The sequence below is a fragment of the Psychroflexus torquis ATCC 700755 genome (genome assembly GCF_000153485.2).
Taxonomy (GTDB): Bacteria; Bacteroidota; Bacteroidia; order Flavobacteriales; family Flavobacteriaceae; genus Psychroflexus; species Psychroflexus torquis.
The window spans coordinates 1441223-1498893 of sequence record NC_018721.1; the positions used below are offsets into that span (position 1 = coordinate 1441223).

A 57671-nucleotide genomic window follows, 5' to 3' on the forward strand; every position below is an offset into this window, starting at 1 on the left:
CTTTGTGTAATAAAGCCTTTCTTTGATCTATATTGAGATTAAATTTTCCTCTAGTCTTAGCATCCGCTTTCTTATAGCTGATGCCTATGACATAAAAACTTATATGCTTAGAAACGTTGTATTTTTGCATTCTTTGTTCCAAAATTATGGAATACAAAATTATGGCATAAGTCTAGTTAAAAATAACGCTCAAAGTTCCTTTTTTGTCGTTTAATGTATTTTTCTTTGAAAACTGATAATTATCAGCTTTATTCAGTATTTTTGTAATGAATATGATGAATTGGAGAGGTTTTAATTAGAACGATTCTAAATAGAAAACAGGAGATTATGGCATTGACGTCAGAAAAAAATAACGCTAGAGGTTCAGAACAGTTTATAGAGATTGAAGAGGGAATATCTATCTTATCCATCAAAAATGAATCTGAAGTTGAAGAGTGTATCACCCATTATATTGGTGCGGATTTTATTCAGTTTCACTTTTGCGTAAAAGGGGAAATAAAATTCAATTTCAACGAGGGTAATTATGTTTTGAATATTAAGGAAGACTGTTCTTTGCTATTATATAATCCAGAGCGAGATCTTCCCATCAACTTAGTGGCTTTTCCAGAATCTTGGTCGGTATCTATTTTAATTTCCATCCAGAAACTCCACACGTTATTCTCTACCGAGGCTAACTATATCGACTTTCTAACCGAAGATAATCGCGACAAAAAGTATTACAAGGAGGTGAGTGTTTCTCCGGCTATGGCTGTAATTCTAACTCAGATTTTGAATTTTAATTTACATCCCTCAGTAAGAAAGATTTACTTAAAGGGAAAAGCCTATGAACTTATAGGGCTTTATTTTAACCGCCCTGCAGAAGCAGATATAGAACAATGTCCATTCTTAGATGATGAAGACAATGTGAAAAAAATAAAACTAGCCAAAAAAATTATTCTTCAGCGAATGGCAGAACCTCCAACACTTCGAGAACTTGCCGATGAGGTTGGTCTAAGTTTGAAAAAACTTAAAGAGGGGTTCAAAGAAATATACGGTGATAGTGTTTTTTCTTTCTTGTTCGATTATAAAATGGACTACGCTAGGAAGTTACTTGAAAAAGGACAGCATAACGTTAATGAAGTCGGGTTGCATATTGGTTATAGCACGGCAAGTCATTTTATAGCGGCTTTCAAAAAGAAGTTTGGAACTACACCAAAGAAGTATATACAAGGTTAACTTTTATCTAAGGATGACTCGTTTGTTGATGATTTGAAACCCAATTAATATATCATGACAATACCGATATCCTTCCAGATCAATAAAGTAAGTCTCCACAACAGTTCCTCTAAGGTCTTTTAAACTTCCCTGCAAAAGAAAATAAATGGTTGGGGAGGTATATAGTGGAATTTCAGTTTCAGCTTTTGTATTGATGAATATATTGTAAGATTTGAAGTTGTGCTTTTTCGTGTTTCTTGGTTGGATTCTAATATGCTTAAGCTTTTTACCCTCAACCATAGTATCTTTTACTTTGTCTAAACGAAATTTCATTCTAGCTTCTAAAACTGATACAGCATCAAGGGGAACTCCGTTCATGGATCCCATTAGGACAACATTTGCTTCTATAAAAGCGGTTTTTTTAAACTCATTGAAAGCGATATAACTACCATATTTTGTAAAGTCCACATATAAAATATCACTTTCAGAATTGTAAAAATTCATAAATATAGTATTGTCAGTATTATTGCTGTAGAAGACTTTATCTTCAATAATGGTCCCAATAGCATGTTGACATTCTAGATGTTCAAACTGATGTAGTCTATTAAAAAAGAACTTATCTTGACTATATAAAGAATCAACAGCAAACAGAAATAGAATTACAACGAATATTTTAAAAAGCTTCATGAGTCTTATTTAACTGAAATATATTTTGAATCTTGTTTATAAAATCTCCAAGGGAGGCTTGCATCCTCTTCTGCATAATCAATGCCAATTCTTGTGGTCTCGACAATAGATTCTACTTTAACTCCAGGGTTGTCTATCCAGATGTCTTGGCCAAGGACACTTTTAGCATTATGAGATTTTGTAATCCCTAAAGCTTTTGTCACATTACCAGGGCCGGAGGTTAAGCTTTTTTCAAGTTTTTTTTTATTCCTGCGCTCTAGCATTTTTTGGAGGCCTTGTTTAGGTTCAATCGCTCTAATTAAAATAGCATCGGCATTACCGCTCGTGTTGGTTACAATATTAAAAAGATGATGAATACCATAGCATAAATAAACATAAGCAATACCTCCGGACTCGTACATCACTTGAGTTCGCTTTGTAAATCTACCCAAATGCGCGTGGCATGCTTTATCACCTTGCCCAGCATAAGCTTCTGTCTCTGTAATAATACCTGAAGTTAATACTCCATCAATAGTGGTGGTTAGCTCTTTTCCAATTAAGTCTTTAGCAAGAGCTACTACATCAGGATTTTCAAAATAATTTTTTGAAAGAGGTTGATTCATTATGCTGCATTTTATCTCAAAATAGTTAAATTTAGGGTCAAACTTAATTTTTCTATGAAAACTTTAATTTTATGTTTGATAATTTCAACCTGTATGGCACAAGAACAACTGATTTACGATTTTAAATCCAGTGAAAATTCAAAGGATTGGACCATTGTGAATGATGGAGTCATGGGAGGATTATCTTCAAGTTCAATGAATTTAAATGCAGAAGGCCATGCTGTTTTTACAGGTAATATCTCTTTAAAAAACAATGGAGGCTTTTCCTCCGTAAGGCATTTCACCAACATTAGTGAAGTAGGACGTTATAAGTACATCAATTTAAAGGTGAGGGGAAATCCTTCAACTTACCAATTCAGATTAAAGAAAAAAAGGGGGGATTACTACTCCTATGTGAACACTTTTGAAGTGACTCCCACTTGGAAAACAATGAAGTTAGAAATTTCAGAATTTTATCCAACTTATAGAGGAAGAAGCTTAGATTTACCCAACTTTGAAGCTACGTCCATAGAAGAAGTCACCTTTTTAATAGGGAACAAAGTTATAGAAGAATTTAAATTAGAAATCGATAAGATCTTCTTATCCAATTGATGATACATGAAAGAGTCTGACAAGAAATTTGTTGAAAACTGGGAACGAATAAAAACGCAAGGAAAAGGAAAATATATTACCAAGCACGGAGTTGGTTTTGGAGTTATTGTATTTGCTTTAAATACGGTATTAACTTATTGGGGAAACTGGGGACAAATGTCAAATGCAGACTTTTTTGTACAACTCTTTATCTCCATTGTTGTTGGCGGAGGCATTTACGGAGCATTTTCTTGGTTTTTAAATGATTTTATTTACCGTAAAAAACTAAAAGAAGGATAGCCTCTAATCTGGAATCATAGCTTTTAAGTCACTTAAGGTATTGGCATCTTCAATCTTTTTGTCCTGTCTCCAGCGTAATATTCTAGGGAATCTTGTTGCCATCCCACTTTTGTGGCGTTTGGATTCCGCAATGCCTTCAAAGGCAATTTCGAAAACATGCTCATATTCTACACTTCTTACGGGACCAAAACGCTCAATGGTGTTTTTCTTTATCCACGCATCTACTTTTTTAAACTCTTTATCTGTAAGTCCCGAATAGGCTTTTGCAAAAGTGATCAACTCAGATCTATCGTCATTCCATAATGCAAAAGTATAATCTGTAAATAAATTGCTACGCCTTCCATGGCCTCTCATAGCATAAGTTAGTACCGCATCAATACTAAACGGATCTGACTTCCATTTCCACCAATCTCCTTTCTTTCTCCCAACCCCATAGGTAGAATCTGCACGTTTTATCATGAGTCCTTCAGATTTAATATCTCTAGCTTTTTCACGCTCTTTAGCCATATCTTCCCAAGATGTAAAACGCATAGTTTCAGATAGGTGAAAGGGTATAATGTCTTTGGAATATTTTCTAAAAAGATCCTCTAAGACCTCACGTCTTTTTTCAAAAGGTGTGGAACGAATATCCTCTCCTTTGTATTCCAAAATATCATAAGCTTTTAAGATAACAGGAAGTTTTTTCAGTAGTGCCTTGCTTACATTTTTTCGCCCTATTCTAGTTTGTAAGTCTTTAAAATCTCCAATGCTATCGTTAGGATAAGGCAATATCTCCCCGTCCAACACCGTTCCATCTGGAAGAATTTCAGTGAATATCTCAAATTCTGGATATTTATCGGTGACTAATTCTTCACCACGGCTCCAGACAAAGAGCTGTCCTTTCCTTACAATAAGTTGAGCTCGTATACCATCCCATTTATGTTCTGCTAGCCAATCTTTAGGCTGCCCAAGTTCAGAAGCATCCTCTGCGATGGCATAGGCTAAGTAAAAAGGATAAGGCTTAGAGAGGTAATCCGCTTCATTTTTTTCGAGAATTAATTCAGAATAGGATATTTTATTTGGATCCCAGTTCCCCATAAGTTTAAAGGCCAAAATATCTTCATCTATACCTGTTGCTTTAGATAGAGCTCTGGTCATTAATTTCTGACTAACGCCAATTCTGAATCCTCCTGTCATTAATTTTGTAAACACAAACCGTTCATAATAATCGAGTTGGCTCCAGTTTTTGATGAGGTATTCTTTTTTTTCTTCTTCTGATTTTGGTTTCAGTTGGAGGATTTCTTGTAAGAATTGAGTGAGGCTCTTTTCAGTAGTTTTAGTTTTATTAGGAACTACAAGCGCTATGGTTTCTGCCAAATCTCCAACTATATGATAGGATTCTTCAAAAAGCCATAGCGGAATTTCTGCTAATTCTGAAGCATACCCTCTTATTAATGTACTATTAACTGGTCTTGGTGGTCGTCTATGGGAAAGAATAGCAATGGTCCAAACTTTGTCTGGGTTGGAAGCGATTTTGAAATAGTTGGATAAAGCTTCAACCTTTTGATTGGTTTTGTTGGTGCTATCGATGGTTTTTACCAAGTGAGCAAAATCCTTCATGATGGCCTATTCTTTTAGCTTTTCTTTAGAAGAAAGATTAAGAACTTTGGTAATATAGGGATCGTTCTCATGGGCGATTTTTTCAGCAAGATCGATGTCAAATAGCTGTTTTGCTATTGTTGCTTTGAGGTATTTTTCTAAAATAAGACTTGTACTTCCAAAGTTGTAATTCATATTAAAATCACCGAGGTATCTCGTGAATTTTTTCACAACCTCTTCCGTAATTAATGTCCTTGCTAAAAAATCATCTTTGGACAAGGAATTATAAAATTTCCTTTTTTCATCCAATAAGTCGAATATAAATCTATCCATAACTCCGCCTTCATACATAAATTGGATGTCTTGTATGGCTTGAGAAGCGTCTCTAGGTACAAATATGTCGGGTATAATACCACCTCCACCATAAACGATTTTACCCTCTGGAGTTTTATATTTTAGGGCATCATCTACATTGATGCTATCTTTGCTTAAGAGCTCACCATTGGTGTAGCGCTCCATATAATCTGAATAATACGCATCGCTATTTCCATTTTCATAAGGCCGTTGGATAGACCGACCTGTTGGCGTGTAATATCTAGCCACCGTTAACCTTACAGCACTTCCATCCCCTAGATTCATTTCTCTTTGAACAAGACCTTTCCCGAAAGATCGACGTCCAATAATTGTTCCTCTATCATTATCTTGTATTGCTCCAGCGACTATTTCACTTGCAGAAGCAGATTTCTCGTCGATGAGCACGTAAAGCTTCTTGTCTTCATAGTCTCCAAGATTGGTGGAATACGTCTCGTTAATGTCTCCATTTTTGTTTTTGGTAAATAACAAGAGTTTCCCGTCTGCAATAAATTCATCTAAAATTGTAGTGGCCTGTTTTAAAAATCCTCCTCCATTATTTCTCAAGTCAAGCACAACACTATTGAGTTGTGGTGTGGCAAACTCTCTCATCTTTAGTTTAAACTCCTCATAAGTGGATTCAGCAAATCGGTTTATCTTGATATAGCCCAAGGTATCATTAACCATATATCCGGTGTCGACACTTATTAAGGGAACCACGTCCCTATTGATTTCAAAATCCAATAAATTGTTTTCTCCAAAGCGTTTCACCTTCAAGTTTACTTTAGAATTAGCTGGCCCTTTCAAGATTTTAGTCAGAGAATCATTGGTCATACTGTTCCCGAAAAGTGGTATTGCATCTGCATATAGAATGCGGTCTCCAGCCTCCAAGCCGGCTTGTTCTCCAGGACCCTTCGAGAGGGTACGAATCACAGCAATAGTGTCTTTAATATTGTAAAAGCTTATACCAATACCTACAAAATCTCCACGCATATTATCTTGTACAAAGTCATATTCTTTATTGGAGATATACACAGAATGTGGGTCTAGATTATCCAAAATTGAATTTACAGTGACATCTACAATGCTATCTGTATTCACATCATCTACATATTCTTTATCTATATAGTTGATGAGTCTATTGAGTTTTTGACGTTTGGAAGAGGAATTAGCTAAAGAGCTATCTTGAAAATCTAAAAGATTACCCAATAAAATGCCTGTTACGAAGACAACCGCAAGGAGTAAAGGCAATAAAATTTTCATCCATCTCTTCATTCTTCTAAATTTTCAATATGTTGGAGATCTACTCCAGCTTTTTCTAAAAAATCCAACCCAGCATTATCTTTGTAGCGATGTTGGTAAACCACACGTATAATTCCTGCTTGGTGAATTAACTTACTGCATTCCTTACAAGGGGATAAATTGATGTAAAGCGTTGCATTTTTTGAAGATTGTGTGGAAGCCGCAACTTTTAAGATCGCATTAGCCTCAGCATGGAGTACATACCACTTCGTTAAGCCTTCTTTATCTTCACAGGCATTATTAAAGCCGCTGGGAGTCCCATTAAACCCATCCGAAATAATCATTCTATCTTTCACGATAATAGCTCCAACTTGCTTGCGCTGGCAGTGCGATAACTTACCCCACTCTCTCGCCATTCTCAGATAGGCTTTGTCAAATTTTAATTGCTTTTCTATGGTCATCTTCAAAATAAATTCGAATATAAAACTAATGCGCTTTTACAAGCGTTAAGAACCTGCCTAAATTTACTAAAACTCTAGTAAACCTGATTCTGTTTACATTTAAAATATCCAATTTCCAACAAGAATGGGGATAGTCATTCCCAGCACTAACGAGGAGATTACTAAAATCCAATCTCTTTTTGAAAATCTAAAAATATTTTGCACAATAAGGCCTAGGAGTAACACTATAAAAACAACTATTATTTGAGCTAGTTCAATTCCTAAAGCAAACTCAACCAGCATAAACAGGGGGTTGTCATTTCCTTGGGCAAGCATATTAAAATAGTTAGAAAAGCCAAACCCATGCACTAGTCCAAAGAAAAAAGTTATAAAATACAGTAGATTAATTTTGCCCTTGGGTTTTCCTGACGTGAAAATACTGTAAACTGCAGTAAAAATAATACTTACAGGAATCAGGAATTCAATAATTGAACTTTCGACTCGAATTAGACCGAAAGCAGAAACGGCTAAGGATACTAAATGTCCAATGGTAAATAAAGTGACTAGCCAAATTACTTTTTTGCTCTGCTGAAATGTATACGAAGCCACTAAAGCCGTCAGAAAAAGAACATGATCATAAGCATTCCAATCTAAGACATGATCGAAACCAAGCTTGAGATATAACCAAAAATCTTCCATACGCTACCCTGTTTGTCTTAATTGACAAATTTAACTAAATATTGCTTTTAAAAAGAGGTTTACCCCTATAAACACAAAAATAGTTGAAGTATGATTTTACCAAGGCCCATTTTTGTTTTGTAAGGCGGAATTAGTCCAGTTGGAAAGAGCGCCAAGCTGGCAGCGTGGAGGCCATCGGTTCTCCCAAAGCATCGGGACGATATTCTCCATCTTCCACTTATCAAAATATATTTTTCAACACATAGTATGAAAATAAAATTGGTACGAATTTTTTTCAATTATATTTGCACGTAATTATAAAGAGGGGGATTAGCTCAGTTGGCTAGAGCGCCACGCTGGCAGCGTGGAGGCCATCGGTTCGAGTCCGATATTCTCCACTCTTAAAATCCCTGAAGCCTTTGGACAAAGACTTCAGGGATTTCTTATTTACTGATTTGTACGATTTTTGTATAGTTGTTTGTCCTAAGTAAAGAATTCTTTGCTTTGTATCCCTTTTTATTCAGTTGCTTTTTTTGTGTGAGAATCTGCTGTTTTTTATCATTTTCCTTTAATTTAGGCAATACTCAGCTAAGGTTCTTTTTAGAACCGTTTTTAATGTTTGTATTCTAGTTTATCCTTTATAATTTGTTTGTAATCCTTGGGCGACCAGCGACTGTCATAGGTAAAAAGTGTGATTAAGGTTTCCTTTTTACAACTCGGACAACAGCGATGTAAGGACTTCTCTTGAGTGGCAAAGGTTAATATGTGTGCCAAGTTTTTATCTCTTAATTGCAATTGTAATAGCGGTAACTTCTCTTTTTTCCAACTGCTACTCAAAAACCCGTAATGCCTTATTCGAGTAAAGCCTTTGGAAAGAATATGAAATTGAAAACGCTGTATAAACTCTTTAGTGGAGAGTGTTAGTGTGGTTTTTTTAATAATCTTACAGCAATCATCAGTCGACGGATTACTAAGCAAATTTTGCATTTATTTTTACAACATCTCAACGAGGACATAACTTTAAGCTATCCGTTCTTAACGGTTAAATACCTTTAAATGATTAAAAAAGTAGTTTTTAAAAGTCTGTTTTAACTAATTTAGGAGACCAAGGCATAATTAATTTATAGCTTAAAATAACAAAGCATCTAAAGCTTTAAAAACACCAAGACTAAGCCTTGGAGCATCCCACTCACTTTACCCTATGGAACGGGGAACAAGCTTATAGACATATCCGGGCTGATTTAGGTCATAATAGCTCCAAAGCGACAGAAATTTATGCTTGAGTTTTAGCGATTAATAACAAAACGCAAAAATTATATTAGATATTATACAAAAAAGTGTTAATTTAGTTTGTAATATGAAATAACACTTAATAGATATATGCTCTATACTGAAGATTTGAATAGGGTTTATACGGATGTTGTGAGTAATAGTAAAAACTATGGAAGATAGTAAACAAGAAAAATCCAATTCTGATCAAGTTGAGCAAATTAACTTACTTCAAAAACAAATTGACCAAATTCAATTGAAGGTTTTTAGTGAACAAAAATCAAAATGGTATAAGAGCCCATCGCTTATTTTAAGCATCATAGCCCTATCAAGCTCATTATATTTTACTACTAAATCAATCATTGAGAATAAAGACACAAAGCAGCAGCAAACAGAGTCTGCAATAATCCAATCAATTAAGCAGTCGATAACTAATCTCTTAATTGAAGAAGAAAAACTTATTGCTGCCCAGTCAAACCAATATACTGAACTTAACGCCAAGAATAGCGCGTATATGATTTTTCAGGCAAAATCCGGCCCATTAATTGATAAAATATCTATTTCACTAAACGATAAAAGAATAGATAAAATTGAACCTAGTCTTCTTATTAATTATGGAAGATTCCTCACTGGTCAAGGAGATTTCTCTAAAGCTCATTGGGCTTTTGAAAATTCTCTTAAAGCAACGACTAACACTATGACTATGTTGCTTTGCTATAGATATTTAGCAAACATTATTGCCAATCCATCTTATGAAAATTTTGATTCATTAAAAAGTCGAGATTATAGATGGAAAACAGTACAACTCGCAAAAAGATTTTCTGGAGAATTAAAAAATGATTATCTATCTCGATCATATGAGCTTTGGGCTATAGATGAATATTACTTTTTTAAAAATAAACAAGAAGGGAATAGGCTTATTGACAGCTCAAAATTGTATGTTCAAAAATTTCAAGACTTGAATACGAGTAAAGTAGTTATAATGAATCGACTGATAGAGACTTATAACTACTATAACGAAATATTAGTAACCAACAACCTAGCAGGGGTATATTCTTTTTATTCAAGTGACAAGAAAAATGGAAAGGCTTACATCTCCACCAATAATATGGGTGGCTATATAACGCTGGATTTAATAAAGGATCGAAAACTTAATGGTAGAATATCGGGATCTGGAAACTTAATAAGTATAAAAGATTTGAAATTTGAGGTTAGTATTGTTAGTCAATCTAGCGACGCAAATGGTGGGACACTAATACTAAGCACCAGTGAAAACCGTAAACTTATAGGTTACTTATATGAATTTGGCAAAGAACCGGTAAAATACTATTTGACCAAAAGGAGATAACTAAGCATATGGCGTGCCGATAGGCCAAAGCTATAGGATTTGATGACTGATCCAGGATTGCTGGTAAGGGGGAATTCGATGAGTTGGCAAGACCCTTACAACAGGAGAAGGGTGTTTTTAGAGTGCTTTGTATCCCTTTTTATTCAGTTGCTTATCTAAATAAGGTACTTTTTAGGGAGATCACCCTTTTATGAAACGGGGAACAAGCTTAAGACATATCCGGGCTGCTTTAGGTCATAATTGCTCCAAAGCGGCAGAAATTTATACTAGAGTTTTATTGATGAATACAAAGTCTGTTGGATACTATATATAAAAGTGTTAGCTTAGATGAAAATAAAACAACGTCCAAAATAGATATATACCCTTTACTAAAGTTTTGAATAGGGTTTATACGGATGTTACCTGCAAGCGCAAAAAATGAGAATACTGAATCTAAACATATTAGTAATACTTATAGCCAAATTGAGTTTCGCTCAAACTGTGGACTTTGATTTAATCAAATATAACGGACTGAATTTCTATTCTACTAAATCGGAAATAATAAGAAAACTTGGCAAACCGAAAAAGACATTTGACCCAAACTATGAATGTGGATTTTTATCAACAGAATCTCAAGACGGAGAATATTTAACTCTTGATTATGGAAAAATAAAATTCACTGGAAATAATAAAGAATTGTATGTTTTAGAACAGGTTGATTTTGAAAACGACAATTCAATTGTTGTAAAGTATGGAAATCGGAATTTAACTTGTGAAACTAGTTTATTTGAATTAAAAGAAATATTTGGAAAGGTATTTTCTGAACATTTTGAAAATAAATTAAGCGGAGCAATAGTCATTTATCAAGAAAAATCCGACGACGGAATACGAATTTGGATAAAAAATGGAAAGTTAGCTCAATTTGAATATTGGTCGCCGTGTTGAAAAAAGCCTGCAGGTAACACTGTATAAAATTAATTGCTGGTTTTAGCCAACTTACGAAAGTCCAAACGGACTTTCTTGGTTCTTGTTTTATTTACTAAATTAGTGGCTTAAAATACGCAACTAACATTATACCAAACGTTGGCAACAAGTAAAACAACAAACCTCTGAAATAATCAATGACAATTCTTTTTATTTCTAATCAATCTAATTTAACGAAAGAGGAAGCCTTAAAAATATTTCAACCCTACACAGAAGAAAAGGACTTTCACTATTTTAAATCTTTATCAAAGGCAAAAGACTTCCTGACGAACAAACTAATTGAAAAAGACAAGCACCTTGATTTTATAATATCTGATTGGAAATTTCAGAATGATAATTCTAAAACTATTTTAAATTGGATTAGAAATTCGTTAGAAAACTATTCTTCTAATAATTTTCAATTAAAATCTATACCTTTTTTACTTATAGAAGACCGAGAAAATCAATCTGCTACAATATCAGACGGATTTGATGCTGTTATCGAAAATTTTCCGAATAACTATATAAATTTAAAACACAACATTACGAGTTCAATTAGAAAATGGAGAACTTCATTTGCGGATGATTTAGAACTCATAGGACTTGACCCAAAAAATAAGACAAACTATTCCAATCATCGTAAAACTTTTATTGCTTATTATAAGCTTAAAGTTTTATCTAAAACATTTGTAGATAAAAAATCTAATTCTCTAAATTATATTTGGACAGATTTTGACTACACAAATCTTGTGGACTCAAATGAGCGCTTTGAAAAAAAGATGAAACAAACTTTAATTAAGCCAACAAAATATCTGGAAAAAGAGTTTCACGATTTTCTTCGAGATAATCCGACTTTTGTTAAAGGCGAAAACTTCAATAAATTACTTTACGAAAAGCATCTTTATATAAATAATACTCGAAGATATAACGAACCAGATTTTATTAATAAACCTTTTGATTATGCGATTAGATATCCTGAAATTTTTGAGGTCAAACGACAATCCCAAAGACTCTTTTGGAAAAATAAAGACAAACTTTTATCAAAAGCTAAAAAAGGATTTGAACAAGTTGTTCGCTATAAAAAATATATGGAATCCAAAAATGAAGCAAACGAATATTTTATTAAAAAATATTTAGACAAGGTTTATAATCAATATGAATATACGCTCTTGATGGGTTCGTCTGAAGAAAAAAGATATAATGAAAATCTAATTGAAGAGTTAAAAACTGATTTTAATTTTACAGAAGTAAATTTAGTAACCTATGAAGATTTATTACATAAACACATTCGGCTTTGTGAGAGGCTAAATGAATTCAATATATTTTAACATCGGAAAGAAAAACCCAGTTGTCAACACCGTATATAATTAATTGCTGGTTTTAGCCAATTTACTAAAGTCCTCGCGCACTTTCTATCTGTGGTTTATTTACTAACTTTAGTGCTTAAAACACGCAGCTAATCATACACAACAACGTTAGCAACAATGTAAGGCTAAAACCTAAAAATAGTAATTACAAATTAAAATATGTTAGTCAAAGAAGTCTTTAGTGAACTTTATAATGAATCTGTAACAACTAAAAATCCTACTTGGGAATTAGAATGTAATTGTGAGGATAAAACTACAATACAACTAGTTGAAACTCTTTTTCAATCAGAATTAATGGATTTATTCCAAACAAGGAAAGCTTCTGAAAAAGTAATTCCAGTTATACATCGTCACTTCGACCAAATCATTAAACGAAAGAATAATAGCAAATCATATAAACATAAAGAAATATTTTCATACTTGCAATTAACTTGGGGAATATCAGCAACAACTCAATTAAATTGGGATGGAGAATTTGTTTATTGCTATGAAATATTTATGAAATCCGTTTTTGATAAAGTCTTCAAAAATGGAGAAACTTATGACTTAAAGGAAGTGTCAGTTTATAAATACCTTGAATCAAAAAACAAATATCTTTCACAATCGAAGGATATTATTGAACAATGGTTTAGTCAGCTATATTATTATTCAAAATCATTTTCTGGTTTAAACGAATGGTGTGAATACTTTTTTGAAGAGGTCTATTATTATTTAAACGAAGATTTTCAAATTGAATCATATCACCCACAATTATTATCTAACTTACTTTCTTGGTGTGAAGTGAATTTTAATTCTAAAGGCAGCAGAGTAATAAGGAATATCATAGAAAGGGAATATCAGCAAATTAGATGGTCTGATACAGTAGAAAAAGTGACTATGAAAAGCTCATTAGGTCTTCAATTGCTTCTGTGTCAGAATTACAAAAACAATGAGAAAAAAAAATTGTTTACTGAGTTAGATAGCAATTTTAATTTCCATCCATTATCAAGAATGCAAGGCTTAATTGCATTATGCATTGATGAAGAAAACTTAAATAACAACTATGACTTTCTAATAGATTCCATTAAGACTTATAATACGTTTTTGAACAAACAAAACCTCAATACTTTTGACTACATCTATCAAAGAGCAAGAGTATTTAAAAATCTGCTAAACGCCACAATATCAATTGCTATAGAAATAGGAAAAGGCGAATTAATTGATGACTTACTTATAACATATTACGACATTAAAAATCCTCAAATAAAAGGATCCAACGCTTATATTGTACCTAATCAAAAAAATAATGTCGCTTATTGTTTAGCAAAACAAACAATTTTTGACGAAAAAGAATCACAGAAATTATTAATACAAATAGTCGATATTGAAAATAAGGCTTTTAACACATTTAGATTGCTTAAAGGAGGTATTAAACAAAAAATAACGCCAACCAATCAACCTATTGGATTACCAGTTCCTAAACTAGCAAAAGAATATGAAACTAAGCTTTTTGAACTTTATGATTTCAGTAAGTTAAATAATGAATTGCAACACCTAAACTCATTAAGTCAATTTGATTTTAATTCATTCCCTCTGCAAGCTCTTATGATTAGGTCTATTGAAAAAACTTTGCCTATTAACCTAAGTTTATCAGAAAAATTAGAGTTCTCTAGAGTACAAAAAATATTATTTTGGTCTGGTTTTAGTCAAACATCCGAAATCGAGATGGAAGCACTTAAAGAGATATTTGATTCTAAAAAAGTAACATTTGAAATTCACAATGAAGAAAACAGCGATTTAATAAGATTCCAAAGCAGAATAGATGAACTCGATCCAGAAATAATTTGGATTTCCTCACATGGAGAATATAAACATTATGAACCAAATGTTTCTGAAATTAAACTATCTGAAAAAGAATCAATTGCCATTAGAGATTTCGAATTGCTAGTCAATAATAGTGACAAAAGACGTCTGTTATTTTTAAATATTTGTGAAGGAGGAGTTCACTCTCAAACAGGAGAATTTAAAAATTTAGGATTCCCAAATTTATTAACTTCTGATAATCAAGATGTAATATCACATTTATGGATGGCTGAACCTCGCTTTGCATATGTCTTCGGAGTATTCTTTGCTTTAGGTATAACACATTTACAAAAAAACTTTTTTGACGCATTTCAATATTCGCTATTAAAAGTATTAAGCAATAAAACCTCTATCCTTGATGAATTGGAAAAACTTCCATTAGAATTAATTAACTTGAAAGAAAGAATAACTAATAATGATGGAACTGAATGGGGAAACATAATAACAACTGGAAGTCCTGTTTATAACATTTAAAAAAACTGCTTAGAATAACTAAGCATATGGCTTGCCGATAGGCCAAAGCTATATGATTTGTTGACTGACCCGGAATTGCTGGTAAGGGGAATTCGTCGATTAAGTATAGACCTTACAAGAGGAGAAGGTGGTTTTTAGAGTGCTTTGCATCCCTTTTTATTCAGTTGCTTATTTAAATAAGGTGTTTTTTAGTGAGATCATGCTTTTTTTGTGTGAGAATCTGCTGTTTTTTATCATTTTCCTTCAGTTTAGACAATATTCTGCTAAGGCTCTTTTTAGAACTATTTTTAATTTTTGCATTCTAATGTATCCTTTATAATTTGTTTGTAACCCTTTGGTGGAACGCGACTGTTAAAGGTGAAAAGTGTGATCAAGGTTTGCTTTTACAGACAGGACAACAGCGATGTAAGGATTTCTCTTGAGCGGCAAAGGTTATGATGTGTGCCAAGTTTTTATCTCTTAATTGCAATTGTAATAACGGTAACTTCTCTTTTTTCCAACTGCTACTCAAGACCCGTAATGCCTTTGGAAAGAATATGAAGTTGGAAAATGCTGTATAAACTCTTTAGTGGAGAGTGTTAGTGTGGTTTTTTTAATAATCTTACAGCAATCATCAGTCGACGGACTACTAAGCAAAGTTTACATTTATTTTTACAACAGCTCTACGAGGACATAACTTTAGGCTATCCGTTCTTAACGGTTAAATGCCTTTAAATGATTAAAAAATAGTTTTAAAATGTCTGTTTTAACTAATTTAGGTGACCAAGACATAATTAATTTATAGCTTAAAATAACAAAGCATCTAAAGATCAAGGTATCTCGCAAAGCTTTAAAAACACCAAGACTAAGCCTTGGAGCATCCCACACACATTATACCCTATGGAACGGGGAACAATCTTAAGACATATCCGTGCTGCTTTATGTTATATAGCTCCAAAGCGGCAGAAATTTAAACTAGAGTTTTAGCGATGAATACAATGTCTGTTGGATAATATATATGAAAGTGTTAGCTTACATGAAATAAAATAATGTCCTAAATAGATATATACCCTATAATGAAGTTTTGAATAGGGTTTATACGGATGTTGGGGCACATAAAGACGAGTATTAACTTTTAAATTATGCCAAACGTAGTATTTTTCAGTTTTACAGAACCTGATAGAGGAGTAGTTCTAACAATTAAAGGGAGAGCCGTCAATTCGAAGTATACAAATTTAAATTTCAGAGTGAAAGATCTTTTAAAAAGATGGGACACTGAAGATGATGCAGTTATTAAACAAGCAATCACTAAAGCAATGACAGGAACTTCTAGAACTATTGTATTTGTTGGAGAAAAGACGCATAGAAGTAAATGGGTGAAAAAAGAAGTCAACATGACATTAGAAAATAACAAACCTGTTTATGCGATTAGATTAAAAGAAACAAATGGTAAGACTCCCAAAGTTCTAGAGGATAATGGTATTTTTCTCTATTCATGGAGTGAAGAACGTTTACAAGAATTGGCGACAAAATGAAACCTTACTGTTTTATATTAATGCCGTTTGGAACTAAAACGGATGAAGGTGGAAAGACGGTAGAGTTTGATGAAATATATAAGAAGATAATAAACCCTGCTGTAGTCAATGCTGGTTTAACTCCGATAAGAGCAGATGAAGAGATTGTGGGTGGAATAATCCATAAACCAATGTTCGAGCGATTGATGCTATGTGACTATGCAATTGCAGATTTAACGACTGCTAACGCTAATGTCTTTTATGAGTTAGGTGTACGTCATGGAATCCGTCCGCATAGCACAATACTCACGTTTGCGGAAGGTATGCGGCTACCTTTTGATGTCGCCCCTTTAAGAGGATTACCCTATAAAATTGATGAGAATGGATTGCCATTGGATATTGATGATGCTATTGCAAACATTACGAAACGATTGGATGATTGTAGAACACCAATTGACGATAGTCCGGTCTATCAATTAATTTCTGATATGCCAAGAATGGAAATCGCTAGTTTAAAGACGGATACTTTTAGAGATTCAATCGAATATTCTAATTTATATAAGGAGAAACTAGAAAGTGCTCGAAAAATTGATAAAAAAGCGATATCTTCTATTGAAGCTGAGTTGGGTAGTATAATTGATGTTGACCCTGCAATTATTATTGATTTATTTCTTTCATATCGGTCAGTAGAAGATTGGACTTCAATGATAAATTTAGCTAATAAAATGACCCCTATTTTGGCTCAAGTGGTTTTAGTTCAAGAACAAATAGGATTTGCTTATAATCGTCTTGGAAATCACGAAAAGGCAGAATCTATTCTTAGTGAGGTAATTAAAAAATACGGTATAAGTAGTGAAACAAATGGCATTCTTGGTAGAGTTTATAAGGATTTATGGAAAAAACACGAAGAAAAAGGAGAAAATGTCAGGGCAAGAGGCTTTTTAAAAAAATCAATTAAATGTTACTTGGAGGGCTTCCAATCCGACTGGCGTGATGCTTACCCAGGAATTAATGCTGTAACGCTTATGGAAATGACAGAGCCTTTAGATAAACGTCAATCTAAATTATTACCTGTTGTACTATATTCTGTTGAAAGAAGAATTTCAACAAAACACTCAGATTATTGGGATCATGCTACATTACTAGAACTGAATATTTTATCCAATGACTCTGAGAATGCAATAAATTCTCTTGAAAATGCTGTTACATTTATAAGAGAAAAATGGGAACCAAAAACTACTGCTAACAATATCAAATTAATTATTGAAGTAAGGCAAAAGAGGGGATATAAAACTAAATGGATAGAAGATATATATAACGAATTAATAAAAGCAGGTGAAAACTAATATCTGCATATAACAATGTATGTAGTTTATGGCTAGTAAGTGTCAATAATCAAGTTTATAGCATTAAGTAAATTCATCTAAAATTGAAAGTTTGGTGCTCCAAAAACCGCCAAAAAACCATATACTTAACGTTGTGCAATATATACAAAAACAACCCAAATAAATGATTAAAAGAATATTTCATCCTATTGGACAAGGAGCATTTTACTCTGAAAGACACGAAAATTTTAATGTCGTTTTTGACTGTGGAAATTGGAAAAAAACCAAACAATCTGAAATGTTAGTAAAGCAAAGTTTCAAAAAAGAAGATGTAATAGACATTCTATTCATTTCACATTTTGACAGCGACCACGTTAATAGAATTGAAGTTCTCAAAAATCATTGTGCTAACATAAAAATGGTAGTCTTACCTCTATTAAATCCGGAGGAAATACTCTTGTTATCGAATTTCTATAGAAATATAGACAATAGCATTGTTCCGTTAATTACCGAACCTAATCAGTTTTTTGGAGAAAACACCAAAATAATTTATGTACAGCCTTCAGAAAACGAAGAAACAAACAATGATTTAAATTTAGAACAAGAAACTCTTGAAAATAATCAATCCATAGAAAGCGGAACTAAAATTAGCAAAGGTTCTAATTGGATTTTTATTCCATATAATTATGAATATAAAACAAGGAACCAAGAATTATTAGACCTATTAAAAGAGCATTCAATCGATGTATCCAAATTAAAAAAGGATTTATCATATTCAATTGCAAATAGAACAAAATTACGTTTAATTCATAACAAATTAAGTGGTAAAATAAACCAAAATTCAATGTTTTTATATTCTGGACCATTAGAACAAAAAAACAATAACTTATCTATTCAAAGACATATAAAACCTTTTTGTCCAATTCCTTTTCCATTTTCAATTTTGAGAGAACATAACAATAGAGTTTCTTGTGTTTATACTGGAGATGGCGACTTAAATAAGGTTAGAATAAACATTGTTTATAGAAAATATTGGAATTTAGTTGGTACAATTCAAATTCCTCATCACGGAGATATAAAAACTTATAAATCGACTCACTAGCATCCGAAAGTTTTTAGAAAGAAGTAAGAAACATGTTTCTACCCCAATGTTTACATTAAAAAGCTCACTTTACCCAGAAAATAAGTCCCTCTCTAACACTAATACTTTTTGTGGTGAAATTGTCACTTTACGAACACCTTCTCTGACTTCATTGCACACATAGTCTAGTGATAAGTAGTGATATAAGCAAAATCTCACTTTTTCTGACAAATTAGAAAAAGCAACTGCTTTTTTGGAAATAGTTCGCTTTATAAGCTCTAAAAGTAGATAATTTATCAGCGCTACATATATTTGCGATTTTACTGCATTCTCACTGGTTCCCCAGAAGGTTTTTACTTGTAGGTTTTGTTTTAAAGCTTTAAAAAACAATTCAATATCCCAACGTTTCTTATATAATGCTGCAATGGTATTGTATTCCCAATCAAGTTGGTTGGTAATAATGGCAATTACTTTGTTTTCATCTTCTTTATAAACATGTACCAATCTTAGTTTATGCTTTGAAATACCCGTTTCTATCGCCCTACCTGATGTAAGTTGTATTATTTCATCTTTAAGAATATGTTGGTCAACATCATCAGCAAGCTCCAGCTCCTCTATCGTTTCATACAAAGTGTTGGACTTAATTCTAGTAACAAATACATTTTCTGCTTTTATTCTATTGAGCATTAATTCAAAATCGAAATAAGCTCTGTCTTCAACTATAATAGTGTCTTTAGGGAAAATCAGTTGCTTTAATCCATATCTGTCATGAACCTTTGCTTCTGTTATATTTACTACATCAGGTATCATTAAATTATAATCCCAGCTAGTGTGCAATTTAATACCTCCTTTAGCTGTCCGAAACTCTGCCCAATCAAACATAGCCAGACACAAGGAAATCGTTGAGCTATCTATTAGTTTAACTACCTTGCCCTTAATCTCTTCTATAATATGGGTGTTATGATGCTGTTTTAGCACCGATTTATAGTGACTTAATAAACGATAATACAAGCTCTCAAACACCTGCCAGTCACGCTTTTTATTGCCATCGCTCATTGTAGAACGAGCAGGGCTTTGGGAAATCGACTGATATATCTGATAAAAATTATTTTTGTCCAATATCAGTAGGACTGAATAATACTTATGGTCATCCTTCAACAACTGTAATTGCAGATTTAAATGGGAATAAAAATATTCCAATTCAAGTAACAGAAGACATAAATGATTTATACTTTGAAATTATTAAATGAAATACGAGGCATAATAACTAAGCATATGGCTTGCCGATAGGCCAAAGCTATATGATTTGTTGACTGATCTGGGATTGCTGGTAAGAGGGGAATTCGATGAGTTGGCAAGATCCTTACACGAGGAGAAGGTTGTTTTTAGAATGCTTTGCATCCCTTTTTATTCAGTTGCTTATCTAAATAAGGTACTTTTTATGGAGATCACGCTTTTATGGAACGGGGAACAAGCTTAAGACATATCTGGACTGCTTTAGGTCATAATAGCTCCAAAGCGGCAGAAATTTATACTAGAGTTTTAGTGATGAATACAAAGACCGTTGGATAATATATATGAAAGTGTTAGCTTAGATGAAAATAAAATAACATCCTAAATAGATATATACCTATAATAAAGATTTGAATAGGGTTTATATAGATGTTACATGTAATTAAATTAGAATGACAGTTTTCATCATATTCATTGGTCTTTTTTTTGCTGCAACAGGCGGATATGCGATCATTCATAGCATTCAAAAACTTGGGAACGACAAATCTGACTCAAGCCTTGATATTAAGGGCTTTAAAATAAGTGCCCCAGCAGGTTTTATTTATGGAATTGCTTCGTTCGTAATAGTTGTTCTACTAATAAAATTCAATTCTGATATTGTTCCTTCATCAAATTCAATGGATAGTGGTTTTTATGAGCTGACTTTTAACGATGATTCCACTTTAATGAATGTAAAGTTTGATTCTCAAAGACCTGCATCAATATTTAATGGGAAAGTCTTGATTCAAAAAGATGGGTGGAATATTCAATTCGATGGAGTTTTGAGCGTTTCTGAAAATAGAATAGTTCCTAATTTTATGAAAAAATCAATCGAATTTAACAAAGGAGCTAAATTTTATATCATCACAAAAGACTCCACAACTTGGGGTGTCAATGTGATTAGAACTCGTAGTCCAATTGAACTTGAAATTTATAAAGAATAAAGAAACACCTAACACTGAATATAAAACAGCAAAAAAGCCATTTCATACTCTTAACGTTGGCAGTAAGCCCTAAAAATGAATTTAGTCAAATACAATCTTTTAAATTATATCCCAGAGCTCATTAACTTTATCGGAGAAGAAAAATTTCCATGGGACGATGTTGAGAAAAAGTTTAATCGAAAAATTAATCAAAGAGTTTCTAAGAAAAATGGAGATTCAATTGTAATCGAAGCTTCAATTTTTGACCAAATTATATCTATAAAAAAAGGTGATTCCGATTATATAGGAATGATTGACTTTTATAACAAATTATTCTATCAATTAAAATTGCTATTAAATCAAGAAGAAAAGAAGTTAATACTTAGAACAATTAAGAATTTACTCGTTTCATTCGACTCAAAATATCTAAATTATTTAGGTGAACTTTCAGCATTATATCAATTAAAAAGAACCAACAATTTTATTTTGTTAGAAGTTGAAAAAAATTTGCCAAATGGTAAATCGATTGACTTTGATATGACGATTCAAGATCCGAAAATGAGAGTGTTGATTGAGGTTATAAACATTCAAATAAATCCTAAAAAGGTTGAAAATAATGCAAATAGTATTAGAAGATTCATCAACGGCAGATTAGAAAAAAAAATAACTGACAAAAAAAAGAATTTAATTGACAACTGGAATATTCATTTGGTTCCTGTAATCTGGGGAGGAAATGAACAACTTGAAATTTACCACGAATATTTTAAAACAAATTCACCTGATCTGCCACTAAGTTATGTACCATTAGCGTTTTTAACTTATTATGATCAAAATGGTAATTATTTTCCAAAATTTGGTTCTATAAGTACATTATTTGACTCATAAAAAGGCCTACTTCCAATAACGTGCATAAAACACAGATAGTAAAGATTTATTTATCTTTACAAAAACCGCCAAATTTTTAAATTTGGCTTTAAAATAAAAAGATAAAACAAAATAAAAAGTTTTGGCTAATTGCTTAATCGGAAGTTTATTATTTTTAATTCCCGAATTAACCATAACCGAGACGTTGGCAAAATTAAAAGCAGACAATTATGAAACAACAAGACATCGACCAGTTTTTACTTGAACATCCAATCACATACGATTCTGTTCGGGTGGACTTTGTTGACAGCTCTTTCAAAGTTGGGTTCTTCGAGAATCTCGTTGGTGACTTTGACGACCTAAGACGAAAAAATCAATGGCGGTTCATTGAAAAAAACTACTCTGTGGCATACAGGGACAGTGACAATGACCCAAAACACACGACAATCATCAACGGAGACACCGTTGACAAACTGACAATTTTGTAAAAACCTAAAAGGACATAAAATGAAAAAACGTTGCACAACAAAACCTATAAGCAATATCGCCCTACGGGTCGCTATTGCTCATAGCTAAACCGTTAGTAAACATTGAAAAGAACACATGCGAGAAACTAAACCTACACTTTTACTATTTGATGATTTAATTGAAACAATTGAAATTGCATTAAAAGAACTTGGTTCAATTTATTCTAAGCTTAATTCTTTTGATAAAGAGGAATATATATTAAAAGGAACGTTTGTTTATTTAATATCTCTTTTTGAATCATCAATTACAGAATGTTTAAAACGATATTTAATAGCCTTCCCAAGTGAGATAACAGATGGTCAAGTAACTGGAAAGTAAATATGTGATAGACACTGTTTTTGCATCCGATGTTATAGAATTTATTATTGATGATTTTATTCAAAAATACACTTATGAAAGTGTTAATGAAATAATGTCTCGGACATTTAAATTATTAGGAATCGATTCGAATAAAATTAAGTTTGATAATAAAGGTTTAATTGAAAAGAAAGAACGTCGTAATATACTTGTTCACAATAATTTGAAAATAGACAAGAAGTATATCCGAATTACTAAATGTGAACCCAACAGAATAAGAAAACAACTTGAAATTAGTAACGATTACATTATTGAAACTATTGAGTTAATTCAAGGTATTTTGAGTCAATTTAAAAATGAACTTTCGATAAAATATTCTCAATACAATAGGTCTCAGTTATTGAGGAGTGTCTGGGGCTATGTTTTTGACTCAGAACTTTTAAAATATGATGACTATTGGAATGAAAGTAGCTCGTTCATTTTTGAGAACAAAAAGAAATTTGATATTAACTGGTTGTCTTCAGGCGAAAAAACAATGTTAGCATATTGGATTCAGCATTATTCCACTGGAATAGTTGATCGCTATTTTAAATTTGAAGATATGAATATGGCTGTTTACAGTATGAAACATATGAATTTTCTAGTTGAATTTTTCAATAAGTATCCTTTTATATTAAAGCATGGCTAAACAACATTTGCTAACAATAGCTCATAAAGCATAGGCTTGCCGTTATGGGTTATTAAAAAATTTCTGCAGAAAATGAATTGGCAAGAATATGAAAAATATGTATTTGAAAATATAAAAGACAGTTTTCCAAATGCTGTTTGCATATTTAATAGTAAAATATTAGGAAAGTATTCCAAAGGCACTAGACAATGTGACGTCCTTGTAAAACAAAATATAAAAGGTAAAGAACATCTAATTTTAATTGACGCTAAATATTATTCAAAAAAAATTGATGTAAAAAGTGTAGAAGATTTTATTGGAATGTCAAATGACGTAAACGCAGATGAGGGTATTCTCGTAACACCACACGGATATACTAAACTTGCATATTATCGAGCCGAAAATGACCCAAGTCAAATTTTACTTGACATATTGACATTAGAGCAATTAAAAAACTATCAAGGATATTGCGCTATTCCTTATGCTGGAAATCACGCAGTATTATTATCTCCTGCTTTTGGTTGGGTGATTGATGGAAGACAGATGTTTGGAAGTTTAGCTTTAAGTTACAGAAAAGGGTTTGATTTCGACAAAGCGTTTGCCGAAAAAGAATTAATCTACTTTAACATATGGAATACCAAAGAAGATAAGTTAACAGTTGTAAAATTATTTGAAAATCAAATAGAATTGCTTTCAGAAAGTTCAAATGTTTTAGAGTCTAATATTGAGAATGTGGAAGTTAATGGAAAGAAATTAACAACACGTAAGACCATAATTGAAAATTACATATCTCCTGAATATGCATGTGCCATTGAATACCCAAATTTTATTTTCTTTGGAGTGTTATTGTCCGAGAATAATAGAGAAAGTGTAAATTTCAATAAATTAAAGCAAATGATTTCCAAAACACTCCCTATAAAAGTTAAACATTCAAAAAAAACAACACACAACAAAGTACTGTGGCTAAAAACAAGTAAAAACTTATTAATTTTTCACTTGTTTTTATATTCTTTATCATAAATCAACCCTGATTTTGCAATGGCAAAGGCTTATTTTAAGAGGGTATTGCAGACCGCAATTAATGCTAGTTTCTACTCTTTCCTTTGGCTACTATCCGCTCGTAAAGATCTCTACAAGCCTTGTTGTACCTGCACATAAATAATAAATTACGAAGTTTTTGATTGCCCATTTTACTAATTCGAGGTTGGTCTTTTACACTGCTACCACTTTGCCTAATCACTGGTGTTAGACCAGCATAACTGCATAGTTCTGCTGCACTTGTAAACCGATCAAAACCACCTGTTAAAACCACTAACATAATTGATGTTTTAGGTATAACACCTGGACTAGTTTTTAAACGAGTTAATAGGTCTTGATGTGATTGTTTTACTAAAACTAACAACTTATCCTCTAAGGTTTTCATCTCTTTTTTAAGTTGTGTTAAACTCCGTTTTAAGGACCTTACAACTGCTTTACTTGGCTCTCCCAAAACAGCTTCTCCATGTAATTTGTTTTTTAACATGGTGCTCTGCTTTGTATATACAGATAGTGCTCTGGTGATTTGAAGACATTCCATCTCATCCTTTGTGTTACCATTCCACATACATTACGCTTCCCTCCTATACCTTGGATTAACTCAGGACAGGCTAGCTTCAGGCAAAACGTATTTGCCTACACTCATTTCTTTGAAAAATAAAAGATCATGAGCTCCTTGGGGGTTTTCATTCACATTATAAAAAGAAACTTTTAAAATAAATTTTTCAGAGAAACTGTAATAACAACTTTCGCTTTTACCAAATCGAATTCCGAGATTCATAGATACCCAAAAATTATAACGCCTGAGTAAGGCTCAAGTAATCCTGCAGTATAAATGCGGGAAAGTCGCCACTCAAACTAGTATAGTATATTTTAATCAGGGAATATATTGTTACTGTGGATGTAACCAAAATTTAGGTATTCACAAGTTGTGTGTCTATGGATTCGATTTAAATAAGCCTATTGAAACAGTGGCCAAATCTGAGTTTGGAAATTTTCTAATTCCGTATTCTTCTGAGCTTAACCCAGCTTCTCGAATCACTTTTTCAAACTCATCAACTTCAAGGATATACTGGTCTGAATACCCATGTGTTAAATCATAAGCTGTTGCCGCTGTTTTGCCAATATTTTTCGCAATAAGCTCGGGGTTTACCGTGTGCAGCTCAATCAGCAATAAACCAAATTTTTGAACATACGGAGTCCATTTTTTAATATGTTGTTTTAAAGATTCTGAAACTAAATTATTGTCTAATCTTTTGCCTTCAAAAGTATAGGCGCCGGATGAAGAACTCACTCTTAAGTTTTTGTTTTCAGCAGGGGTTTTCCAAATTCTATTATGATCTAAAAAAGTACGTACATTAAGTAAATTTTTTAAATCAATATCATATTTTTCCTGTAAATCTTGAGCCAAAAGATCGGGGTCTCCAATATCTCCCCAAATAATCTTTGCCCATATGTCCGCCTGAATTAAATTTGCTCTAGATGCCTTTAAAGCAGCTTCATTATAATCTACACCAATTATTTTTAAGGGGTGTTCTTCTAAGACAGTACCTCGATAGGTTTGATTTTCGATAACAGTAAATAAATGCTTTAGAAAGGCGCCATTTCCACATCCTAAATCTAGAATTCCATTAGGTTGTTCTTGAATTGGTTTATTGAAAAGATCAATAACAATTTCATCAACCACTTTAAAGTAGGCGGCATGTGCACCGCCACTTCCCCAAACATTCATTTCTCTATCAACGTGTTTTTCTTCTTTTTCATTGACAGATTTTTTAAGCACTAATGGGTTTCCAAAGATAAGATCGTCCAATTTTCTGAGTGTTGGAATGTAAGAAACGGTCACGCCATAAGCACTTGCTCTTTTCGCAAAAAACAATCCATATTCAGTAAATTCATAAGAGTCATTGATAATATTAAACCAACCAAAATCAGCTAAAATATCGAGAAATCGTTCAAAGTTTATGTGATTCTGATGAAATTCTTCAGGTTTAAACCTAGTTTCCATAAAATACTTGTGAAACATCCCGCTGATTCCTAAATGAACAATGGTTGGCCCCACAATAATTCCTTCGATGTGAGTAAGAATCTGTTCTTGTATCGTTCTCTTTAATTTGTTCTCTGACAACTCAAATCCGAAGTTTTTTTTATGTTTTTTATAAATACTTTCCAGCTTCAAAAAAGGAGCCATCATAAATTTTATAGGATGATAATTTTCAGACAGATGCAAAAGATCTAGAGCTTCTTCGTAGAGGAAAAAATGATTAAAAGCGATTTCTGATGTATCATTTATTTCAAAAGTGATGTTGTTTTTCTGATTATCCACATGTTGATTTAACCAGCCTTGTGAGCACAAACCTCTTAAAGCAACATTTAAATACCCTTCATTTGCATTGAATTTTGCAGCTAATGTTGTAAGGTCTACCTTTTTATGCAATAATAGATACTCTATAATACCGTGTTTTTTTAAGGAATAAGCAGTTGGGGTAATAACAATGCCATCAAGATGACGAAACAATTTGCTGCGTAATAAAACTGACTTTTCTTTAGAAATCATAAAGTTGCTATTTATTTATAAAGTATAAAGCTAGCGTATAATTTGTTTGAATCATACTATTATTAGCTGTTATAGCACTAGGTTGGTTAATTATATTTTGAGTTCAATTATATGTATCAATATTTTAGAGTAAATTTTGTAGGAATTGTTTTGAAGGAAAATCCTAATTTTTTATATATGAATCCATTTAAATTCAAGCCATACACATTGTCGCTTCGTAAAAATCGTGTTTACTCGCACCACTTCTATTTAATAGAATAGGAGTTCGTGAACCGCAAGCGGTTTCTTCAACAGAGTAGAAGAAACTTTTAGAATAAATTAAAAAAACTGCACTAACAGCTTTCACTTTTAACCAAATCGAGTTTCATAAATACCCAAAATAGTAAAGCATGAGTAAAGCAAAGTAATCCCGCATTAAAAATGCGTGACGGGCACCACGCAGTATAGTATATTTTCAATTAGGGATTATCCAGTGGATGATTCATCATTAAAAGCAATTTAGCAGAATCACATATTTAGTAATTACTCGGTTTTTATTTAAATACAAAAGTGTGATTCCTACATAATCAATGTATTATCATCCTTTATATCCTATTCTTTTACATGTATTTATCAAAAAATATTTTTAACCTCATCACTATTCTTTCTATTATTATCAGAATCCGTATCGATTAACTTACTATAAGGGTCTACTCCTACTTCGGTTGGTTTCTGATTTACAATAATGGTAACTGTATTGTGTATCGCCGTAATTTTGTGCTTTTGTAAATACAATTCGACATCCTTCTTTTCACCATCAATTTCTTCTTCTCCAAAAATACCGATATCAATATAATCGGCTAATGGGAGTGAACTTATCTGGCCGCCAGAATTAGTTTGATACGTTAAAGATTGGATGCTGTCATCACTAAAAGTTTTCTTTCCTTTTGCATCACTTCTATACTTACTAACATTGAATTCTATATCTACTCGATAGGTTCCATTGTCTAATTTTGTAGTTTTATAATCAACTACATTGTTTTCATAAAGGGTAATGGTCTCGAACATGTCTTTAATAACGTACTGTAGCGAGTCTGGCGTAACTTCTCTTATATAGTCAACCAATTCTATTGAAGTGGTATAAGGAGGGCCTTGAAACTTATTTTTTTCTACTAACTTACGTAATGCGCTATTCACGTTTTCTTCCCCTATATAATCACTCAAAGCATAAAAAACTAAGGCTCCTTTGGAATAGTTTATATAATGCTGACCTGTGTTATACATCAACGGAGATTCACCAGAAATTTCATCACCTCTTTCAGACAAATAATGATCCAGGGCATACTTTAAGAATTGGCGCATCTCCGATTTTCCATATCGTTGCTCCAACGCCTTTAGTCTCACATAATCAGATATACTTTCCGTAAGCACTCTCGCTCCTAACACATAGGCTCCCATCACTTGATGTGCCCACCATTGGTGTGCCACTTCATGTACTGTCACTGCAAAAGGGTAATCGATTCCTCCTTCCTCAGTATCAACCACATCAGCTATAAATCCATGGCTTTCGGAAAATGGAATGGTATTGGCAAATGCACTGGCGCCACCAGCTATTGTAGCTGGATATTCAATGATTCGAACTTGCTTATGTTGGTAGGTACCAAAATTTGTAGAATTGTACTCTAGTGAAGCTTTCATTCCAGCCATCATTCGATCCAAGTTATATTCATGGCCTTTATGATAGTATATTTCTAAGTTAACTCCATTCCAAGTATCTTTTTTGATCTCATATCTTCCTGAATTAAAGGAATAGATGTTTAGTATCTTACTGTCCATTTTATAATGAAAATAACGACGTTCACCTTCAAACCATTCTTTTTGCAAATATCCTGGGGCAATGGCTATTTGATCTTTCGCTGTACTTATAGTCGCTTCAAAATCTATCCAATCTGCATCGTTGGAAATCATATTGTTTCCTAATGCAGTTGTATCTGAAGGGTGTCTCATAATGTCGATAGGAGTCAATCCTTTTTGTCTTCTAATAGTGGAATCTTTTATACTTGAATGACGATAACCAATCGTTGGCAATAATTTTGATTTGGAAATGTATGTGCCATTTCCAAGAACAAGAGGATTACCATGCAACATAGTGTTTGGCTTGTTTTTAATTGTAAAACGTAATTCCAAACTATCCCCAGGCTGTAGAGATTCTTTTAATTGATAAATATCAAACCTATGCTCTGTATCTTTAGAAACAAGGGTATGCGGTCTATTAAACTTAAAAGTACTTGGGTAATCTTTATATTTCAAGAAGACACTATCTATTGCTACTTCCGACTTGTTTACCAGAGTATATGTACCAACAAGGTCAAAATTTAATGTCTTAGGAAAAATATTGAAATTTACATTTACAGAAACAATTCTTGGCTGTTTATAGGCTTGATACTTTTGATACCTTTTCTCCCATTGTACATTGTGTTCAAATTGCTCTATTTCTGAACCCGTTGTGTTAAGCGTATTGTTCTCATAATAAATGCGAGATCCCATACTTAAAAATCCTATGAGAAGTAACCCAAACCCTATCATAGTTTTTCGCTTAAAGCGAAATTTTGCAATGGATACCCTTTGACGAAAAGAATGTGGTAATCCTCTCACCAAAAATAACCCTGTTATAATTAAAAGAAGCATGCCTGCCAATAGCCAATAGACTCTATATATAAAATAACGCGATAGATAATCCCCATATCCATTCATATCTGAATAACTATACCAAGATCCTGCAGTATACTTAAAAACAGATTGTTCAATACCTATTAAGTTTGTTAATGGTGTGCTTAGGATTAGAAAGGATATGATTAATAAAAATAATCCGATGTAAAGGTTTCTTACTAATGTTTGCACGAACATGGCTAAAAATGCCCACAACATATAGTAACTGAAATTTAAGACAAATAAGTCAAAAACATAATGTAACAATTCGAAATGAGTGTAACCCTTGTACATTTGATAAGAAATCCCCACAATCATAATAACTGCTAGCATTACTAATTGCATTTTTAATAAGGCCAATAACTTAGATACCAACAAAGTCCATTTTGGAACTGGTGTTGAGTCAACAAGTTCATTAATAGTAGCGGTTTTAGTTCTATGATTAAGTATTCCTGCATATAAGAATGTACAGATTATGATGGCTAACATGTACCCCTCGCTATATTCCAGCATTTTCCAAGTCGTTGGATATCTAAAAGTACCGCGAAAACTCCCAGAGCCTATATATTCCATCAACAAAACAATTATTCCGATAATTAGGATAGCGCTAAAAGAAATACTTTTAGTAATGTATGGCTCTAGTTTAGGTCTGCGTTGATATTAAGTTTTCATATCTAGATTCGATTTGATTATACCGTTTCAATGTACCTAGAGCAATTGTTTCTTCCACAAAGGCGTTGGCTCTATCGCTTCTAGACTTTATATTTTCCTTTATTCGATACCAATTCATATATTGTTGTAGATATTTTGTTGATACTCCCCAAAAGGTATTTTCAATCCATTTTTTAACTCTATTGTGAGTAGAATTAACGTGTTGTATGTGATACTTTCCTTTTACTCTTTCTCCTTTTGATGCATTTACGATGTGGAACTCTGTTTCGCTATCTTTGGCAAACCCTTTATAACTGTGATGGGCATCGCTACACAATATGGTTATATCCTTTATAACACGTTTACCGATAGCATTTTCTATATCTACTTTTCCTATTCGACCGAGTTTAGCCACGCTAAGGTCTAATGTTGATTTTCTATCCTGTGTTACAATTACCGCAACTTGATCTTTACTTATACCTCTCTTTTTAGACTTACCGCCTCTTTTTCTTGATTCCCTATCTTTTACCTCCATACCTTTTTCTGATCTTAGGAAAAAGGTTTCGTCACTCTCTGTAATACCTGTAAAGTTGTCTTGGTCATCGTCATTTTTAGTATCGAATGAAGCTAATATCTTATGACGCCAATCAAAGGCTGTCTTTTTATTGATGCCTAATTCTGAACTTATTTTATCTAAACTTTTTTCTTGAACCATAAGACTTAAATAAGATGAAATCATATCCTTTCTTTGAAGTCCCGCCATCCAAGTGCCAGTATATTCAGTAAAGCTTCTATTGCAAGACTTGCACTTATAGCGCTGCGAGCCTTTGTCAACTCCAAAACGAACATATTTTTCATGTAAACAATGTGGGCATCCGCCCATTTTATTATCTAAAATATGGCGACGGGAAGCCCGCTCAACCAATTGATTATGCTCAAGTGAATCTGTAATATCCTTTAACAGATTATCACGATCTAGAGTGGATAGTGATAGTATTTCCTCTTTTAGATTATCTATGTTCATAATCTAAATATACATATAATAGCTGTATTAAACTAGAGCCTTATTTTTTTAAAATTGACATTAGATAGCTTCCATGTTGTTTTAAGGTTATGAATAAAAGAAAAATTTAGTTTTACTTCTGATAATTCCACTTTGGTAAGACTGCCGAAATTACTTTTAGTTGACCTCTTTCCTTTTAGTTTTCTTTTAAATGAAAAGAATACAGGTTGCTGACTAAAAGAAAAAAACCTGAAAGATATCCCAAAAACTAAAGTAGCAACCATTAACCATAGCAGTCTGTTATAAATAATGAATCCTTCAAATGGCAAATCCAAATTATTTTGCTCTGCCACTGTCCAATATTTTGTATAATAATTAACTGCAGATGCTCCAGTTGGGTTTAACAATGCAGAAAAGGATTCATAATTTGGATTTGTTAGCAAGGTCGCCATTATAATTTGCAATATTAAAAGCACTATAAAGGCAATAAAACCTGCTGTAATATTTCTTGTGTACGATACAACCGCAAATACAATAGCACCATACAATAAAATATTAGGAAGTAAATACACTAGATAGGTTTTCAAATAGGTCATAAAATTAAAAGCCCCAACTAGATCTGGATCAATGCCAGGTAGATTAAACCCTATGATTATTCCAATACCAATTATGAAAACGATGCTTGTAACAATGGCGATACCACTAAAAAATTTCGCAAATAAATAATTAGCCTTCGTAAATGGATACGAATATAAAAGTTCATGCATTTCACTCTTAAAATCCTTATAAATGGTTACACCGATTATAGAAGGGAATAAAAAGAATATTAATACTGTTAATGTGTTGTATATGTTATAAACACCTAGTGGAGAATTTACCAATTTTGGTAGACTGCTAGTGACATCAAGATTATTGAAAAACCCAGCAATACCTGAGGCTATTCCTATTGAAGCAATAAAAAATATAGTTAAGTAAATATAAAATGAAGGCTTTTTAAACCAGTAGTTTAATTCGTATTTGAAAATTGTAGAGAACATGGTCTTATTTTAAAGTATTAAGAAAAAATAGTTGGATTAATCAAGAATGAGTTCATCTTGCTTCAATGCCATAAAATATACGTCATCTAACTGTGGCTCAGATTCTTTAAAATCGTCACCCGGTTTTTCTGAAGCATATACTCTTACATTGAGGGTATTATCTTGATTATAATTTGAGGATAAGACATTGTACATCGTTTCTATTTTCTCTAATTCATCACGTTCAATAATTTTTGTCCAAATCTGACCTCTAATTTCATCAGTAGCTTTTTCAGGAGTCGTATGTTTTAGAATTCTTCCACCATTTAAAATGGCCATTTCATTGCACAGCTCTTTAACATCTTCAACAATATGCGTAGAGAAAATAACGGTGCTATTGGTGCCAATTTCACGCAATATGTTTAAAAACCGATGTCTTTCCGCAGGGTCTAATCCGGCTGTAGGTTCATCTACAATTATTAACTTTGGATTGTTTAATAGCAGCTGTGCGATACCAAAACGTTGTTTCATCCCTCCTGAATAGCCTGCAACATACTTTTTACGCACGTCATACAGATTGGTGATTTCTAGTACTTCTTTTACTAATTTTTGCCTGTCTAATTTCGAACTGACTCCTTTTAAAGTTGCAAAATAATCCAGTAAAGCTTCCGCAGACATTTTTGGATAGACACCAAATGATTGGGGCAAATAGCCTAATATTTTCCGTAGAGATAGATGCTCTTTTAAAACATTAATATCTCCAAAAGTTATTGATCCAGCATCAGGGCTTTGCAAGGTTGCAATGGTTCTCATTAGGGATGATTTTCCCGCACCATTTGGCCCTAAAAGTCCAAACATTCCCGAACCAATTTTAAGGTTTATATCGTCAATGGCTTTTACTCCATTTTTATAGGTTTTTGATAAGTTATTAATGACTAATTCCATGAGTATTCGTTTTTATATTGATGACTATTATAAATAGAGAAGGCGCTAATAATTACTACTTTAGAGTAGTTAGTTTCACCGCAGTTCCATAAGCAAGAATTTCCGATGCTGTGTCCATTACAGATGACGTTGTCAATCGTACATTGACAATGGCATCGGCTCCTTTTCTTTGCGCATATATGATCATTCTATCTATAGCTTGTTCGCGCGCTTCATTTAGCAAAGATGTATAGGCTTCAAGTTCTCCTCCCACTATACTTTTTAGTCCTGAGAAAATGTCCTGCCCAAGGTGTTTCGCTCTTACGGTACTCCTTTTTGCAATACCTAGTATTGTAGTAATCTCTTTATTTGATATTTTATCTGTTGTTGAAATAATCATAATTTTAAATGTATAGGTTTAAATTTTTAGACAAGGCTTCGCCAATAGCAGACCAATTTTTTGTGTTTAATCACCTTTTATAGATCCTTCTTTCGGAAATGTGCTATTGAATGGAAAAATGAAAATGAAAATAGAGTCAGCGCTATTATAGATAGGCCAAGAGGCTGGTTAAAATCTTCAATGACAAAACCCATAGTACGTTGTAATATCGTTTGAAGAAGCTGGGGAAATAATATCGAAAAGAGATAAAACCCCATAGCTACCATAAAGCTGAAACGAAAATAGGCAAAGTAAAAAAGAGCCAGGCCAATCAACAGATTCATCCAAGCAAAAACAATTATGTCTATGCTCAATGCATACTTTGGGTCGGCATCTAGACTAGTCAATAACAGATGATAAACAATAATATATATCAATAAATTGATCGTTATAATAGCTATAGAAATTAGAAATCGAGCGATCACCATCTCTTTTCTTGTAAGGGGTAAACTAGCTGTATGATTTCTTACTGCCTTATTTTTAAGTTCAGGCAAAAACGGTACAATTACCGTAAGAATGATAAAGGAGGTAACCCCTGAGGTAAACATTCGTGACAAGTTGGTATTGATGAAAATCATAAACATTCCCATGGTCAATGCCATAAGAGAAACTCCTAATATACGTGTACGGTATACCCTAAAATCTCTTGAAACCAGCTTTAAAATTATTTGAAGGTTCATATATCTTTCTTTTTAAAAATTTTGGTAGATAAAACTGTTGACCCTTTCATCATCAAGATAGTGAAAGCTGTAACTACAATTAATAAGGCCCACTTATTTTGATTTAATATCCAAGATATTCCTTCTGGATACCCATTCCATGAATGGTTGTAGTTGGCCATTAATACTACAAAAATCACGAATAGAATAAACTGTAATACACTATGAATAGCAACTCCTTTCATCAAACCAAACTTAAAGTAAATCGGGTACGAGTAGCTTTTGAACAGTAATAGTATCATAAATGCAGATATCCATATGATTGGGTTATTGATGATTTCCAATTCAGGATTTCCTAATCCTCCATGGAAATACACCACAACTTGGACGCCAAGAAAATGTAGAACTAATGCAAGTGCCAATTGCACAATAGAGCTTGTATACTTGGCTACTACAATCTGATTTCTTGTGACTGGCAGACTGATACAAAATTCATTCATTTTGTACATTTCATCAATCATCATAAACACTAAGGATACAGCACTACTGCTCAATAGTACTACAACAAAATAAATGACCAGCTCAGGATCTGCGCTACCATTTTCTTCAATCATATGGTATATAAACAACAGGCTTATGCAAAAAAGGATTGCTAAACTAACTAATTGATATAACCAATTTGCCCGAAAATCTTTAAGGATTAGCTGTAGCATTTTATGAATTCTTTTTTAGTTCTAAATTGGTATAAAACATAATATCTTCTAAACTAGCTTTCTCATAGAGTACCTTCTTTTCAAATATGCGCTCTGTAAGCACTCTATTTCGGCTAAGCGCTTCAAAGCCATATGCTCCTGTTCTAATGCCAACAAAACTCTTTCTAGTTTCATCGTCTAACAAATCATTGTCGCCTTTTACAATAACATACTGCTCAAAGACATCATCCTTCGTTTTAGAAAAAACTAGCTTTCCGTCATGGATATAGGTTATAAAATCGGCCACTTGTTCTATATCTGTTGTAATATGCGATGAAAATAAAATCGACTTATTTTCATCTTGCATTAGTTCCCTTAAAAAATCAAGTAGCTCTCTCCTCACCACAGGATCCAAACTAGAAGTAGGCTCATCCATTATAATAAAGTCGGCGTTATGGGATAATGCAATTGCTATGGAGCTTTTCATCGCCATTCCTTTTGAAAATTTCTTTAATTTTTTGTTTAGAGGTAGGTTGAAACGATGCACAAGATCTTTGAATGCTGCCTCGTCCCAGTTTTCATAAAAAGGGGCCACTGTATTTTTGAATTGCTTTAAATTGAGGTGTTCATAATGAATAGGAGTATCATAGACGAAACCTATTCTTTTCTTTATTTCTACTTCAAATTTTTGATGGTCTTTCTCAAAAATTTTAATCTCACCATGTTCCTTCATTACAAGATTCATAATCATCTTTATGATGGTGGTTTTCCCAGCACCATTTGGTCCGATTAGGCCCATTATATATCCTGTAGGTAATGAAAAGGACACGTCATCTAAGCAGAAATCGCCATAATCTTTAGATACTCCCGATACTTCTAATATATTACTCATTGTAATTGTGTTCTATTATTCATTATTATCATGATAAAGGATGGATAACATTTCCTGAAGTTCTGCAAAGGTAATCCCCAATTTCAGTGCTTCTGTAACTGTTTCTTCCATCATATCTTCAATGGATTTCATTTTCTTCTCTCTCAGTAATTCTTTGTTTTGGATGGCGACAAAAGTTCCTTTTCCGCCTACCACATCTATAAACCCTTCTTTTTCCAACTCTTCGTAAGTGCGCTTGGTCGTAATTACGCTTATATGAAGTTCTTTAGCCAACTTTCGAATGGACGGTAAACCATCTCCCTCTTTCAAATCACCTGCTATTATTTGGGCTTTTATCTGCTGACCTATCTGTTGATAAATCGGTTGAGATGATGCATTTGAAATTATTATTTTCATTTATCTACTGTTACTTTATCAATATAATTGTTAATACAGTTAATAGTGTATATACTGTACATATACAAATATATAAAATTATTTGAATTATTGATGTTTAAAATAAAAAAAAGCAGGGGGAAAACCAAAAAAGCTTGCTATAAACATCGTTAGAAATAAGATTTTATCAGTCAGCTGTCGCAAGATGATGTGTTTGTTTTGTAGGACTTTAGAATTTGTGCGTCTTAAAGGAATGATCACACAAGTAGGCAACTCTTCCAGAAAAAATAGGGTAACAAGCTGGATGGGAAGCCGCATGCCGCTTACTTCTCAATGAGGTGAGTTGCTGCCTGAAGTCAAGTCCTTAAAAGATGTTAAAGCAAGGCAACATCAAGAAAATATCGTACCTCAAAATCATGAATTCTTAATAGAGACTTTCGAAACCCGAGGATATCATTTGGTATTTTATCCTTTTAAAGGAAGATTGGTCCACATGGCAATGGCTGGACTAATTGCTTACCGCATTAGTTTATTGCAACCTATACGCTTCTCACTGGCCTATAACAATTATGATTTTGAGATTTTAAGCAATTAAGAATTTGACATGCAAAATGTGCTGGACAATAACCTCATTACTGCAGATATGATTTTGGAAGATCTAGAAACCAGTGTCAAGGCTACAGAGCTCGCCAAAATAAAATTTAGGGATATCTCTATTATCGCAGGACTGGTCTTTGGAGGTTATGCCAACAAAGCGATCCAGATAAAACACCTACAAAGCAGCAGTGAGTTATTATTTGAGGTCTTTAGAGATAATGAACCAGATATTCTGCTTTTTAGACAGGCCTATATAGAAACCTACGAACAAGAAATTGAGAAATACCGATTGCGAGAAGCTTTTGAACGTATAGAAAATCAAACCATCGTCTGGAAAGCCTGCAAACAACCTATACCTTTTTCTTTTTCTTTCCCTATCTTCACTGACCTCTTGCGCGAAAAATTAAGCAGTGAAAAACTAACCGATCGCATCAAAAGGATGAAATCAATTTAGGAATAATTGTTGTTACCATGATTTACATTCCTTAAGTTTGTTACAAAAATAAAATATACGTCATGTTTTTAAATTATAATATTGTGAAATTACTATTTATGTTATTATTCACCGCATTTGCAACTGCGCAGACTTATGACACAGTAAATTTCCAAAACCCTACAGGACGTCAAAATATTGATTATAATAATGAGATGCAAAAAGGAATGCGTGTTTTAAAAAGAACAGATGGATCCCTTATTCTAGGTGGTCGTAGCGGATCCAACGCAAACATTATGAATGACTTTTTGCTTATTTGTGTCAATCAAGATGGTACTAGATGTTCCGATTTTGGAATAAACGGTGTTCAAGATGATTCAGGTTTTTTCATTTCTACTGTATATGACTATGCGATCCAAAATGACGACAAAATTATTATATCGTCTAACTTTAATAGTGATTTAAATGTGATACGTTTGAATAGTGATGGCAGCAGGGATGTTACCTACGGCAACAACGGAATAGTAACGATACCAACTCCTTCAGACGCGATAGGTTTTGCTGGAAATGGAAAAATTTTTACTTTAAATGATGATAAAGTTATCGCAGTGTTGAACTACAGGTTTTCGGTTTCTCCCTCTCGATACAAAACTGCAGTCTATAAAATAAACACGACAGGTGTTGTAGATAACTCCTTTGGTACATCTGGCATGCTCAGTTTAGATTACGGTGGTTTCTCAAGCTTTTGCAGTGATCTATTTCAATCGGGAACATCTCTACATTTACTTTCGGGAGGTATCCCTAGCGTTGGAACAGGTAGAGTAACACATCTACAAAAAATAGACTTAAATGGAGTACCTGATAGCACTTTTGGTATGAATAGTATTCTTGAAATCTCAAACGTAAACTTGAGTGCTGCAATTGACATTAAAGGCTCGACAATCGCTCTTTGTGGTTTAGGTTTAACTGTGGGACTCTTCGATAGTACAGGCAGCCCTATTTCATCGTTTGGTGCCGAAGGAGTCGAAGTTTATAATATCACAAACGGGCAAGATTTTGGGCGAGATATAATCATACAGCCTGATGGTAAATTATTAGTTTTATTTAGAGGAAGAATGGGAACTGTAGGAGAAGACGGATTATTAATGCGTTTACTTGCCGATGGCACTTTAGATACTAGTTTTAATGATCCTATTAGTAGCACTGAACCAGGAGTGTTCTCCATGAGCATAGGATTAGGGAATAATTCACAAGATAACATGTTGTTAACAGACGATGGAACCTTATTTGTTATAGGATATGCTAACTTTTTTAACCCTACTGGATTTGATATAATAATTAGTAAATTACTAATTCTAGACGGTACTTTGAGCACAACGGACGTTTTAAGTAATAAAGTTAGGATATATCCCAATCCTGTAAATGACCTATTAAATTATGAAGGTATTGAGGACATTAGTAAAATTAACATATTTGACTTGACCGGTAGAAAATTACTTACTTCTATTCCTAATCAACAACAGTTTATAAATCTAACTTCCTTAGCTATTAAAAATGGCTTGTATATAATCCAATTCGAAACATTAAAAGGCTTTATTACTAAGAAATTTTTAAAATCTAATTTATAAGTAAGCTTTCTCTGTATGTAGACAGGCATTCATTTTGGTAAAGTCTAATTTATATTCTGATATCTCTTATTGATTAAAATTTAAACTTTCTTCACTTGTATAAATAGACATTTATACAAGTCTATGCCCTTTTCTAGTCTTCACACCTATCCATCATATTTCTTCTTTGAACCGCTACTTGACTTCTAAAACTCATCCTGTTTTCATGTGCTTTGTTACTTATGCGTCCATATCTGGTGATGATATCAAATCTATCTACTGCGATCTCCCAAAACTTATTACTAGCACCTTATGCAAATTCGTGGCGTTTGAAAGAAAAGTAATTGGTAGTTTTAGGACTCTCTACCCCCACAAGTTTAATACCGATTTGAACCTATAATGTCACCACGAATCGTTTTACCGATACAAATTCGGCACAGGCTTTTTCGCCTGGTTTTTATCAAAAATAATCGCTGTAGCTAAGGCAATACTAATTATTTTTAACTTGAATCAATCAAAAGACCTGTGCTGAACTACGTCGTAGTATAACTCAATTTATATATATGCCTTATAAATTTAATTTGGTATTAGTTGATAACTAGTAGAACAACCCATACATAAAAAACTACAGTTCGGAAATTAAAAATATGCTAAAGGAGCTTTTTCCCCTAGTTTTGAACAACTTAATTAAACTTGAAAAATGGAAAACACGATACAGGTTTTAATTTATATTCATGCAACATTTGGCGGGGTTGCTTTGCTTGCTGGTTTAGTATCTACAATTGCAAAAAAAGGGAAAACAATTCATAGGAAATTTGGATTAATTTTCTTCTATTCCATGATGTTATCTGGAATAATAGCTATGATAGTCGCTGTTTTGCCCAATCACGAAAGTCCATTTTTATTTGCTGTCGGAATTTTTAGTTTATATTTTGTTTTAACGGGGAATAGAGCTTTGAAATTCAAAAGAAGAAATCCTGATTTGAAGATTGATAAATGGATATCCATCAGTATGATTATAACTGGATTTTTAATGATTACACTACCTATTATACTTACAAATAGTATACATATAGTTTTGGTAGTATTTGGAATAGTTGGGATGATTTTTTCAATTAAAGATTTAGTATTGTATAAAAATCCTGATCGATTGAGAAAAGGATGGTTAAAAATGCATTTAGGTAAAATGCTAGGGGGGTATATTGCTGCAACGACGGCATTTGTTGTAGTGAATCAATTTTTTCCGAGTTTTTATGGTTGGTTTATTCCTGGGGTTATTGGTGGACTTGTAATAGCATACTGGTCTAGAAAAATAAATAAAAAAACAGTTTCTAGAGAATAACTCAGCATATCGCCAGCCAGCAGTGTGCTACCTTTTCTGTATGATCCAAGGCTATATAGTATCTAATCGGAAATTAAAAACTCTTAAAAATTTTCTTAAAATCGTTTTCTTTTATTTTAGTTTGTGAGTTTTTGTCTGTATGCAGCAGCAATTATACATTCACAGAACAAGCAATTAAAAATGAGAGATTACTTAAAATCATTTAACATACTTACAGATGAAGACATTGATGTGTTCGAAAGCAAAGTAATTCGCAAAACATTAAAAAAAGGCGATTATTTTGTCCAGGAGGGAAGGACTTCTAAAGAAGTAGCCTTTGTTGTTTCTGGGTTATTTAGATCCTTTTATTATTCATCTGCAGAAGAAGAAGTCACCTATTGTTTTACGTTTTCTAATACATTTGTTAGTGCCTATTCTTCATTTTTATCACAAACCAAAACGGTAGAGAATATTCAAGCCCTTACAGATATTGAGTTGTTTAGTATTTCAAGAGATGAGATTTTAAAGTTAGAGAAATCAAGTACCAATTGGCTTCGATTCTTCAAATTCATCGCTGAACAAGAATATATAAAAATGGAAAAAAGAATCTTCATATTGCAAAAAGAAAGTGCTGAAAAGCGGTATGAAGACTTACTTAAAAACCAACCTCAATATCTACAATTAATCCCTCTGAATTATTTATCCTCTTATTTAGGAATTACCCAGCGGCATTTAAGTCGCATCAGAAAGTCGATTTCGAATTAGACATATGTCCTTTTAAAGGAGTTACATCCTTGCGTTCTTTGTGTAGAAATAAAGACAAATTATGAAACAAGTTTTAATCATTAATGGACATCCCGACAAGCAGAGTTATAATTATGCACTAACGGAAGCTTATTTAAAAGGGGCCAATAAAACCAAATTAGACCTATAATGACGCAATAAATCGTTTCTTTTTCGCCTGCTTTTCATCAAAAATAATTACCGTAGCTAAGGCTATGCTAGTTATTTTTTATTTCAATCAATCAAAGAATAATTCAATTTATTCATACGGCATTATAAATATAATTTGGTATAAAACCAATGCCATTCTGACTCAAATTAACATTGCAGACTTGGATTTTAATCCTAATCTGGAGTTTGGGTAAAGAAAAAGAACAGAACTAGAACTGGATTTACTTGAGGCTATAGAAAAAATTAAAAAAGCAGACCATAGTGTTTGGGTGTTTCCGATGTGGTGGTATGGATATCCCGCATTGATGAAAGGATTTATCGACCGTACATTTTTACCAGAAATCACCTTTCAACCTATCCAAGGAAAAGCACTGCCAAAAAAATTATTGAAAGGAAAAACAGCAAGATTCATTATAACAGCTGACACCCCTAAATGGTATAATTTCCTATTTATGAAAAGCCCTGCTATCAATCAATTCAAAAAAGGGACTCTAGAGTTTTGTGGGAGTATACCAAATTAGACCTATAATAACGCAATAAATCGTTTCTTTTTCGCCTGCTTTTCATCAAAAATAATTACCGTAGCTAAGGCTATGCTAGTTATTTTTTATTTCAATCAATCAAAAAACCTGTGCTGAGCTACGCCGTAGTATAATTCAATTTATTCATACGGCATTATAAATATAATTTGGTATTAGTCCTGTTAAAGTGACCTATATTTCAACGGTTAAAAATTCAAAAACTGACTACAGGGAAAAGTGGTTAAAGAAAATAGCCTTTTTAGGTGAAAAATTAAAATAGATGTTATTGGTAAATAATCAAAATACAAAGTGTGGTATTTTTTAAAATTTATAGTTTGGTGTAATTTTATCAGATCTTTAAATTCAAGATTTAAAGATCTGATAAAATACAAAATGATAAGAAAGGCTTAAAAATTTGACTTTTTTTTAAATCAAAATGAGTTACATTTATGACTTAAATCCCCCTATTTTTAATACCCTTCATTTCAAATTCAAGCATGACATTTGAGAAAAATAAATTCTTCAAAAGAATAAAGTGGAAAAAATAAAACTAGATACCACCATTTATGGTTTTGATAATGACTACAAGCATAACAAAGACATTAGAGCAAGTTTCAATATACTGACAGAGATTACATTTGGTTTCAGTATGGAAGAATGGTATTTAAATGGATATTGGAGTGATAAATATATTCCTTATTCATTGTTGCATGAAGATAAGATTATATCTAATGTGTCCGTTAACATAATTGAGTTTATTATTGAAGAAGAGAAGAAGATAGGTGTTCAAATTGGAACTGTAATGACTAAAAAAGAATACCAAAATCGAGGACTTAATAGATTTCTTTTGGAAAAAGTAGTAGATGAATGGAAAGAAAAGTCAGACTTTATATATCTTTTTGCAAATGAAAGTGTTCTTGAATTTTATCCTAAATTTAATTTTGAGATAGTAAATGAATATCAATATTCAATATCAGTTAACGATAATGGAAGTAGTTCATCAATAAAAAGGCTTAATATAGAAGATGCCATAGAGAAAGAGTTTCTAGAAGAAACTTTAAAAATGTCAGTCCCGATTTCAAAGGTATCTATGCATGACAATGCCTCTTTAATAATGTTTTATTGTTTATCTATTAAGAAAAACAGCATTTACTATATTGATGAACTTAAAGCAATCGTTATTGCTAACTTTGAAGGTGATACGCTTTATCTAAATGATGCATTTTGTGTAGAATATTTGAATTTAGGTGATGTCATTCAAGCCATGTCTGGTAAAGATGTAAAAAAAGTAGTTTTAGGATTTACTCCTTTAAACGAAACGAGTTATGATAGAAGTTTATTAAAAGCAGATGATACACTGTTTATGTTAAAGGACAAGGTTGGTTATTTCAAAGACAAACATTCGATGTTTCCGGTTTTATCCCATGCTTGAATAAAAACTATTAGTTTAATGAAAAGAGAAGAAATAGCATCTTCCAACATTTTATATAAGTAATACTAGCTACGAAGTTGATGCGTTTTCATCATAAAGTCTCCTCAATTCCCAGATAACAAAGCCGTGTTGGAATAGCCTATTTTAAGCCGCTGTCAAAAGCTATTATGCCTACTGAATTTTTTATTATTCAAAAATATAAGACTCAAAAACCAACAATGGCATTTAATGGGCAGAAATCAGACTGTTGAAAAAAAAGATTTGCCATCACCGTGTAAATTAATTATCAGTTTTAATTTACTTACTAATCCCAAAGCGTCAGGACTTTTGGACTATCTTAGTTTGTGTTTTATGTATTAACTTTAGTGCTTAACCACAGTAACTAATCTTGTACGACAGCCTCAAGTGGACATCACGCCAACTTTAAACAGTATGATAAAAATTAAAACAGCACTAGTTTTACTGATATTTGGAGTAAACCTTCAAGTTTGTATCTCTCAAGATATTAATTTTTCAACACTTGATAATTATTTTATTGAGAATGTTGATAACGGAAAAATAGCGGGTGCAATCACCTTAATTGCAAAGAGTGACGAAATTCTACATTTAAAATCTTACGGATACAGTGATATTGAAAACGCTGTTTCAATAAACACTGAAACACTAATTCCGATTGCCTCCATGACAAAGATTATGACTACAATCGCTATCCTACAACTTTATGAGAAAGGTGAGTTTTTGTTGGATGATCCAATTGAGAACTATATTCCGGAATTCAAGAAAGTAAGAGTCCTGACCAAGCCTGACTCTTCCTCTTCCGAAGCGTTGACCATAAAACCGACAATTCGGGACTTCTTACGTCATACTTCTGGGATAGTTTATAGTGATGGAGAGAGCTACACCGACAAACTATATCTAAAGGCTGGTTTTAGACAATGGAATAAACCTCTTGAAGACTTTATATCCGCAATAACCGAAATTCCTCTTGCGTTCCAACCAAATAAAAAATGGAATTATGGGTACTCCCATGATGTTTTGGGCTTTTTAGTTGAAAAAGTGACTGGAACACCTTTGAACCAGTATTTCAAAAGCACTATTTTCAACCCCTTAAACATGAAAAACACAGATTTTTATGTCCCCAAAAACAAATCGAATAAGCTTTCAAACTTATACAGATACGAAAAAGGTAAATTAATTGTTGAAGACCATCGAGATTCTTCAATTTATAATACACTTCCAAGCGCAATATCGGGAGGTGGCGGATGGTGGAGTCCTTATGGAGGGGTGGTTACATCAATCGATGATTTTTATATCTTGGCAAAGATGTTACTTAACTTCGGGAGTTATAATAACACTGCGATTCTTAAGCCCGAAACGGTAAGATTAATGATTGCAAATCAAATTGGAGGTTTGGACGCTTATGGAAATAAATACGGATTGGGGGTTGGTGTTGAAATAACGGACAACGGCGATACAAAAGAGATATTTTGGGCGGGTGGTCCATATAATTCTTACTTTTGGATTGATTATGAAAAAGAAATAATTGGAATCATGTATACAAACACAGCTCCACTCGGACATTTAGGAATGATGAATACCTATAAAGAATTAGCAGAAGATGCATTAAATAACTAAACAGCGGCGACTAACATGGTGTATTAGAAATGATAGGAAAAGTCTTATAGCCCATTCAAATTGAGGAGCAACTTGAATGGGCGAATGCTACGAAATTTATCACTACTCTTTCAGCTTAGCCTTACCTGCAAGCTGAAAAATCTAGCCTAATACTTAATACTATGAAATGAAAATTAAGGCATATATAAAGCAGGCTTATCCGTTTTATTATGAAGACTATAAAAAAGTTTTTATACTTCTTTTTGGTGTGGCCATTATAAGCTTTCTGTTTAGCTATTTGTTTGAGCCATTTGATGTTAACCAGGCTGAGCAGAAAATAAGCAGTTTATGGATTGTAATAGTGCATGCGTTTATGCCGATACCCATTGCTATAGCTTATCTCATTATACTAAATAAAACAGTAAAGGATACAAGTCAGTGGACGATAGGCAAGGAATTTTTACAGCTAGCACTTCTGCTCTTTTTAATTGGTCTTTCCAGTTTTTTCCTTCGGGATTTTATTTATACGAATCCCGATAACTGGTCATTTCGGTATTTGTGGGAGGAAATTCGGAACACTTTTTTGGTAGGCAGCTTAATTTTAATGATCATTTTACCTCTAAACCTTGAACGATTATTGAATAGTAACTTTAACTTTTTAAAACAAATAGGGACTCCATCATCAATTATAATGAGCAGCAACTCTGTACACATAGTTACACCCATCCCTGGAGAGCAATTTGAAATAAACATGGAGACATTTCTTTTTGCAAAAGTAGAGAGTAACTATATCGAAATTGTTTACAGCAGTGTGACCGGATTTGGAAAATTGTTAAAGCGAATGACTTTAAAAGAATTTGAAGAACAGTTAAACCCCTTTCCTTATGTGTTTAAAGTGCATCGCTCTTACCTTGTAAATCTTCAGACTATTAAATCTATTTCAGGCAATGCTCAAGGTTATGTGCTTCGCTTAAAAAACTTTTCTGAAGCTACTATTCCAGTATCCCGATCTAAGATTCAAGAATTTAATCGTGTTTTTACTAATTGCAATAAAAAGTAGGTTTGTATTTCGTCACTTTGGGTTGTCATTTGTCACTTAGCCTAAGCCATCATTGACATTGTTTTTATATTTGCCATCAAAAAAACAAGATCAATGGATACTACAACAAGAAGATACGATTTAGATTGGTTACGTGTTATTGCCATTTTAGCTGTTTATTTCCATCACCTAGGTATGCCTTTTAATGGCGACGATTTTCACATTATGAATTCAGAATCTAGTAAGTTATTGGACGACATTATGGTCTATTTTGAACAATTTAGACTGCCGTTACTCTTTTTAATATCTGGCACTGGAACCGTCCTTGCTTTTTCTAAAAGGACTTGGAAGCAATTTTCTAAAGAGCGCACAGGCAGACTTTTAATTCCACTCATTTTTGGTATACTATTTATTGTGCCACCACAAACTTATTTTCAATACATCAATGAATATAGCTCTTACTGGCAGCTATACAAGAGCGGAAGATTTGAAACAAACCACCTTTGGTTTATAGAAAATCTTTTTATTATTTCTTTACTTGTGATTCCACTAATTATTTTTCTTAAATCTCAAAAGTCTCAAGGTTTTAAGACTTGGTTTGAAAGAATATCTTCTCATAAAATGGGTCTATTGTTAGGGGGATTACCCTTAATAATTTTAACAATAATCCTTAAAAGGTATTACCCGACTGACTCATCTTCTCTAACCAATCTTTCGGAAACCTTCTTTTATACCTACTTCTTTATTACAGGAATTTTATTTGCGAGCTCACAACTGTTCTGGGAAAACCTAAAAAAATACAGACGCTTTCACCTTATTGTTTTTACAATTAGTACTGTATTGTTTTACGGTTATTATTTCGTGCCCAATGGTTCTATTGAACCCTATTTAAGCACTTCCGTTCGTTGGGATATTTGGTATGGCTTATGTTGTTTGTTGGGATGGTGCTTTGTTTTGACCTTGTTGGGATATGTACAAGTTTATCTCAACAAACCTAGTCTTTGGCTCAAAAGGATGAACGAGGCAATTTACCCATTTTATATATTACATCAGACAGTACTAGTAATTTTTGGATACTATATTATTCAGCTGAATGTAAATATCCCTCTTAAAATGATACTGCTTTTTATAAGCTCATTTTTGGTCATTGTACTCTTATATCGTTTATTCATTTATCCTTTTAAAGTTACTCGAGTGCTCTTTGGAATGAAAAAGAAGAATGAAAAACGCAAAAACATCACAGCTATTAGAACAAAGAAATTAGTCTAATTAAAAAACTCATTGTCAATGGTTTGTACTAATGCAAATCACAATTAAAAAAGCCAGCAGGTAACACCGTATAAAATTAATTGCTGGTTTTTGTTAATTTACGAATCCCGAAGCGTAGGGACTCACAGATTTTCTTGGTTAGTTTTTATTTACTAAATTATTCGCTTAAAACACGCAACTAACTTTATACAAACCCATTGCCTGCAATTTAAAAAAACAATTAATGAATAGTAAAACAATCTTTTTAGTAGGAGTAATTGGTGTAATTTTATTTGTAATTAGCTGTGTTATCGGTGGGCTTTTAATCGATAATTATAGCATAACTGGTCAATATATTAGCGAAACTTATGCAATAGATACTGAATACGGAATCGTATTAAGAGTCTTTGGGCATATTCCAAGTGGAATTTTATTTACAATTTTTAGCATTCTTGGATACAAGTATTTTCCTTATTCTAATTTAACTAAAATCGGGTTTTATGGACTTGGTCTATTCTATGGTATCGGAACTATTGTGGTTTCAATATTTCCATGCGATAGTGGTTGTAATACCGAATTTATCGACCCAAGTATTTCACAAGTGATTCATAATTTAGCAGCTTTATTAATATATACTTTTGTACCTATCAGTATTATCCTAACTGGTATTGGATTAAAGAAATTCTCAAATTATAGAAGCCTTTCAATTATAGCTTTAGTTCTAGGAGTACTAAGTATTCTGTTTGTCTATATATTGATTTCCGAACTCAATCCAGAATTTGTAGGTCTTTATCAACGAATTATTGAGTCTTTGATTTTAATTTGGATAATTGCTTGTGCTTTAAAAATAAAAAGAACATCAGGTAACAAAGAACTGAGGTAAAAAATAACTCTTTTCTACTTTAATTTGAAACACTAGCAGTCTAGGCTCATGAATTCATAAAACTGATTCTTTGAGCTTTTTAAATTTATTTTTCTCTATTTATTAAGGCAAAACAAAAACCTAACTTTTATCATATGGCCTGCCTGATTTTGAGATGGTAAAACAGTGCTTGAGTAGCTTGATGACCAAGGCGATTAAGGCTAGCTTTTTACTCTTGCCTTTGTTAACAATCTAGTAATAATAGGTGTATTCTCTCTTTTAGGAACCGACTTATCAAGCATCTCGATTATTGATTTTTTACTACTGTCGTTGACAATGCTTTCGGTTGGATTTGTAGAAGAGTTTATTTTTAGAGGTATTCTTCAATCTGTATTTTTAAAGCACAAGCAATTTTATTAAAGACCAATAAGTTAATCTCTTTGGCTATACTACATGGTCTTATCAATACCATCTTTAGCATCAACACATTATTAGACGATAGTGCAGTAATCGGAGAAATTGAACAGCAAGATATCGGATAGGTTCTATGGTGGTGGTTTTGCCATTATTTATTGCTGGTTTATGTATCTTACGTGAAATTAACATTGGAAGTATTCAAGAAAAGTAGTTCTATCTAACAAGAATAAAATATTGTAATGCGATGAATTTAAAAGAAAAACTATCAGAAATTACAGACTATTATGCTCCTAAAATAGTAGGCGAAGTAAATGACGTTTTCATCAAATTAGTGAAGATAAATGGTAACAAAGTACCTTGGCACATTCATGAAAATGAAGACGAATTATTCTATGTTCTAAGTGGAAGTCTTCTTTTTGAAGTTGAAAATCGCGAGCCTTTTACGATGAACAATGGAGATCTATTCATAGTTAAGCGAGGACTAAATCATCGGATTAGTTCTAAAGGGGAATGTCACATAATGCTCGTTGAAAATAAAATGACCCTGCACACTGGAGGAACGGTTAATGAAATAACAAAGTCTATTAAAGAACAAAGACTATCTTAAATGAATATCACATAGGTATTTCCAAGATGATGGAATGCCTATCAAGCAGTAATGAAAGGATTTATTGACCGTACATTTTTACCAGGAATAACCTTCCAACCTTTCGAAGGAAAAGTAACACCAAAAAAATTATTGAAAGGAAAAACGGCAAGAATCATTATAACTCCTGATACCCCTAAATGGTATGACTCCTTATTTGTGAAAAGACTAGCTATCCATCAATTCCAAAAAAGAACCTTAGAGTTTTGTAAAATCAATCCTATTGAAGTGACCTATATTTCACCTATTAACGAGTTCAAATGTCTGTTATAAAAAGAATTGGTTAGAGGAAATAGCAGCCTTAGGTGATACATTAAAGTAACTACTGCAAACACAACATTAAATCATTTGCTTTCAAACCAACATCTATAATTAGTACCTCAAAACTTTCTATCTGGTTATTTAGGAATTACAAAGCGCCATTTACATCGTACAAAAAAGTCGATATCGAATGAGACAAATGTCCTTTCTAAGGAATTTCACTCTACCGTTCTTTGTGAAAAAATAAAAACATACTAAAAGTAAAAATAGTACTGTTATAATAAAAATTGGCTCTAGTTTAGGTCTGCGTTGATATTAAGTTTTCATATCTAGATTCGATTTGATTATACCGTTTCAATGTACCTAGAGCAATTGTTTCTTCCACAAAGGCGTTGGCTCTATCGCTTCTAGACTTTATATTTTCCTTTATTCGATACCAATTCATATATTGTTGTAGATATTTTGTTGATACTCCCCAAAAGGTATTTTCAATCCATTTTTTAACTCTATTGTGAGTAGAATTAACGTGTTGTATGTGATACTTTCCTTTTACTCTTTCTCCTTTTGATGCATTTACGATGTGGAACTCTGTTTCGCTATCTTTGGCAAACCCTTTATAACTGTGATGGGCATCGCTACACAATATGGTTATATCCTTTATAACACGTTTACCGATAGCATTTTCTATATCTACTTTTCCTATTCGACCGAGTTTAGCCACGCTAAGGTCTAATGTTGATTTTCTATCCTGTGTTACAATTACCGCAACTTGATCTTTACTTATACCTCTCTTTTTAGACTTACCGCCTCTTTTTCTTGATTCCCTATCTTTTACCTCCATACCTTTTTCTGATCTTAGGAAAAAGGTTTCGTCACTCTCTGTAATACCTGTAAAGTTGTCTTGGTCATCGTCATTTTTAGTATCGAATGAAGCTAATATCTTATGACGCCAATCAAAGGCTGTCTTTTTATTGATGCCTAATTCTGAACTTATTTTATCTAAACTTTTTTCTTGAACCATAAGACTTAAATAAGATGAAATCATATCCTTTCTTTGAAGTCCCGCCATCCAAGTGCCAGTATATTCAGTAAAGCTTCTATTGCAAGACTTGCACTTATAGCGCTGCGAGCCTTTGTCAACTCCAAAACGAACATATTTTTCATGTAAACAATGTGGGCATCCGCCCATTTTATTATCTAAAATATGGCGACGGGAAGCCCGCTCAACCAATTGATTATGCTCAAGTGAATCTGTAATATCCTTTAACAGATTATCACGATCTAGAGTGGATAGTGATAGTATTTCCTCTTTTAGATTATCTATGTTCATAATCTAAATATACATATAATAGCTGTATTAAACTAGAGCCTAAAAATTTAAATAACTAATTTTAAGGAGTATTAAAAACAGGCAGCGATGAAATTAAAAATTAGTGTGTCACTTCTTATTTTAGGTACCCAAACTATTTTTTGGGGTCAGAACCTTGAGATTAAACCCTACGAATTTATTTCAAAAGCTCAGGATACCGTACAAGCAGAATTAGGGACTTTTAAAGTTATAGAAGACCGAGCAAATGGGGGTGAAGATTCTATCCAACTTTCTTTCGTCCGATTTAAAAGCACCAATCCGAATCCGAAAAGTCCCATTATATATCTGTCGGGTGGGCCTGGCGGTTCCGGAACTGGAACTGCTAAAAGGGGAAGGTTTAAACTTTTTATGAAACTTCGCGAAGTAGCAGATGTGATTGCTTTTGACCAACGTGGCACTGGAAAGTCTGTAAGACTTCCCAATTGTCCTTACTCCGCAGAATTTGAACTCTCTAAACCAACTTACAAAAAAGAATACATCGACAAAACAACAGCTAACATTTCGAAATGCTTAGACTATTGGAATACTAAAAATATAAACCTAAAGGCATACAATACAAGCGAAAGTGCAAAAGACTTGGATGATTTGCGAAAAGCTTTAGATACTGATAAAATTTCACTTTGGGGAATTAGCTATGGTTCACATCTCGCATTTGAATATATCAGGTTGTTCGAGAAAAACATAGACAAAATGGTTCTTGCAAGTTTGGAAGGCCCAAATGAAACGATAAAATTACCAAAGAACACCGAACATTTCGTTTTCCAAATTGCAGAAAATGCAGAAGATAATTATGGTCCTGAACTTAACTATAAAGACTTAAAATCAAAAATTATAGCTGTTCACAATAGACTTAAAGAAAGTCCTGTTACAAGTCCATATAAAAACAGGAGTGGCGGAATCGACACCATTGGTATTTCAAACTTCGAATTACAATTGGCAATCGCAACTTTCTATCTTAAAAATCCAGCCGATAGTAAAAAACTGCCGAAAATATATACCCAAATGTATCAGGGTAACTTTTCAGAAATAGCATCGGATGTTATGGTAATAAAAAAATATGTTCTCAACCGGATCCGCCCAATGGCTTTTGCTATGGATATGCAAAGTGGTATTTCAGATGACCGTCGTAGAAAAGTCAGCGAACAAATAGATGAATCCATTTTAGGTAGTTCGATAAACTTTTTACTCTTCGAATGGATGACGCATAGTAATTTTCCACAACTGCCCAATGAATTTAGAGAAATGGCAGACAACCAAGTTGATGCCTTGCTTTTGAGTGGAACATTAGACGGTCGAACATATGTAAATGCGGGAATTGACATAGCCAAAAAATTTAAGAACGGGCAACACGTGACTATTGTAAATGCTGGACACGATTTGTATATGCAATCACCCCTGATAGGTGATTTAGTCGTAGACTTTTTAAAAGGTGAGGATTTAAATTTCAAAAAAATAGAGTTAGCACCAACAGTATCAGAATAAAACTATGCCTAAAAACTAAGCATATAAGGTGTGGATAAACTAGTGCACGCAACAATTTACTTGCAAGCTAAAAAAAATACAAATGAATTACGATTACATTATTACGGGTTCAGGCTTTGCAGGATTGAGCCTACTTTATAGAATTTTAAAAGACCCCGTTTTACAAACTAAAAAAGTCCTGGTCCTAGATAAAACCGAAAAAAAGACAAATGATAGGACTTGGTGTTATTGGGAAAAAGGCAAAGGACTGTTTGAACCCATAGTGACTCACGAATGGAAAGAGCTTGAGTTTTTAACTTCAAATCTAACGAGGAGGTTCAAATTGGACCAGTACAGTTACAAAATGATTAAAGGTATTGATTTTTATAATCATGTTTTAAACTTTAGCCAAGCCTTTGAAAACGTGACTTTTAAATATGAAACTGTGAAGCAAATTCAAATCGAAAATGATATTGCTTTTGTAGAAACTGAAAATGCTACATACGCTGCCGAATATATTTTTAATTCTACGACCCTTTTTAATCCTAAAATAAATACACAGAATTCTCTCTTACAACATTTTGAAGGCTGGATAATTAAAACAAAAAAACCATCCTTTAATAGTAAGATTGGCACGCTGATGGACTTTAGACTAAACCAAGAGCATGGTACAACTTTTATGTATGTTCTGCCAACCTCAGCGAAAGAGGCTTTGGTAGAGTATACCTTATTTAGCGAAAAAGTACTAGACAAGGAACGCTATAAAGTAGCATTAGAAAATTATATAAAAGACGATCTGAAAATTGAAGACTATGAAATTACGCACAAAGAGTTTGGAATTATACCCATGTCTTTAGCTGATTTTTCAAGAAGTCCAAATTCTGAAAAAAGAATTATCAATATAGGAACCGCTGGCGGATATACAAAAGCAAGCAGCGGTTATACGTTTCAGTTTATTCAAAAAAACACAAAGGAAATCCTAAACAATCTACGAAAGGGTAAGCCTCCAAATCCAAAGATTACTTTTCGAGACCACAGGTTTCATTGGTACGACCGAACCTTGTTAGAAGTAATTATCTCTGGAAAGATGACGGGAAAAGAAATATTCTCAATACTATTCAAAAAAATACAACCAGAGAAAATTTTGGGTTTTTTGGCCAATGAAAGTACTCTTAAAGACGACATTAAACTAATGAATTGCTTACCGAAAACACCCTTTCTGATAGCTGGATTCAAACAATTAATATAGCAGATACAAAAAAACTAATGCCAAATTATATTTATAATGCCGTATTAATAAATTGAATTATACTACTATTTTAGGCTCGTCAATTCAAAAATTAGAGTCTATGAGCTTTTTTATCAATGATTTTTAATTACTTCACTCGCCATATAAAAACACGGGCATTCTCATAGGGTCTGCCAGATTTGGCTATAACAAAACGTTGATTGAGTAACTTTTTCGAGATTGATATCAAGACCAATTTCTTAGGCTTATTACTATTTATGATTCGATCACATACACTTATACAAGCCTCATTATGTTTAGAGGAATTAAATGAGCATAAGAGATCCCTCAGCTTGCTGTAACCAACTTTACTTAAGCGACTAATACCAATTTAATTTTTAAACATAATATTAAAAATTTGAATTATACTATGACGTAGCTCAACGCAGATTTATAATTAGTTGATGAAAAATAGATAAGCATAGCACTAGTTACGCTTCTATTTTATAACGATTAATAAGTGAAGAAGAAGCTGATTTTATCCGACATTTGAATGCTAAATTGGTATTAAAAGTAAAGTTCAATTCTGGATAGGCAGCATTAAAAAAATCGTCTGATTTTAGGCTAGCATCTCTATCACTGTTTTTTGTGTTGATAGAATTTGTTTGTGTTGTAAAACTGATGTCTGAATCATTAAAGTTTTCTGTTTCAGTTTCAACGGTAGACTTAAAATGTTCAAAGTGACCTGTAACCGTTGAAATCATCATATGCTTTACTCTAAAACCGATTTCAGAATACGTTGGGTCAATGTTCCATTTTATTTATCAAAGTCAAACAAAAGAAATAAAAAGACTAGACCCCGACTCCCTCCAACACTACCAAACCCCTTTAAAAACAAAGATTATCACCTATTATATCAAATTATATTTATAATGCCGTATGAATAAATTGAATTATTTTTTGATTGATTGATTGAAATCAAAAATAACTAGCATAGCCTTAGCTACGGTAATTATTTTTGATGAAAAGCAGACGAAAAAGAAACGATTTATTGCGTCATTATAGGTCTAATTTGGTATTATATCGGTAAAAAGATCTCAGTTTTCGTACACATCATCAAATTATTCGCTCATCAGCTTTATAAGCGCCACGTCGGTGTAATATCCACTGTGCTTCATCTAACGGATTTACCCCTTTATATTCTCGAATAGCCCCTTCGCCTTTAGGACAGGTATCATATCCATAAAACTGTAATTTAAGACGTAGCTTACCACTTGTAATGGCATTTAATTTGATACTAAAATCTAATGATGTTGCCACAGGGATGGTTCCTCTTAAGCGAAATGTGTCATCAACAAATTGCGGAGTCTCAAAATTCGCTCTTCGTGTACTTAGCTCAGATACTATTTTTCCTAATAAGGCTTCGTTTGCTTTTATTTCAAAGCTCAATATAGGTTCTAATAAATGTGTTCCACCAATTTTTAATCCCTGCATAATTCCCATTGGAGTTGCTAAATTAAAATCACCCGGTCTAGAATGCACATTATGGTCTTCTCCTTTTATTAAAGTGATTTTCACATCGGTAACTTCCCATCCTAAAATTCCCTGTACCAAAGCTTTTGGAATGCTGCGTTCAATTTCATTCTGATATTTAATGTGCACGTCGTTTTGTGAAACGATAGAACGATATCTAACTCCAGAATTTAATGGCGCAGGCTCTATTAAAAAAGTCATGATAGCCCAACAAGGTTTAGGCATCCAATACCTGATGTATCCTTCTGCTTTTGAACTGATGGTTTCTTTGTATACGACTTCAGGATCTGTAAAACTTGCTTTTATTGAAAACCGTGTATTTAAAACGTACTCTAATATTTCAATTTGCATTTGCCCCATGAGCAATAATTGCAACTCTTTTTCAGCCTTAAACCATTTGAAACTTAAAGAAGGATCTTCTCTATCTAATTGCTGAAGCGCTTCTGCTAAGGCATTATAATCGGTATTATTATCTGGAATTACCTGAACTGTAAGAACGGGAATATGGAGCTGAGGTAATTTAGGAATTCCCTCAGGATTTCCTATAACATCACCAGATTTTGTTCCTAAAACACCTGTTATTACTCCTATATTACCAGCGGTTAAAATAACATTGTCAGTGTATTTTGTGTGATGTAATTGTTTGGTTTGATTTATTTTCGATTCTAACTGCTGTGTATGATTGTAAATAGTAGATTTAGAAGATAGTTCTCCAGAAAAAACTTTTACATGAGCCATAGTGCCATAAATTTTATGGTGTTCTAACTTAAAAACAAATGCAGAAAGTTCTTTTGTAGTCGTTGTTTTAGAAGTTGGACAGTAGTCAATTATTCCATCCATCAATTCGGTTACTCCAATATTTTTTTTTGCGATTCCTGTATAAACAGGAGTAATCATATTGTCAATGGTTAATCTGCGAATACGCTGTAAATAGTCGTCATCAGTAATAGATTCAGAGTTCAAAAAACGCTCCAACAAATGCTCTTCACACTCTAAAAGATGCTCAATTGTTTTCTCTTTAATTTCAGTATGAGTCGAAGTATTAAAAACAGAAGTGATTGCTGCATTTGTTAATCCCTCATTTTCAGATGAAAATAGCACTACAGGCTTTGCTTTTAAATCGTGTTCTAATTGTGCAATTGTGGTTTCTGCATCCGCCCCTTGGCGATCAATCTTATTGATAAAAATGAGTGTTGGAATTTGCAATTCTTTTAAAGAATCCCAAATATTCAACGTGTGTGCTTGCACGCCTTCAACTGCTGAAACTACTAATACAGCAGTATCAACTATACATAAGACACGTTCTACTTCACTTGAAAAATCAACGTGACCAGGCGTATCTATTAGATTGATTTTGACTCCCTTCCATTCAAACGAAGTAGTTGCAGCTTTTATAGAAATGCCACGTTCTTTTTCTATATCCAAACTGTCTGTACGTGTTGAACCTTTATCTACACTACCCAGTATTTTAATGGCGCCAGAGTTGTATAAAAATTGCTCTGTAAGTGTTGTTTTACCAGCATCTACGTGAGCTAAAATTCCGATGTTAATCGTTGGTTTTTTCATTCTTTGGGCTGATCTTATAAAACGTTCTTAATAAAAGTATCACGTAGCGTTACAAAATTAATGTATTAAAAAGCGTGATGTCATAGTGCTCGTTTTTCTTTTTAATAGTCATTATAAAAAAACACAATTGATATTTCTCATCATCTTGCCTGAGCAAGATGATGAGAATAAAGCTGATTATATCTATTCAACTTTTAAAAAAACAATCAAAAAATAACTGGCTAATCTTTATATTTTTTCCATTTTTAAAAAGAAAAAGAATGACTCCTTTATAAATCCCAATTTAGTGAATACAAAATCAACTAGAAAATCTGCAAGGATTTCCGAAAGTGGAATAGGTCTAGCAATTAATCTATACGGTGTTGACAACCGCTTATATTTCTTTGGAATTCGTAAACCTCCTAAAGTCGATTTCATAAATTTTTTACTCCTAGGGGAAAGTTGACGAAAATGTTATTAAAAAAATGCAACGAGAACTTATACCAAATTATATTTATAATGCCGTATGAATAAATTGAATTATACTACGACGTAGCTCAGCACAGGTTTTTTGATTGATTGATTGATTGAAATCAAAAATAACTAGCATAGCCTTAGCTACGGTAATTATTTTTGATGAAAAGCAGGCGAAAAAAGCCTGTGCCGAATTCGTATCGGTAAAACAATTTATTGCGTCATTATAGGTTTAATTTGGTATTATTTAGACATACGCGTTTTGAAGAGTTCTAAAAGTGAGTTTTAGGGTCTTTCTTTTAATCATTTTTAAAGGTTCTTTTACTAATAGAATTTCAGTTTCAAATAGTGCCGTGTAGAACTTTTCTCATATCAGATAAGGTAGATGCCATACTCCCTTCAGCATTAACAACCTTTGTGAAAAATTGATAATCTAAATAGGTGGTCACATCTCTATCTTTATGGTAAGGTGGTGCTGAATTTGGAATGCTTTGCGAAATAGGTTTTATCATAAGAAAATTAGTTTTTGGGTTGACCACCATCCATCATTCCAACAAGGTCCCTATCAAAAAAGTAATGTTCAGTTTTGTCATTACCTATTATGGTTAGTTTATCGAGATGTTTGCGTGTAGTGGTCTTTTCTTCGAGCTTTTTAGTGACATACCTCTGCATAAATTAGTCACATCATAATCCTTATTTTCAAGACATTCAAAGATAATTTTTATTGTTTTGTTCCGAAAAAATATTTCACTTTTTAAGAATTTTTCGATAAGCGAGTATACTGACTCAAATACTGATAAAGGCACTTCCAAAGCGGGTACTATCATCTTACCGCTGCGCTCGT

At 32.9% G+C, this 57671-nt stretch carries 54 protein-coding genes, 1 tRNA gene and 7 pseudogenes (2 of these 62 running past the window's edge); 32 read left to right on the forward strand and 30 right to left on the reverse strand.

Translation table 11 applies throughout. From position 1 onward, the window contains the following. Nucleotides 1-130: the beginning of a glutamyl-tRNA reductase gene (hemA, locus tag P700755_RS06280; RefSeq protein ID WP_015023895.1), read on the reverse strand. 1121 nt of this gene lie to the left of the window's left edge; 130 of the gene's 1251 nt are visible here — the first part of the coding sequence; its start codon is at nt 128-130; the stop codon falls past the left edge of the window. Between the two features lie 197 nt (nt 131-327). On the opposite strand from hemA, the gene P700755_RS06285 reads away from it, so the two are divergent. Continuing rightward, nucleotides 328-1215: an AraC family transcriptional regulator gene (locus P700755_RS06285; protein ID WP_015023896.1), complete on the forward strand. Its 888-nt coding sequence runs from the start codon at nt 328-330 to the stop codon at nt 1213-1215. Nucleotides 1216-1218: 3 nt separating this feature from the next. On the opposite strand, the gene P700755_RS06290 is transcribed toward P700755_RS06285, so the two are convergent. Next, nucleotides 1219-1881: a hypothetical protein gene (locus P700755_RS06290; RefSeq protein WP_015023897.1), complete on the reverse strand. Its 663-nt coding sequence runs from the start codon at nt 1879-1881 to the stop codon at nt 1219-1221. A gap of 5 nt (nt 1882-1886) precedes the next feature. Further along, a complete protein-coding gene (locus P700755_RS06295; RefSeq protein WP_015023898.1) occupies nt 1887-2483 on the reverse strand; it encodes a DNA-3-methyladenine glycosylase in 597 nt (198 codons plus the stop codon). A 93-nt stretch (nt 2484-2576) separates the two neighbouring features. On the opposite strand from P700755_RS06295, the gene P700755_RS06300 reads away from it, so the two are divergent. Together P700755_RS06300 and P700755_RS06305 are read left to right on the forward strand one after the other, a co-directional pair. Then, nucleotides 2577-3074, forward strand: coding sequence for a CIA30 family protein (locus P700755_RS06300; RefSeq protein ID WP_015023899.1), 498 nt, complete (start codon nt 2577-2579; stop codon nt 3072-3074). 6 nt (nt 3075-3080) lie between these two features. Next, entirely contained in the window at nt 3081-3353 is a 273-nt protein-coding gene (locus P700755_RS06305) for a hypothetical protein (protein ID WP_015023900.1), read from the forward strand. 3 nt (nt 3354-3356) lie between these two features. Here P700755_RS06305 and P700755_RS06310 read toward each other — a convergent pair whose 3' ends face one another. The 4 genes from P700755_RS06310 to P700755_RS06325 all read right to left on the reverse strand — a co-directional run bounded on the left by P700755_RS06310 (nt 3357) and on the right by P700755_RS06325 (nt 7663). Then, nucleotides 3357-4952, reverse strand: a complete 1596-nt coding sequence (locus P700755_RS06310) for an ATP-dependent DNA ligase (protein WP_015023901.1) — start codon at nt 4950-4952, stop codon at nt 3357-3359. A 6-nt stretch (nt 4953-4958) separates the two neighbouring features. Next, nucleotides 4959-6557, reverse strand: coding sequence for a S41 family peptidase (locus P700755_RS06315; RefSeq protein WP_015023902.1), 1599 nt, complete (start codon nt 6555-6557; stop codon nt 4959-4961). Then, the gene (locus P700755_RS06320; protein ID WP_015023903.1) at nt 6554-6985 is read right to left on the reverse strand and encodes a deoxycytidylate deaminase; all 432 of its coding nucleotides are present in this window, start codon (nt 6983-6985) and stop codon (nt 6554-6556) included. The genes P700755_RS06315 and P700755_RS06320 overlap by 4 nt, the downstream gene beginning before the upstream one ends. Nucleotides 6986-7084: 99 nt before the next feature. Continuing rightward, nucleotides 7085-7663: a HupE/UreJ family protein gene (locus P700755_RS06325; protein ID WP_015023904.1), complete on the reverse strand. Its 579-nt coding sequence runs from the start codon at nt 7661-7663 to the stop codon at nt 7085-7087. 303 nt (nt 7664-7966) lie between these two features. Between P700755_RS06325 and P700755_RS06330 the strand changes: the two genes are divergently transcribed. Beyond that, nucleotides 7967-8040 (forward strand) — tRNA-Ala (locus P700755_RS06330). 214 nt (nt 8041-8254) lie between these two features. On the opposite strand, the pseudogene P700755_RS19135 reads toward P700755_RS06330, so the two are convergent. Further along, nucleotides 8255-8578: pseudogene (locus tag P700755_RS19135) on the reverse strand (transposase); the annotation flags it as partial. 505 nt (nt 8579-9083) lie between these two features. On the opposite strand from P700755_RS19135, the gene P700755_RS06335 reads away from it, so the two are divergent. From P700755_RS06335 to P700755_RS06350, 4 genes are all read left to right on the forward strand, one after another. Then, a complete protein-coding gene (locus P700755_RS06335; RefSeq protein WP_015023906.1) occupies nt 9084-10259 on the forward strand; it encodes a hypothetical protein in 1176 nt (391 codons plus the stop codon). A gap of 417 nt (nt 10260-10676) precedes the next feature. Beyond that, nucleotides 10677-11183, forward strand: a complete 507-nt coding sequence (locus P700755_RS06340) for a hypothetical protein (RefSeq protein WP_015023907.1) — start codon at nt 10677-10679, stop codon at nt 11181-11183. A gap of 176 nt (nt 11184-11359) precedes the next feature. After that, on the forward strand, nt 11360-12529 hold the full coding sequence (locus P700755_RS06345) for a class II tRNA amino-acyl synthetase-like catalytic core domain protein (RefSeq protein WP_015023908.1): 1170 nt from the start codon (nt 11360-11362) through the stop codon (nt 12527-12529). Between the two features lie 198 nt (nt 12530-12727). After that, nucleotides 12728-14884, forward strand: coding sequence for a hypothetical protein (locus P700755_RS06350; protein WP_015023909.1), 2157 nt, complete (start codon nt 12728-12730; stop codon nt 14882-14884). Nucleotides 14885-15171: 287 nt separating this feature from the next. Here the strand turns inward: P700755_RS06350 and P700755_RS21220 are convergent. Then, nucleotides 15172-15478, reverse strand: a pseudogene (locus P700755_RS21220) (IS91 family transposase); the annotation flags it as partial. Between the two features lie 527 nt (nt 15479-16005). On the opposite strand from P700755_RS21220, the gene P700755_RS06355 reads away from it, so the two are divergent. From P700755_RS06355 to P700755_RS06365, 3 genes are all read left to right on the forward strand, one after another. Continuing rightward, nucleotides 16006-16398 carry a TIR domain-containing protein gene (locus tag P700755_RS06355; protein ID WP_015023911.1) on the forward strand — a complete coding sequence of 131 codons (393 nt, stop codon included), beginning with the start codon at nt 16006-16008 and terminating at the stop codon, nt 16396-16398. Further along, a complete protein-coding gene (locus P700755_RS06360; RefSeq protein ID WP_015023912.1) occupies nt 16395-17723 on the forward strand; it encodes a TRAFs-binding domain-containing protein in 1329 nt (442 codons plus the stop codon). Before P700755_RS06355 ends, P700755_RS06360 begins: the two co-directional genes overlap by 4 nt. 163 nt (nt 17724-17886) lie before the next feature. After that, the gene (locus P700755_RS06365; protein WP_015023913.1) at nt 17887-18804 is read left to right on the forward strand and encodes an MBL fold metallo-hydrolase; all 918 of its coding nucleotides are present in this window, start codon (nt 17887-17889) and stop codon (nt 18802-18804) included. 69 nt (nt 18805-18873) lie between these two features. Here P700755_RS06365 and P700755_RS06370 read toward each other — a convergent pair. Continuing rightward, nucleotides 18874-19866: pseudogene (locus P700755_RS06370) on the reverse strand (IS4-like element ISPto2 family transposase); the annotation flags it as partial. A gap of 602 nt (nt 19867-20468) precedes the next feature. Between P700755_RS06370 and P700755_RS06375 the strand changes: the two are divergent. The 6 genes from P700755_RS06375 to P700755_RS06400 all read left to right on the forward strand — a co-directional run bounded on the left by P700755_RS06375 (nt 20469) and on the right by P700755_RS06400 (nt 24354). Then, complete coding sequence (locus P700755_RS06375; RefSeq protein ID WP_015023915.1) at nt 20469-20999, forward strand: hypothetical protein; 531 nt, start codon at nt 20469-20471, stop codon at nt 20997-20999. 75 nt (nt 21000-21074) lie between these two features. Then, nucleotides 21075-21863, forward strand: a complete 789-nt coding sequence (locus P700755_RS06380) for a hypothetical protein (protein WP_015023916.1) — start codon at nt 21075-21077, stop codon at nt 21861-21863. Between the two features lie 209 nt (nt 21864-22072). After that, nucleotides 22073-22330 (forward strand): hypothetical protein, encoded by a 258-nt coding sequence (locus P700755_RS06385; RefSeq protein WP_041758177.1) that lies wholly within the window; start codon nt 22073-22075, stop codon nt 22328-22330. Nucleotides 22331-22445: 115 nt separating this feature from the next. Further along, on the forward strand, nt 22446-22688 hold the full coding sequence (locus P700755_RS06390; protein ID WP_041758179.1) for a hypothetical protein: 243 nt from the start codon (nt 22446-22448) through the stop codon (nt 22686-22688). A 4-nt stretch (nt 22689-22692) separates the two neighbouring features. Continuing rightward, the gene (locus P700755_RS06395) at nt 22693-23355 is read left to right on the forward strand and encodes a hypothetical protein (RefSeq protein WP_041758180.1); all 663 of its coding nucleotides are present in this window, start codon (nt 22693-22695) and stop codon (nt 23353-23355) included. Nucleotides 23356-23427: 72 nt separating this feature from the next. After that, nucleotides 23428-24354, forward strand: coding sequence for a restriction endonuclease (locus P700755_RS06400; RefSeq protein ID WP_015023918.1), 927 nt, complete (start codon nt 23428-23430; stop codon nt 24352-24354). A gap of 32 nt (nt 24355-24386) precedes the next feature. Here the strand turns inward: P700755_RS06400 and P700755_RS18665 are convergent. The 11 genes and pseudogenes from P700755_RS18665 to P700755_RS06455 all read right to left on the reverse strand — a co-directional run. Further along, nucleotides 24387-24937 (reverse strand): annotated as a pseudogene (locus P700755_RS18665) (transposase); the annotation flags it as partial. A 369-nt stretch (nt 24938-25306) separates the two neighbouring features. Continuing rightward, nucleotides 25307-26926 (reverse strand): class I SAM-dependent methyltransferase, encoded by a 1620-nt coding sequence (locus P700755_RS06415; RefSeq protein WP_015023919.1) that lies wholly within the window; start codon nt 26924-26926, stop codon nt 25307-25309. A 612-nt stretch (nt 26927-27538) separates the two neighbouring features. Continuing rightward, nucleotides 27539-30187 (reverse strand): M1 family metallopeptidase, encoded by a 2649-nt coding sequence (locus tag P700755_RS06420; protein WP_015023920.1) that lies wholly within the window; start codon nt 30185-30187, stop codon nt 27539-27541. Between the two features lie 70 nt (nt 30188-30257). Further along, nucleotides 30258-31289 carry an IS1595-like element ISPto1 family transposase gene (locus tag P700755_RS18670; protein WP_015022784.1) on the reverse strand — a complete coding sequence of 344 codons (1032 nt, stop codon included), beginning with the start codon at nt 31287-31289 and terminating at the stop codon, nt 30258-30260. A 32-nt stretch (nt 31290-31321) separates the two neighbouring features. Beyond that, entirely contained in the window at nt 31322-32305 is a 984-nt protein-coding gene (locus P700755_RS06425; protein WP_041758182.1) for an ABC transporter permease, read from the reverse strand. Between the two features lie 36 nt (nt 32306-32341). Beyond that, nucleotides 32342-33229, reverse strand: coding sequence for an ABC transporter ATP-binding protein (locus P700755_RS06430; protein ID WP_015023921.1), 888 nt, complete (start codon nt 33227-33229; stop codon nt 32342-32344). A 55-nt stretch (nt 33230-33284) separates the two neighbouring features. Next, nucleotides 33285-33608 carry a YbjQ family protein gene (locus P700755_RS06435; RefSeq protein WP_015023922.1) on the reverse strand — a complete coding sequence of 108 codons (324 nt, stop codon included), beginning with the start codon at nt 33606-33608 and terminating at the stop codon, nt 33285-33287. A gap of 77 nt (nt 33609-33685) precedes the next feature. After that, nucleotides 33686-34327 (reverse strand): ABC-2 transporter permease, encoded by a 642-nt coding sequence (locus P700755_RS06440; RefSeq protein ID WP_015023923.1) that lies wholly within the window; start codon nt 34325-34327, stop codon nt 33686-33688. Then, nucleotides 34324-35019, reverse strand: a complete 696-nt coding sequence (locus P700755_RS06445; protein ID WP_015023924.1) for an ABC-2 transporter permease — start codon at nt 35017-35019, stop codon at nt 34324-34326. Before P700755_RS06445 ends, P700755_RS06440 begins: the two co-directional genes overlap by 4 nt. A gap of 1 nt (nt 35020) precedes the next feature. Continuing rightward, nucleotides 35021-35890 (reverse strand): ABC transporter ATP-binding protein, encoded by an 870-nt coding sequence (locus tag P700755_RS06450; protein WP_015023925.1) that lies wholly within the window; start codon nt 35888-35890, stop codon nt 35021-35023. 15 nt (nt 35891-35905) lie between these two features. Beyond that, nucleotides 35906-36286 (reverse strand): GntR family transcriptional regulator, encoded by a 381-nt coding sequence (locus P700755_RS06455; RefSeq protein WP_015023926.1) that lies wholly within the window; start codon nt 36284-36286, stop codon nt 35906-35908. A 436-nt stretch (nt 36287-36722) separates the two neighbouring features. Here P700755_RS06455 and P700755_RS19145 point away from each other — a divergent pair. Together P700755_RS19145 and P700755_RS06470 are read left to right on the forward strand one after the other, a co-directional pair. Continuing rightward, nucleotides 36723-37316: pseudogene (locus P700755_RS19145) on the forward strand (hypothetical protein). Nucleotides 37317-37399: 83 nt separating this feature from the next. Continuing rightward, nucleotides 37400-38923: a T9SS type A sorting domain-containing protein gene (locus P700755_RS06470; RefSeq protein ID WP_169314464.1), complete on the forward strand. Its 1524-nt coding sequence runs from the start codon at nt 37400-37402 to the stop codon at nt 38921-38923. A gap of 133 nt (nt 38924-39056) precedes the next feature. Here the strand turns inward: P700755_RS06470 and P700755_RS21225 are convergent. Further along, nucleotides 39057-39197: pseudogene (locus P700755_RS21225) on the reverse strand (hypothetical protein); the annotation flags it as partial. A 405-nt stretch (nt 39198-39602) separates the two neighbouring features. On the opposite strand from P700755_RS21225, the gene P700755_RS06475 reads away from it, so the two are divergent. From P700755_RS06475 to P700755_RS06510, 9 genes are all read left to right on the forward strand, one after another. Then, nucleotides 39603-40244, forward strand: a complete 642-nt coding sequence (locus P700755_RS06475; protein WP_015023928.1) for a DUF2306 domain-containing protein — start codon at nt 39603-39605, stop codon at nt 40242-40244. 180 nt (nt 40245-40424) lie between these two features. After that, the gene (locus P700755_RS06480) at nt 40425-40988 is read left to right on the forward strand and encodes a Crp/Fnr family transcriptional regulator (RefSeq protein ID WP_015023929.1); all 564 of its coding nucleotides are present in this window, start codon (nt 40425-40427) and stop codon (nt 40986-40988) included. A 61-nt stretch (nt 40989-41049) separates the two neighbouring features. After that, nucleotides 41050-41157, forward strand: coding sequence for an NAD(P)H-dependent oxidoreductase (locus P700755_RS19875; RefSeq protein WP_245536010.1), 108 nt, complete (start codon nt 41050-41052; stop codon nt 41155-41157). Nucleotides 41158-41392: 235 nt separating this feature from the next. Beyond that, nucleotides 41393-41698 carry an NAD(P)H-dependent oxidoreductase gene (locus P700755_RS06485; protein ID WP_342626355.1) on the forward strand — a complete coding sequence of 102 codons (306 nt, stop codon included), beginning with the start codon at nt 41393-41395 and terminating at the stop codon, nt 41696-41698. A gap of 535 nt (nt 41699-42233) precedes the next feature. After that, the gene (locus P700755_RS06490) at nt 42234-43130 is read left to right on the forward strand and encodes a GNAT family N-acetyltransferase (RefSeq protein ID WP_015023930.1); all 897 of its coding nucleotides are present in this window, start codon (nt 42234-42236) and stop codon (nt 43128-43130) included. Between the two features lie 432 nt (nt 43131-43562). After that, a complete protein-coding gene (locus P700755_RS06495; RefSeq protein WP_015023931.1) occupies nt 43563-44765 on the forward strand; it encodes a serine hydrolase domain-containing protein in 1203 nt (400 codons plus the stop codon). Between the two features lie 166 nt (nt 44766-44931). Next, entirely contained in the window at nt 44932-45804 is an 873-nt protein-coding gene (locus P700755_RS06500; protein WP_015023932.1) for a LytR/AlgR family response regulator transcription factor, read from the forward strand. A 93-nt stretch (nt 45805-45897) separates the two neighbouring features. Then, nucleotides 45898-47052 carry an acyltransferase family protein gene (locus P700755_RS06505; protein WP_015023933.1) on the forward strand — a complete coding sequence of 385 codons (1155 nt, stop codon included), beginning with the start codon at nt 45898-45900 and terminating at the stop codon, nt 47050-47052. 223 nt (nt 47053-47275) lie between these two features. After that, on the forward strand, nt 47276-47914 hold the full coding sequence (locus P700755_RS06510; RefSeq protein WP_015023934.1) for a DUF998 domain-containing protein: 639 nt from the start codon (nt 47276-47278) through the stop codon (nt 47912-47914). Nucleotides 47915-48034: 120 nt separating this feature from the next. On the opposite strand, the pseudogene P700755_RS20605 reads toward P700755_RS06510, so the two are convergent. Further along, nucleotides 48035-48145 (reverse strand): annotated as a pseudogene (locus tag P700755_RS20605) (IS110 family transposase); the annotation flags it as partial. Between the two features lie 409 nt (nt 48146-48554). On the opposite strand from P700755_RS20605, the gene P700755_RS06515 reads away from it, so the two are divergent. Beyond that, on the forward strand, nt 48555-48917 hold the full coding sequence (locus P700755_RS06515) for a cupin domain-containing protein (protein ID WP_015023935.1): 363 nt from the start codon (nt 48555-48557) through the stop codon (nt 48915-48917). Between the two features lie 51 nt (nt 48918-48968). Then, entirely contained in the window at nt 48969-49229 is a 261-nt protein-coding gene (locus P700755_RS06520) for an NAD(P)H-dependent oxidoreductase (protein WP_051007940.1), read from the forward strand. A gap of 286 nt (nt 49230-49515) precedes the next feature. Here the strand turns inward: P700755_RS06520 and P700755_RS06525 are convergent, their stop codons facing one another. Beyond that, on the reverse strand, nt 49516-50547 hold the full coding sequence (locus P700755_RS06525) for an IS1595-like element ISPto1 family transposase (protein ID WP_015022784.1): 1032 nt from the start codon (nt 50545-50547) through the stop codon (nt 49516-49518). Between the two features lie 87 nt (nt 50548-50634). Between P700755_RS06525 and P700755_RS06530 the strand changes: the two genes are divergently transcribed. Together P700755_RS06530 and P700755_RS06535 are read left to right on the forward strand one after the other, a co-directional pair. Continuing rightward, a complete protein-coding gene (locus P700755_RS06530; protein WP_015023936.1) occupies nt 50635-52068 on the forward strand; it encodes an alpha/beta hydrolase in 1434 nt (477 codons plus the stop codon). 82 nt (nt 52069-52150) lie between these two features. Next, on the forward strand, nt 52151-53296 hold the full coding sequence (locus tag P700755_RS06535) for a lycopene cyclase family protein (protein ID WP_015023937.1): 1146 nt from the start codon (nt 52151-52153) through the stop codon (nt 53294-53296). 470 nt (nt 53297-53766) lie between these two features. On the opposite strand, the gene P700755_RS06540 is transcribed toward P700755_RS06535, so the two are convergent. From P700755_RS06540 to P700755_RS21230, 6 genes are all read right to left on the reverse strand, one after another. Further along, on the reverse strand, nt 53767-54096 hold the full coding sequence (locus P700755_RS06540) for a YceI family protein (protein WP_083858481.1): 330 nt from the start codon (nt 54094-54096) through the stop codon (nt 53767-53769). A gap of 295 nt (nt 54097-54391) precedes the next feature. Next, nucleotides 54392-56374, reverse strand: coding sequence for a GTP-binding protein (locus P700755_RS06545; protein ID WP_015023938.1), 1983 nt, complete (start codon nt 56372-56374; stop codon nt 54392-54394). 228 nt (nt 56375-56602) lie between these two features. Then, complete coding sequence (locus P700755_RS06550; RefSeq protein WP_015023940.1) at nt 56603-56791, reverse strand: hypothetical protein; 189 nt, start codon at nt 56789-56791, stop codon at nt 56603-56605. A gap of 377 nt (nt 56792-57168) precedes the next feature. Further along, nucleotides 57169-57339 (reverse strand): hypothetical protein, encoded by a 171-nt coding sequence (locus tag P700755_RS06555; protein WP_015023941.1) that lies wholly within the window; start codon nt 57337-57339, stop codon nt 57169-57171. A 7-nt stretch (nt 57340-57346) separates the two neighbouring features. Beyond that, nucleotides 57347-57499, reverse strand: a complete 153-nt coding sequence (locus P700755_RS20250; RefSeq protein WP_169314454.1) for a ferritin family protein — start codon at nt 57497-57499, stop codon at nt 57347-57349. Further along, nucleotides 57433-57671, reverse strand: partial view of a hypothetical protein gene (locus tag P700755_RS21230; protein WP_083858482.1) — the 3' portion only. 25 nt of this gene lie beyond the right edge of the window; 239 of the gene's 264 nt are visible here — the last part of the coding sequence; its start codon lies beyond the right edge, outside the window — the gene reads right to left on this strand; its stop codon occupies nt 57433-57435. The genes P700755_RS20250 and P700755_RS21230 overlap by 67 nt, the downstream gene beginning before the upstream one ends.

Excerpts from the sequence above, each read along its gene's own strand:
- P700755_RS06285 (WP_015023896.1), top strand. The coding sequence starts at position 328 with ATGGCATTGACGTCAGAAAAAAATAACGCTAGAGGTTCAGAACAGTTT.
- P700755_RS06290 (WP_015023897.1), bottom strand. The coding sequence starts at position 1,881 with ATGAAGCTTTTTAAAATATTCGTTGTAATTCTATTTCTGTTTGCTGTT.
- P700755_RS06295 (WP_015023898.1), bottom strand. The coding sequence starts at position 2,483 with ATGAATCAACCTCTTTCAAAAAATTATTTTGAAAATCCTGATGTAGTA.
- P700755_RS06300 (WP_015023899.1), top strand. The coding sequence starts at position 2,577 with ATGGCACAAGAACAACTGATTTACGATTTTAAATCCAGTGAAAATTCA.
- P700755_RS06305 (WP_015023900.1), top strand. The coding sequence starts at position 3,081 with ATGAAAGAGTCTGACAAGAAATTTGTTGAAAACTGGGAACGAATAAAA.
- P700755_RS06310 (WP_015023901.1), bottom strand. The coding sequence starts at position 4,952 with ATGAAGGATTTTGCTCACTTGGTAAAAACCATCGATAGCACCAACAAA.
- P700755_RS06315 (WP_015023902.1), bottom strand. The coding sequence starts at position 6,557 with ATGAAGAGATGGATGAAAATTTTATTGCCTTTACTCCTTGCGGTTGTC.
- P700755_RS06320 (WP_015023903.1), bottom strand. The coding sequence starts at position 6,985 with ATGACCATAGAAAAGCAATTAAAATTTGACAAAGCCTATCTGAGAATG.
- P700755_RS06325 (WP_015023904.1), bottom strand. The coding sequence starts at position 7,663 with ATGGAAGATTTTTGGTTATATCTCAAGCTTGGTTTCGATCATGTCTTA.
- P700755_RS06335 (WP_015023906.1), top strand. The coding sequence starts at position 9,084 with ATGGAAGATAGTAAACAAGAAAAATCCAATTCTGATCAAGTTGAGCAA.
- P700755_RS06340 (WP_015023907.1), top strand. The coding sequence starts at position 10,677 with ATGAGAATACTGAATCTAAACATATTAGTAATACTTATAGCCAAATTG.
- P700755_RS06345 (WP_015023908.1), top strand. The coding sequence starts at position 11,360 with ATGACAATTCTTTTTATTTCTAATCAATCTAATTTAACGAAAGAGGAA.
- P700755_RS06350 (WP_015023909.1), top strand. The coding sequence starts at position 12,728 with ATGTTAGTCAAAGAAGTCTTTAGTGAACTTTATAATGAATCTGTAACA.
- P700755_RS06355 (WP_015023911.1), top strand. The coding sequence starts at position 16,006 with ATGCCAAACGTAGTATTTTTCAGTTTTACAGAACCTGATAGAGGAGTA.
- P700755_RS06360 (WP_015023912.1), top strand. The coding sequence starts at position 16,395 with ATGAAACCTTACTGTTTTATATTAATGCCGTTTGGAACTAAAACGGAT.
- P700755_RS06365 (WP_015023913.1), top strand. The coding sequence starts at position 17,887 with ATGATTAAAAGAATATTTCATCCTATTGGACAAGGAGCATTTTACTCT.
- P700755_RS06375 (WP_015023915.1), top strand. The coding sequence starts at position 20,469 with ATGACAGTTTTCATCATATTCATTGGTCTTTTTTTTGCTGCAACAGGC.
- P700755_RS06380 (WP_015023916.1), top strand. The coding sequence starts at position 21,075 with ATGAATTTAGTCAAATACAATCTTTTAAATTATATCCCAGAGCTCATT.
- P700755_RS06385 (WP_041758177.1), top strand. The coding sequence starts at position 22,073 with ATGAAACAACAAGACATCGACCAGTTTTTACTTGAACATCCAATCACA.
- P700755_RS06390 (WP_041758179.1), top strand. The coding sequence starts at position 22,446 with ATGCGAGAAACTAAACCTACACTTTTACTATTTGATGATTTAATTGAA.
- P700755_RS06400 (WP_015023918.1), top strand. The coding sequence starts at position 23,428 with ATGAATTGGCAAGAATATGAAAAATATGTATTTGAAAATATAAAAGAC.
- P700755_RS06415 (WP_015023919.1), bottom strand. The coding sequence starts at position 26,926 with ATGATTTCTAAAGAAAAGTCAGTTTTATTACGCAGCAAATTGTTTCGT.
- P700755_RS06420 (WP_015023920.1), bottom strand. The coding sequence starts at position 30,187 with ATGGAATATATAGGCTCTGGGAGTTTTCGCGGTACTTTTAGATATCCA.
- P700755_RS18670 (WP_015022784.1), bottom strand. The coding sequence starts at position 31,289 with ATGAACATAGATAATCTAAAAGAGGAAATACTATCACTATCCACTCTA.
- P700755_RS06425 (WP_041758182.1), bottom strand. The coding sequence starts at position 32,305 with ATGTTCTCTACAATTTTCAAATACGAATTAAACTACTGGTTTAAAAAG.
- P700755_RS06430 (WP_015023921.1), bottom strand. The coding sequence starts at position 33,229 with ATGGAATTAGTCATTAATAACTTATCAAAAACCTATAAAAATGGAGTA.
- P700755_RS06435 (WP_015023922.1), bottom strand. The coding sequence starts at position 33,608 with ATGATTATTTCAACAACAGATAAAATATCAAATAAAGAGATTACTACA.
- P700755_RS06440 (WP_015023923.1), bottom strand. The coding sequence starts at position 34,327 with ATGAACCTTCAAATAATTTTAAAGCTGGTTTCAAGAGATTTTAGGGTA.
- P700755_RS06445 (WP_015023924.1), bottom strand. The coding sequence starts at position 35,019 with ATGCTACAGCTAATCCTTAAAGATTTTCGGGCAAATTGGTTATATCAA.
- P700755_RS06450 (WP_015023925.1), bottom strand. The coding sequence starts at position 35,890 with ATGAGTAATATATTAGAAGTATCGGGAGTATCTAAAGATTATGGCGAT.
- P700755_RS06455 (WP_015023926.1), bottom strand. The coding sequence starts at position 36,286 with ATGAAAATAATAATTTCAAATGCATCATCTCAACCGATTTATCAACAG.
- P700755_RS06475 (WP_015023928.1), top strand. The coding sequence starts at position 39,603 with ATGGAAAACACGATACAGGTTTTAATTTATATTCATGCAACATTTGGC.
- P700755_RS06480 (WP_015023929.1), top strand. The coding sequence starts at position 40,425 with ATGAGAGATTACTTAAAATCATTTAACATACTTACAGATGAAGACATT.
- P700755_RS19875 (WP_245536010.1), top strand. The coding sequence starts at position 41,050 with ATGAAACAAGTTTTAATCATTAATGGACATCCCGACAAGCAGAGTTAT.
- P700755_RS06495 (WP_015023931.1), top strand. The coding sequence starts at position 43,563 with ATGATAAAAATTAAAACAGCACTAGTTTTACTGATATTTGGAGTAAAC.
- P700755_RS06500 (WP_015023932.1), top strand. The coding sequence starts at position 44,932 with ATGAAAATTAAGGCATATATAAAGCAGGCTTATCCGTTTTATTATGAA.
- P700755_RS06505 (WP_015023933.1), top strand. The coding sequence starts at position 45,898 with ATGGATACTACAACAAGAAGATACGATTTAGATTGGTTACGTGTTATT.
- P700755_RS06510 (WP_015023934.1), top strand. The coding sequence starts at position 47,276 with ATGAATAGTAAAACAATCTTTTTAGTAGGAGTAATTGGTGTAATTTTA.
- P700755_RS06515 (WP_015023935.1), top strand. The coding sequence starts at position 48,555 with ATGAATTTAAAAGAAAAACTATCAGAAATTACAGACTATTATGCTCCT.
- P700755_RS06520 (WP_051007940.1), top strand. The coding sequence starts at position 48,969 with ATGAAAGGATTTATTGACCGTACATTTTTACCAGGAATAACCTTCCAA.
- P700755_RS06525 (WP_015022784.1), bottom strand. The coding sequence starts at position 50,547 with ATGAACATAGATAATCTAAAAGAGGAAATACTATCACTATCCACTCTA.
- P700755_RS06530 (WP_015023936.1), top strand. The coding sequence starts at position 50,635 with ATGAAATTAAAAATTAGTGTGTCACTTCTTATTTTAGGTACCCAAACT.
- P700755_RS06535 (WP_015023937.1), top strand. The coding sequence starts at position 52,151 with ATGAATTACGATTACATTATTACGGGTTCAGGCTTTGCAGGATTGAGC.
- P700755_RS06545 (WP_015023938.1), bottom strand. The coding sequence starts at position 56,374 with ATGAAAAAACCAACGATTAACATCGGAATTTTAGCTCACGTAGATGCT.
- P700755_RS06550 (WP_015023940.1), bottom strand. The coding sequence starts at position 56,791 with ATGAAATCGACTTTAGGAGGTTTACGAATTCCAAAGAAATATAAGCGG.
- P700755_RS06555 (WP_015023941.1), bottom strand. The coding sequence starts at position 57,339 with ATGATAAAACCTATTTCGCAAAGCATTCCAAATTCAGCACCACCTTAC.
- P700755_RS20250 (WP_169314454.1), bottom strand. The coding sequence starts at position 57,499 with ATGCAGAGGTATGTCACTAAAAAGCTCGAAGAAAAGACCACTACACGC.